General features: G+C 69.8%; 66 protein-coding genes (2 of these 66 running past the window's edge). 10 read left to right on the top strand and 56 right to left on the bottom strand.

Annotated elements, in window-relative coordinates; all coding sequences use genetic code 11:
• Nucleotides 1-734: the 3' portion of a hypothetical protein gene (locus AB0M30_RS09040; RefSeq protein ID WP_364581695.1), read on the top strand. The gene continues 160 nt to the left of window position 1, outside the view; only the last 734 of its 894 coding nucleotides appear in the window; the start codon falls outside the window, past its left edge; the stop codon is at nt 732-734.
• Between the two features lie 29 nt (nt 735-763).
• Nucleotides 764-1474, top strand: a complete 711-nt coding sequence (locus tag AB0M30_RS09035) for a DUF4333 domain-containing protein (RefSeq protein WP_364581693.1) — start codon at nt 764-766, stop codon at nt 1472-1474.
• 104 nt (nt 1475-1578) lie between these two features.
• Here the strand turns inward: AB0M30_RS09035 and AB0M30_RS09030 are convergent, their stop codons facing one another.
• The 5 genes from AB0M30_RS09030 to eccCa all read right to left on the bottom strand — a co-directional run bounded on the left by AB0M30_RS09030 (nt 1579) and on the right by eccCa (nt 9018).
• A complete protein-coding gene (locus AB0M30_RS09030; protein ID WP_364581691.1) occupies nt 1579-1872 on the bottom strand; it encodes a WXG100 family type VII secretion target in 294 nt (97 codons plus the stop codon).
• Nucleotides 1873-1929: 57 nt separating this feature from the next.
• A complete protein-coding gene (locus tag AB0M30_RS09025) occupies nt 1930-2256 on the bottom strand; it encodes a WXG100 family type VII secretion target (protein ID WP_360172151.1) in 327 nt (108 codons plus the stop codon).
• Nucleotides 2257-2511: 255 nt separating this feature from the next.
• Nucleotides 2512-2859 carry a hypothetical protein gene (locus tag AB0M30_RS09020; protein WP_364581689.1) on the bottom strand — a complete coding sequence of 116 codons (348 nt, stop codon included), beginning with the start codon at nt 2857-2859 and terminating at the stop codon, nt 2512-2514.
• A 14-nt stretch (nt 2860-2873) separates the two neighbouring features.
• The gene (locus tag AB0M30_RS09015) at nt 2874-4865 is read right to left on the bottom strand and encodes a type VII secretion-associated protein (protein ID WP_364581687.1); all 1992 of its coding nucleotides are present in this window, start codon (nt 4863-4865) and stop codon (nt 2874-2876) included.
• Between the two features lie 139 nt (nt 4866-5004).
• Nucleotides 5005-9018 (bottom strand): type VII secretion protein EccCa, encoded by a 4014-nt coding sequence (gene eccCa, locus AB0M30_RS09010; RefSeq protein ID WP_364581685.1) that lies wholly within the window; start codon nt 9016-9018, stop codon nt 5005-5007.
• Nucleotides 9019-9422: 404 nt separating this feature from the next.
• Here eccCa and eccD point away from each other — a divergent pair, with 404 nt between their 5' ends.
• Nucleotides 9423-10787, top strand: a complete 1365-nt coding sequence (eccD, locus tag AB0M30_RS09005) for a type VII secretion integral membrane protein EccD (protein ID WP_364581683.1) — start codon at nt 9423-9425, stop codon at nt 10785-10787.
• Between the two features lie 20 nt (nt 10788-10807).
• On the top strand, nt 10808-12418 hold the full coding sequence (locus AB0M30_RS09000) for a S8 family serine peptidase (protein ID WP_364581681.1): 1611 nt from the start codon (nt 10808-10810) through the stop codon (nt 12416-12418).
• A gap of 36 nt (nt 12419-12454) precedes the next feature.
• On the opposite strand, the gene AB0M30_RS08995 is transcribed toward AB0M30_RS09000, so the two are convergent.
• The 3 genes from AB0M30_RS08995 to eccB form a co-directional block, all read right to left on the bottom strand.
• Complete coding sequence (locus AB0M30_RS08995) at nt 12455-13501, bottom strand: endo-1,4-beta-glucanase (protein WP_364581679.1); 1047 nt, start codon at nt 13499-13501, stop codon at nt 12455-12457.
• Nucleotides 13498-13815, bottom strand: a complete 318-nt coding sequence (locus AB0M30_RS08990) for a hypothetical protein (RefSeq protein ID WP_364581677.1) — start codon at nt 13813-13815, stop codon at nt 13498-13500. Before AB0M30_RS08990 ends, AB0M30_RS08995 begins: the two co-directional genes overlap by 4 nt.
• 64 nt (nt 13816-13879) lie before the next feature.
• On the bottom strand, nt 13880-15517 hold the full coding sequence (gene eccB, locus AB0M30_RS08985) for a type VII secretion protein EccB (RefSeq protein ID WP_364581676.1): 1638 nt from the start codon (nt 15515-15517) through the stop codon (nt 13880-13882).
• A gap of 630 nt (nt 15518-16147) precedes the next feature.
• Here eccB and eccE point away from each other — a divergent pair.
• On the top strand, nt 16148-17383 hold the full coding sequence (gene eccE, locus AB0M30_RS08980) for a type VII secretion protein EccE (protein WP_364581674.1): 1236 nt from the start codon (nt 16148-16150) through the stop codon (nt 17381-17383).
• Complete coding sequence (locus tag AB0M30_RS08975) at nt 17380-18099, top strand: hypothetical protein (RefSeq protein WP_103342423.1); 720 nt, start codon at nt 17380-17382, stop codon at nt 18097-18099. Before eccE ends, AB0M30_RS08975 begins: the two co-directional genes overlap by 4 nt.
• A gap of 115 nt (nt 18100-18214) precedes the next feature.
• Here the strand turns inward: AB0M30_RS08975 and AB0M30_RS08970 are convergent, their stop codons facing one another.
• From AB0M30_RS08970 to AB0M30_RS08770, 41 genes are all read right to left on the bottom strand, one after another.
• Nucleotides 18215-18403 carry a hypothetical protein gene (locus tag AB0M30_RS08970; protein WP_364581672.1) on the bottom strand — a complete coding sequence of 63 codons (189 nt, stop codon included), beginning with the start codon at nt 18401-18403 and terminating at the stop codon, nt 18215-18217.
• 91 nt (nt 18404-18494) lie between these two features.
• The gene (gene truA, locus AB0M30_RS08965) at nt 18495-19325 is read right to left on the bottom strand and encodes a tRNA pseudouridine(38-40) synthase TruA (protein ID WP_364581887.1); all 831 of its coding nucleotides are present in this window, start codon (nt 19323-19325) and stop codon (nt 18495-18497) included.
• A 73-nt stretch (nt 19326-19398) separates the two neighbouring features.
• A complete protein-coding gene (rplQ, locus tag AB0M30_RS08960; RefSeq protein WP_364581670.1) occupies nt 19399-19953 on the bottom strand; it encodes a 50S ribosomal protein L17 in 555 nt (184 codons plus the stop codon).
• A 44-nt stretch (nt 19954-19997) separates the two neighbouring features.
• Nucleotides 19998-21068 (bottom strand): DNA-directed RNA polymerase subunit alpha, encoded by a 1071-nt coding sequence (locus AB0M30_RS08955; RefSeq protein ID WP_004558887.1) that lies wholly within the window; start codon nt 21066-21068, stop codon nt 19998-20000.
• Between the two features lie 106 nt (nt 21069-21174).
• Nucleotides 21175-21780 carry a 30S ribosomal protein S4 gene (rpsD, locus tag AB0M30_RS08950; protein ID WP_013222624.1) on the bottom strand — a complete coding sequence of 202 codons (606 nt, stop codon included), beginning with the start codon at nt 21778-21780 and terminating at the stop codon, nt 21175-21177.
• A gap of 23 nt (nt 21781-21803) precedes the next feature.
• Nucleotides 21804-22211, bottom strand: a complete 408-nt coding sequence (rpsK, locus tag AB0M30_RS08945) for a 30S ribosomal protein S11 (RefSeq protein WP_004558885.1) — start codon at nt 22209-22211, stop codon at nt 21804-21806.
• Between the two features lie 18 nt (nt 22212-22229).
• Complete coding sequence (locus AB0M30_RS08940; protein ID WP_004558884.1) at nt 22230-22415, bottom strand: hypothetical protein; 186 nt, start codon at nt 22413-22415, stop codon at nt 22230-22232.
• Nucleotides 22412-22792: a 30S ribosomal protein S13 gene (rpsM, locus tag AB0M30_RS08935; protein ID WP_034285908.1), complete on the bottom strand. Its 381-nt coding sequence runs from the start codon at nt 22790-22792 to the stop codon at nt 22412-22414. The genes AB0M30_RS08940 and rpsM overlap by 4 nt, the downstream gene beginning before the upstream one ends.
• A 206-nt stretch (nt 22793-22998) precedes the next feature.
• A complete protein-coding gene (rpmJ, locus tag AB0M30_RS08930; protein ID WP_004558882.1) occupies nt 22999-23112 on the bottom strand; it encodes a 50S ribosomal protein L36 in 114 nt (37 codons plus the stop codon).
• Nucleotides 23113-23145: 33 nt separating this feature from the next.
• Nucleotides 23146-23367, bottom strand: coding sequence for a translation initiation factor IF-1 (infA, locus tag AB0M30_RS08925; protein ID WP_004558881.1), 222 nt, complete (start codon nt 23365-23367; stop codon nt 23146-23148).
• 269 nt (nt 23368-23636) lie between these two features.
• Nucleotides 23637-24413 (bottom strand): type I methionyl aminopeptidase, encoded by a 777-nt coding sequence (gene map, locus AB0M30_RS08920; RefSeq protein ID WP_364581666.1) that lies wholly within the window; start codon nt 24411-24413, stop codon nt 23637-23639.
• Between the two features lie 44 nt (nt 24414-24457).
• A complete protein-coding gene (locus tag AB0M30_RS08915) occupies nt 24458-25012 on the bottom strand; it encodes an adenylate kinase (RefSeq protein ID WP_103342420.1) in 555 nt (184 codons plus the stop codon).
• Nucleotides 25009-26316, bottom strand: coding sequence for a preprotein translocase subunit SecY (secY, locus tag AB0M30_RS08910; protein ID WP_364581663.1), 1308 nt, complete (start codon nt 26314-26316; stop codon nt 25009-25011). The genes AB0M30_RS08915 and secY overlap by 4 nt, the downstream gene beginning before the upstream one ends.
• Before the next feature lie 254 nt (nt 26317-26570).
• Complete coding sequence (locus tag AB0M30_RS08905) at nt 26571-27161, bottom strand: LysE family translocator (RefSeq protein ID WP_364581884.1); 591 nt, start codon at nt 27159-27161, stop codon at nt 26571-26573.
• A 43-nt stretch (nt 27162-27204) separates the two neighbouring features.
• On the bottom strand, nt 27205-28044 hold the full coding sequence (locus tag AB0M30_RS08900) for a hypothetical protein (RefSeq protein ID WP_364581660.1): 840 nt from the start codon (nt 28042-28044) through the stop codon (nt 27205-27207).
• Nucleotides 28045-28665: 621 nt separating this feature from the next.
• Nucleotides 28666-29112: a 50S ribosomal protein L15 gene (gene rplO, locus AB0M30_RS08895; RefSeq protein ID WP_103342417.1), complete on the bottom strand. Its 447-nt coding sequence runs from the start codon at nt 29110-29112 to the stop codon at nt 28666-28668.
• Nucleotides 29109-29294, bottom strand: a complete 186-nt coding sequence (rpmD, locus tag AB0M30_RS08890) for a 50S ribosomal protein L30 (protein WP_013222615.1) — start codon at nt 29292-29294, stop codon at nt 29109-29111. The genes rplO and rpmD overlap by 4 nt, the downstream gene beginning before the upstream one ends.
• Before the next feature lies 1 nt (nt 29295).
• Nucleotides 29296-29943: a 30S ribosomal protein S5 gene (gene rpsE / locus AB0M30_RS08885; RefSeq protein ID WP_103342416.1), complete on the bottom strand. Its 648-nt coding sequence runs from the start codon at nt 29941-29943 to the stop codon at nt 29296-29298.
• A gap of 34 nt (nt 29944-29977) precedes the next feature.
• A complete protein-coding gene (gene rplR / locus AB0M30_RS08880; RefSeq protein ID WP_233226165.1) occupies nt 29978-30376 on the bottom strand; it encodes a 50S ribosomal protein L18 in 399 nt (132 codons plus the stop codon).
• 2 nt (nt 30377-30378) lie between these two features.
• Nucleotides 30379-30918 (bottom strand): 50S ribosomal protein L6, encoded by a 540-nt coding sequence (rplF, locus tag AB0M30_RS08875; RefSeq protein WP_013222612.1) that lies wholly within the window; start codon nt 30916-30918, stop codon nt 30379-30381.
• A 16-nt stretch (nt 30919-30934) separates the two neighbouring features.
• On the bottom strand, nt 30935-31333 hold the full coding sequence (rpsH, locus tag AB0M30_RS08870; protein WP_004558871.1) for a 30S ribosomal protein S8: 399 nt from the start codon (nt 31331-31333) through the stop codon (nt 30935-30937).
• 91 nt (nt 31334-31424) lie between these two features.
• Complete coding sequence (locus tag AB0M30_RS08865) at nt 31425-31610, bottom strand: type Z 30S ribosomal protein S14 (protein ID WP_004558870.1); 186 nt, start codon at nt 31608-31610, stop codon at nt 31425-31427.
• A gap of 4 nt (nt 31611-31614) precedes the next feature.
• Nucleotides 31615-32178: a 50S ribosomal protein L5 gene (gene rplE, locus AB0M30_RS08860; RefSeq protein ID WP_013222611.1), complete on the bottom strand. Its 564-nt coding sequence runs from the start codon at nt 32176-32178 to the stop codon at nt 31615-31617.
• A complete protein-coding gene (gene rplX / locus AB0M30_RS08855; protein WP_013222610.1) occupies nt 32178-32492 on the bottom strand; it encodes a 50S ribosomal protein L24 in 315 nt (104 codons plus the stop codon). Before rplX ends, rplE begins: the two co-directional genes overlap by 1 nt.
• The gene (gene rplN, locus AB0M30_RS08850; RefSeq protein WP_004558867.1) at nt 32492-32860 is read right to left on the bottom strand and encodes a 50S ribosomal protein L14; all 369 of its coding nucleotides are present in this window, start codon (nt 32858-32860) and stop codon (nt 32492-32494) included. The genes rplX and rplN overlap by 1 nt, the downstream gene beginning before the upstream one ends.
• A gap of 91 nt (nt 32861-32951) precedes the next feature.
• A complete protein-coding gene (gene rpsQ, locus AB0M30_RS08845) occupies nt 32952-33230 on the bottom strand; it encodes a 30S ribosomal protein S17 (protein ID WP_364581655.1) in 279 nt (92 codons plus the stop codon).
• Nucleotides 33227-33475 (bottom strand): 50S ribosomal protein L29, encoded by a 249-nt coding sequence (gene rpmC / locus AB0M30_RS08840; RefSeq protein WP_013222608.1) that lies wholly within the window; start codon nt 33473-33475, stop codon nt 33227-33229. Before rpmC ends, rpsQ begins: the two co-directional genes overlap by 4 nt.
• Nucleotides 33475-33894 carry a 50S ribosomal protein L16 gene (gene rplP, locus AB0M30_RS08835; RefSeq protein WP_004558864.1) on the bottom strand — a complete coding sequence of 140 codons (420 nt, stop codon included), beginning with the start codon at nt 33892-33894 and terminating at the stop codon, nt 33475-33477. Before rplP ends, rpmC begins: the two co-directional genes overlap by 1 nt.
• A 3-nt stretch (nt 33895-33897) precedes the next feature.
• A complete protein-coding gene (gene rpsC / locus AB0M30_RS08830; protein WP_013222607.1) occupies nt 33898-34737 on the bottom strand; it encodes a 30S ribosomal protein S3 in 840 nt (279 codons plus the stop codon).
• Nucleotides 34737-35156, bottom strand: coding sequence for a 50S ribosomal protein L22 (gene rplV, locus AB0M30_RS08825; protein WP_013222606.1), 420 nt, complete (start codon nt 35154-35156; stop codon nt 34737-34739). The genes rpsC and rplV overlap by 1 nt, the downstream gene beginning before the upstream one ends.
• A gap of 31 nt (nt 35157-35187) precedes the next feature.
• Complete coding sequence (rpsS, locus tag AB0M30_RS08820) at nt 35188-35469, bottom strand: 30S ribosomal protein S19 (protein ID WP_003102083.1); 282 nt, start codon at nt 35467-35469, stop codon at nt 35188-35190.
• Nucleotides 35470-35487: 18 nt separating this feature from the next.
• On the bottom strand, nt 35488-36324 hold the full coding sequence (rplB, locus tag AB0M30_RS08815) for a 50S ribosomal protein L2 (protein ID WP_003102084.1): 837 nt from the start codon (nt 36322-36324) through the stop codon (nt 35488-35490).
• A 15-nt stretch (nt 36325-36339) separates the two neighbouring features.
• Nucleotides 36340-36651 (bottom strand): 50S ribosomal protein L23, encoded by a 312-nt coding sequence (gene rplW, locus AB0M30_RS08810; protein ID WP_003102087.1) that lies wholly within the window; start codon nt 36649-36651, stop codon nt 36340-36342.
• Nucleotides 36648-37337 (bottom strand): 50S ribosomal protein L4, encoded by a 690-nt coding sequence (gene rplD, locus AB0M30_RS08805; RefSeq protein WP_103342410.1) that lies wholly within the window; start codon nt 37335-37337, stop codon nt 36648-36650. Before rplD ends, rplW begins: the two co-directional genes overlap by 4 nt.
• Nucleotides 37334-37990: a 50S ribosomal protein L3 gene (gene rplC, locus AB0M30_RS08800; protein WP_013222604.1), complete on the bottom strand. Its 657-nt coding sequence runs from the start codon at nt 37988-37990 to the stop codon at nt 37334-37336. Before rplC ends, rplD begins: the two co-directional genes overlap by 4 nt.
• Nucleotides 37991-38024: 34 nt before the next feature.
• Nucleotides 38025-38330 carry a 30S ribosomal protein S10 gene (rpsJ, locus tag AB0M30_RS08795; RefSeq protein WP_003102098.1) on the bottom strand — a complete coding sequence of 102 codons (306 nt, stop codon included), beginning with the start codon at nt 38328-38330 and terminating at the stop codon, nt 38025-38027.
• 410 nt (nt 38331-38740) lie between these two features.
• Nucleotides 38741-39934, bottom strand: coding sequence for an elongation factor Tu (gene tuf / locus AB0M30_RS08790; RefSeq protein WP_103342409.1), 1194 nt, complete (start codon nt 39932-39934; stop codon nt 38741-38743).
• A 129-nt stretch (nt 39935-40063) separates the two neighbouring features.
• Nucleotides 40064-42163, bottom strand: a complete 2100-nt coding sequence (gene fusA / locus AB0M30_RS08785) for an elongation factor G (protein ID WP_364581651.1) — start codon at nt 42161-42163, stop codon at nt 40064-40066.
• Nucleotides 42164-42226: 63 nt separating this feature from the next.
• Nucleotides 42227-42697: a 30S ribosomal protein S7 gene (rpsG, locus tag AB0M30_RS08780; RefSeq protein ID WP_003102106.1), complete on the bottom strand. Its 471-nt coding sequence runs from the start codon at nt 42695-42697 to the stop codon at nt 42227-42229.
• Nucleotides 42697-43071, bottom strand: coding sequence for a 30S ribosomal protein S12 (rpsL, locus tag AB0M30_RS08775; protein WP_003102113.1), 375 nt, complete (start codon nt 43069-43071; stop codon nt 42697-42699). Before rpsL ends, rpsG begins: the two co-directional genes overlap by 1 nt.
• Nucleotides 43072-43893: 822 nt before the next feature.
• A complete protein-coding gene (locus AB0M30_RS08770) occupies nt 43894-44049 on the bottom strand; it encodes a hypothetical protein (RefSeq protein ID WP_364581649.1) in 156 nt (51 codons plus the stop codon).
• Between the two features lie 157 nt (nt 44050-44206).
• Between AB0M30_RS08770 and AB0M30_RS08765 the strand changes: the two genes are divergently transcribed.
• Genes AB0M30_RS08765 through AB0M30_RS08750 form a run of 4 tightly spaced genes read left to right on the top strand, consistent with a single transcriptional unit; the run spans nt 44207 to nt 46929 of the window.
• A complete protein-coding gene (locus AB0M30_RS08765; RefSeq protein ID WP_364581647.1) occupies nt 44207-44743 on the top strand; it encodes a YbaB/EbfC family nucleoid-associated protein in 537 nt (178 codons plus the stop codon).
• Nucleotides 44743-45084 carry a hypothetical protein gene (locus AB0M30_RS08760; protein ID WP_364581644.1) on the top strand — a complete coding sequence of 114 codons (342 nt, stop codon included), beginning with the start codon at nt 44743-44745 and terminating at the stop codon, nt 45082-45084. Before AB0M30_RS08765 ends, AB0M30_RS08760 begins: the two co-directional genes overlap by 1 nt.
• Nucleotides 45085-45094: 10 nt before the next feature.
• Nucleotides 45095-46321: a hypothetical protein gene (locus tag AB0M30_RS08755; protein WP_364581642.1), complete on the top strand. Its 1227-nt coding sequence runs from the start codon at nt 45095-45097 to the stop codon at nt 46319-46321.
• Between the two features lie 2 nt (nt 46322-46323).
• Nucleotides 46324-46929, top strand: coding sequence for a hypothetical protein (locus AB0M30_RS08750; RefSeq protein WP_364581640.1), 606 nt, complete (start codon nt 46324-46326; stop codon nt 46927-46929).
• On the opposite strand, the gene AB0M30_RS08745 is transcribed toward AB0M30_RS08750, so the two are convergent.
• From AB0M30_RS08745 to AB0M30_RS08715, 7 genes are all read right to left on the bottom strand, one after another.
• A complete protein-coding gene (locus AB0M30_RS08745; RefSeq protein WP_360177573.1) occupies nt 46910-47134 on the bottom strand; it encodes a hypothetical protein in 225 nt (74 codons plus the stop codon). The genes AB0M30_RS08750 and AB0M30_RS08745 overlap by 20 nt on opposite strands.
• Nucleotides 47135-47228: 94 nt before the next feature.
• Nucleotides 47229-48569, bottom strand: a complete 1341-nt coding sequence (locus AB0M30_RS08740; RefSeq protein WP_364581637.1) for a DUF4407 domain-containing protein — start codon at nt 48567-48569, stop codon at nt 47229-47231.
• Entirely contained in the window at nt 48559-49950 is a 1392-nt protein-coding gene (locus AB0M30_RS08735) for a hypothetical protein (protein ID WP_364581634.1), read from the bottom strand. Before AB0M30_RS08735 ends, AB0M30_RS08740 begins: the two co-directional genes overlap by 11 nt.
• On the bottom strand, nt 49947-51968 hold the full coding sequence (locus tag AB0M30_RS08730; protein WP_103342400.1) for a hypothetical protein: 2022 nt from the start codon (nt 51966-51968) through the stop codon (nt 49947-49949). Before AB0M30_RS08730 ends, AB0M30_RS08735 begins: the two co-directional genes overlap by 4 nt.
• On the bottom strand, nt 51965-52708 hold the full coding sequence (locus AB0M30_RS08725) for a hypothetical protein (protein WP_364581632.1): 744 nt from the start codon (nt 52706-52708) through the stop codon (nt 51965-51967). The genes AB0M30_RS08730 and AB0M30_RS08725 overlap by 4 nt, the downstream gene beginning before the upstream one ends.
• Before the next feature lie 98 nt (nt 52709-52806).
• Nucleotides 52807-53529, bottom strand: a complete 723-nt coding sequence (locus AB0M30_RS08720; RefSeq protein WP_364581631.1) for a Crp/Fnr family transcriptional regulator — start codon at nt 53527-53529, stop codon at nt 52807-52809.
• A gap of 208 nt (nt 53530-53737) precedes the next feature.
• Nucleotides 53738-54085 carry the 3' portion of a zinc ribbon domain-containing protein gene (locus AB0M30_RS08715; protein ID WP_233226161.1) on the bottom strand. Its footprint extends 294 nt past the window's final position, so only the last 348 of its 642 coding nucleotides appear in the window; its start codon lies beyond the right edge, outside the window — the gene reads right to left on this strand; the stop codon is at nt 53738-53740.

The following is a 54085-nucleotide window of genomic DNA, read 5'->3' as shown; positions in this document are numbered from 1 at the left end:
CCATCACCGACACGCGCGACGTCACCAACTCGCTGGACGCCTACTTCAAGTTCGACGACAAGTGGGTCCACAGCACCGTGACGTCGGCGCGCACCGGCAACCCGGAGAACCGCGCGGTGCGGCACCGGTCGCAGAAGAACCCGGACGAGATCATCGACACGTACACGCCCGCGGACGGCACGGTGGAGTACACCTACCTCGGCCCGATGTACGTGCAGAAGGGCGTCTCGCCGACGGCGTGGGTGTCGATGCCGAAGCCGGAGGGCGGGCTGGTCCTGCCGTGCGCCTGGGGCGGGGTGCTGACGCCGTGCCGGATGGCGGACTCGACCGTGGAGGCGTACCAGGCCGACAAGCGCGCCGTCCGCGGGGCGAAGAGCCTCGGCGACGGCAAGACCGCGCTGACGGTGAACGTGCCGTTCGGGATCTTCGTCAAGGACAAGGTCGAGATCCTGCCGCCGAGCATCACCGGCCAGATCGGGCCGGAGCTGAAGAAGGCCGCGGTCCCGGCCACGATCACGCTGAACCCGGACGGCAGCCTCGCCTCCTTCGCGATGGAGGCCAAGTTCGCCGGCGACGGCCACCAGCTCGAACTCAAGTACGAATTCCGGTTCACCGGAAAGGCGAGCCTGCAGGACATGCCGAAGCTGCCGGACGCGAGCCAGATCACCGTGCTGCCCGACCGGGCGGCGATGGACGACTTCTACCGCCGGCTCGGCGAAGCGCAGGGCAGCTGAGGCGTGCCCACGACCCGAGGTGATCTCCGATGACGCCACCGTCCCCACCGTCCCAGCCACCCGGCCCGCCGCAGCCGCAGTGGTGGCAGCCGCCGCCGAACCCGCCCGGCACCCCCGCGGGGTGGCCGCCGGAACAGCAGGCGACCGGCCCGCACGCCGGGCAGTGGCAGCAGAACGCCGGCCCGGGCGCGAATCCCGGCCCCGACACCACCGGGTCCCACCCCGGCCAGTGGAACCCGGGGCAGCCGTCCGGCTCGTTCTCCGGGCCGTGGCAGCCCGGGCCGCCGAACAGCGGCCCGTGGCAGCCGCCGTCCCAGCCGACGCCCCAGCAGCCGGCTCCCGGGCCCGGGCAGCAGTACGGCGGCGGGTTCCAGCCCACGCAGTACGGCGGTCTCGGCGCTTTCGCCGTCGAGCCGCAGAAGAAGCCGAAGCCGAAGAAGCCGTTGCTGATCGCCGCCGTGGCGGTCCTGGTGCTCGCGCTGGGCGGCGGCGCGGCTTGGCTGCTGGGCGCGTTCCGCGGGGACGTCCTGGAGCAACAGTCCCTTCAGGACGGTGTGGTGAAGGTCCTGAACGAGAACTACGGCGAGCCCGACGTGAAGAACGCGCAGTGCCCGGCGAACGAAGCCGCGCGGAACGGGACGACGTTCGACTGCACGGTCACGATCGGCGGGCAGCAGAAGAAGGTGACCGTGCGGGTGCTCAACGACCGGCCCGAGTACGAGGTCGGCGCCCCGCACTGAGCTTTCCGGCGGTCTCCGCCGCGTTGCCGTTGCCGTTGCCGCAAAAGAAAACGGCGGGCCCCGCACCGGAGTGCGGGCCCGCCGTGGTTTCCGGGGTTACCGGCTCAGAACAGGCCTTCGACGGCGCTGTCCGTCGACTGGTAACCGTCGGCGATCTGCGGCAGGGCGGCGGCGATCTGCGCCAGAACCTGCTTCAGGTCCTCGAACTTCTGGTCCCAGGTGCGCTGGGCAGCGTCGTACTGCTCCTTCGCGGAACCGGTCCAGGTGGTGGTCAGCGGCCGCAGGTCGTCCTTGAGGCGGTCGAAAGCTGCCTGCAGCTCGCCCCCGGTCTGCGTGCAGTCATCCGCGGCCGCGCGGATGGTGGCGTAATTGACGACAATGCCGGCGCCATCAGGCATGACTTACTCCTTTTGAGCTGAAGATGCTGGGGTGGTGGGAAAGGATTCGGAAGGTGCTCAGCCGAGAGCGTCGAAGCCGCGGTTCACGGCGCCGAGGATCTCCTGCTGCTGCTGCTCGGAACGCTCGTACTTGGAGCCGGCCTCGCGGAGCAGCTCACCGATCCGCTGCAGCGCCTGGTTCATGCCGCGAGCGTCCTCGTCGAAGCGCAGCATCACGTGGTCGAACGCCTTCTGCGCCTCACCCTGCCAGCCGGCGCGGGTGGCCTCGATGCGGTCGCGCAGCGTCGAGAGGTTCTGGTCCATCTGGGCCCGAACCTCGGTGACCTTGCCCTCGGCATCGGTGAACTGGGCAACTGTTCCTTGGAATCCCTGTCCGGCGCTCATACCGGTACCCCCTTCATAAGAGTGGTGGTTGTCCGTACCAAGCTTGTTCGTTCGTACGGCCCTACGACGCAGACACTGCCATGTCCGGTTCCCCCTTGTCGTGGTTTGCCCGGAAGTAGTTGCTTGCGTGAACGCCCGCACCGGGAACCGGTCGCCGCGGGTATCCGGAGAACACCCCGAACCCGTGGCGCATCACCCGAAAATGCGTTCCTCACCAGCAGGATTAGCACGCGCACAGCAACCGGCGGCGCGGTTTCACTGATCGCGCTGCATGATTCGCATCTGGGAAAAGTCTTCGTCGTCGTCACCCGATCGAGGGGTTCGTGCGGGAGGTTGCGAACGCGAAGGAACCGGATCGGGCGCCGCGGGAACCGCCAGCCCCCGGGCGCGGCGGAATCGTTCGGCGGCCGCGCGCAGTGTGCCGGGCGTGGGGTCGCCGGACTTCGTGCCGCGCCCGCTCTGCTTCAGCAGTTCGGCGTTCTCGCCGCGCCGCCGCCGGCTGCGCGCGAGCGCGTTCCCGGTGACGCGCCGGGAATGCGTCACCGCGTCCTGCCCGATCCGCGTGAAGGACGCCGCGGCGCTTTCGAATTCTTCGGACGGCACCGCGTGCCCTCCTCTCAGTTGAGGATTTCCACCGTGCGCACGGCTTGGACGCAGGCGGCCGCGACCCGGTCCCGCAGCGGGGCCGTGGCGTACTGGCAGCCGACGTGGACGCGGATCCGGCCCTTCGCCACGACGTACCAGTCGACCTGGAGGTCGGGCCGGTCCGGCTTGCTCTCGTGGTACCCGATCACCGTCTTGCCGGCGTACGACAGGCTCGGGTCGAACGCGCTGTAGCGCGCGGACTCCCGTTCCGCACTGCGCGTCAGCTCGTCGACGAGCTTCTGCGGGTCGGCGGTCGCGTCGTAGTCCATGACGTACTCCTGCGCGACCAGCAGGTCGTTGCCGTCACGGGACTCCTGCGGGTGGATCACGACCTGCTTGTCGGCGACCCGGTCGTCGGTCTGGACCCAGTCCTCCGGTGCGACGAACTTGAAGTCGTACTGCGAAAGCGTCCGGCCGCTCTCGACCTGGGTCCCCGAGTCCTTGAACACGAGAACCCCGGTGACGACGAGCGCCACCACGACGACCACTGCCGCCGCGATCAGGCCCCACAGCTTGCGGCGGCTCTTCCCGGCCGGTTCCGGTGCGGGACGGGCGCCGGCGGGCGGGCCCGGCGGGTTCGGCCGAGCGGGCTGCCCGGCCGGCGGCGTCCACGGCCGGGCCACCGGCTGGCCGGCCGGCGGCGACGGCGGGGGCGCCGGGCGGTTCGGGAACCCACCCGGACCGGAGCGGGGCGGCGCCGGGCGCGGGGCGACGTCGCCGGGGCGGACGACCTCCGTGCGCTGCGCCGCCGGGTTGAGGGCGCCACCCGGGGCCGCGCCCAGCCGGGCCATCGCTTCGCCGGGCAGCGCACCGGTGCGGTCCGGGTCCACCAGCACCGCCCGCAGCGCGCCGCGCGCGACAACCGTCTCGGGCTGGTCGAGGCTGGTCGGCACGACACCCGTGCGTTCGTGCACCAGCCGCGAGATCATCGGGATCCGGCTCGACCCGCCGACCAGGAAGATCGCCGTGAGCTGCTTCGGCCGCAGGCCGGCGTCGCCGATCGCGGCGACCGTCAGCTCGACGACCCGGCCCAGCGGCGCCGTGATCAGCCGCTCGAGGTCCTCGCGCGTGACGTGCGCGTCGGCGAACGGCGGCGGCATCGGCACATCGGTGTAGGCGTGCCGCGACAACGTCTCCTTCGCTCCCCGCACGTCTTGGCGCAGTACGCGGCGGCGGCGCCGGTCGGCCAGCTCGCGGCCTTCGACGAGCTCGCGCCAGGCGTCCGGATCGGCCGCGGAAACCAGCGAACCCAGGTGCTCCAGCAACGCCTGGTCGATGTCCGCGCCGCCGAAGGCGGGATCGCCACGGGTGGCGAGCACCTGGAAACCGCCGCGCTGCGGACGGCCCGCGCGGTCCCGCGCGGTGTCCGGCGGCAGCCGGCGCACCACGCTGACGTCGACCGTGCCTCCGCCGAGGTCCAGCACCGCCAGCGCTTCGCCGGGGCGGCCGCTGAACTCGACGGTGCGATCGTCCTTCATGTCCTGCGGCGCGAACGTCGCCGCGTGGTAGACCGCCGCGGCGACCGGCTCCGGCACCAGCGCGACTTCGCGCGCCAGCCCGCCCGCGGCCTGCCGCAGCAGCCGGGTGCGGATCGCGCCCCAGTCCGCGGGGTGGGTCAGCACGAGCAGGTCGACCTCGGCGTCCCCGGCCAGGCGGCGCGCTTCGGACACCGCGCGCCCCAGCACCGCGTGCACGACGTCGGTGACCCGCAGGACGTTCTCGCCGAGCAGCAGCTCGCCCTCGTCGATCCGCCGCTTCGGGTTCGGCTCGTACCGCGACGGGTCGACCGCCGCCTGCCGCTCGGCCTCCTGGCCGACGAACAGCGTGCCGTCCGCCGCCGCGTAGACCGCCGAAGACATCAGCGGCTGGCCGTCGATCACCACGACCTGCGGCTCGCGCCCGTTCACCGAGGCGACGACGCAGGTGCTCGATGTCCCGAAGTCCACCGCAACCCGGACCGTCACCGGCAGCTCCCGCCCATTTCGTCGCGTTCCCCCGCGCCCCGCCGCCGGGACGCGCCCTCGGGGAGGAACCTACCCACCTCGCCGCGAGCGCGTCCGGCCGCCTGTTCCCGATCCGGCCAGAAGCAGGCCGCCCCGACAGTCAGTCCGGCTGGATCCACGACACCTGGATGAGCTGCTTGCCGTACTTGCGGGTGAGCATGTTGCCCCGCCCCGGCGGCATCGGGCCGGCCTTGATGTTGCCGACCAGCGCGCCTTCGTCCCGCGAGCCGTTCATCACCATGCCCGGGGCCGCGATCTCCTTGAGCTTGCCGATGATCGGGTCGTACATCGCCTTGCTCGCGCCACCGGTGCGCCGCACGACCACCAGGTGCAGACCGACGTCCTTGGCCTGGGGCAGGAAGTCGGAGATCTTCCGCAGCGGGTTGTTCGACGACGTGGCGACCAGGTCGTAGTCGTCGACGAGGATGAACAGCTCCGGGCCCTTCCACCAGGACCGCGTCTTCAGCTGCTCCTGCGTGACGTCCGGGCCCGGCAGGCGGCGCGTCATCGAGTTGAAGACGTCGCCGACCATGCTCTCCAGCTGCGCGGCCGAAACCGCGTAGCCGAGCAGCGAATCGCCCTGGATGAAGCCGAGCATCGTGCGCCGGTAGTCGACCAGCAGGATGAGGGCTTCCTTGGCGGTGTAGCGCTCCGAGATGCCCCGGGCGATCTGCCGCAGCAGGTTCGTCTTGCCCGACTCGCCGTCCGCGAAGGCGTAGAAGTGCGGTTCGGCGTTGAAGTCGAGGTAGACCGGCTGCAGGTCCTCTTCGTTGACGCCGATCGGGACCAGCTTGGAGTCCCGGGCGGAGTCGAGCTTGAGCACGTCTTCGTAGGTGATCAGCTCCGGCAGCAGGCGGACCTGCGGCGCGACCCGGCCGCGCCAGGCGCCCTTGATCTTCGCCACCGCGTCGGCCACGCCGGACGCGACCGTCTCCGGGTCGCTGGAGCCGTCGATCCGCGGCAGGCCGCCCAGCATGTGCAGCTTCTCGCGGGTCAGGCCCCGGCCCGGCCGCCCGGCAGGGATGTTCACCGCGATGCGCCGGTCGATGTCGGACTCGGTCGGGTCACCGAGGCGCAGCTCGAACCGGGTGCCCAGCATGTCCTTGATCGCCGGGCGGATGTCGGCCCACCGGTTGGCGGAGATGATCACGTGCACGCCGTAGGACAGACCCTGCGTGGCGAGCCGGGTGATCGTGGTTTCGAGCTCTTCGAAGTCGTCGCGCAGGGCCCGCCAGTTGTCGACGACCAGGAACGCGTCGCCGAACGGGTCCTGGTCCGGCCGGATCTCGCCGCGGCGCTTGCGGTTGCGGAACTCGGTCATCGAGTCGATGCCCATCGCCCCGAACCGGCCTTCCCGCTCGGTGAGCAGGGTGGTCAGCTCGGCCACGATCCGGCGGGCCTTGTCCGGCTCGCGCCGCGCCACCGCGACCCCGCCGACGTGCGGCAGGCCGGCCAGCCCGGCCAGCGTGCCACCACCGAGGTCGAGGCAGTAGAACTGCGCCTCCTCCGGCGTGTGCGTCAGCGCCATCGACATGATCAGCGTCCGCAGCATGGTCGACTTGCCGGTCTGCGGGCCGCCCACGATCACGCCGTGGCCCGCCGCGCCGGAGAAGTCGGCCCACAGCGGGTCGCGGCGCTGCTCGTACGGCCGGTCGATGATGCCCAGCGGCACCTGCAGCCGCCCGTTGCCGAAGAAGCCGACCGGGGACAGGCCGCGGTCGTCGGTCGGGTTCAGGTTCGGCAGCAGGGTGTCGAGCGAGTTCGGGTCCTTCAGCGGCGGCAGCCACACCTCGTGCGCCGGCGGGCCCTGGCCCACCAGGCGCGAGACGATCACGTCGAGCTCGCTGGGTTCGACCGCCTCTTCGGGCTGCCGCTGCTCTTCCTTCGGCGCCACCTCGACGAACTGCGGTTCCGGCTCCTTCGGGAGCTCGACGAAGTCCGGGACGAACAGCTGCGGCCGCTTGTCCGCGCGGACCACGGTCGCCGCCGGGCCCGCCGCCTTGAGCCCGGCGGGCCGGTACGGACCCGAGACGTAGGCCGCCTTGAACCGCACCAGCGTCGAGGTGTCGTACTTCAGGTACCCACCACCGGGGACCGACGGCAGCTCGAACGCGTCCGGCACGCCGATCGCGGCGCGGGACTCCGCCGCCGAGAACGTCTTGAGGCCGATCCGGTACGACAGGTGCGAGTCCAGGCCGCGCAGCTTGCCTTCCTCGAGGCGCTGCGAGGCGAGCAGCATGTGCATCTGCAGCGACCGGCCCAGCCGGCCGATGGCGACGAACAGGTCGATGAAGTCCGGCTTCGCCGACAGCAGCTCGGAGAACTCGTCGCAGACGATGAAGAGCGCGGGCAGCGGGTCGAGGTCCGCGCCGTTTTCGCGGGCTTTCTCGTATTCCCAGACGTTCTTGAAGTTGCCGCCGTTCTTCAGCGCTTCCTGGCGCCGGTTCATCTCGCCGGCCAGCGCGTCCTTCATGCGGTCGACCAGTGTGACCTCGTCCGCGAGGTTGGTGATGACCGCCGAGACGTGCGGGGCCTTGTCCAGGCCCATGAACGTCGCGCCACCCTTGAAGTCGACGAGGACGAAGTTCAGCGTGCTCGACGAGTGCGTGGACAGCAGGCCAAGCACCAGGGTGCGGAGGAACTCCGACTTGCCCGAACCGGTGGCGCCGATGCACAGGCCGTGCGGCCCCATGCCTTCGGCGGCGGCTTCCTTGATGTCCAGCTCGACCGGCTGGCCGTACTCGCCGACGCCGAAGGGCACGCGGTAGCGGTCGCGGATCGGCCGCGGCCGCCACGCCTGCTGGACGTCGAAGGTCATCGGGTCGCCGGGGATGCCGAGCAGCTCCAGCAGCGACGGGTTGGACAGCAGCGGCTCTTCGTCGCCGACGTCCTGGCCGGCGGCGCCGCCGACGCGGTAAGGCGAGATGAGCCGGGCCAGCGACTCGGTCTCGACCAGGCTGAGGGTGTCCGGGCGGCCGAACCACTCGACACCGCCGGCGCTGCGCGCACCCAGCCTGTCGGCTTCGACGACCAGCCGGAGGCCGCGACGGGCGGCGAGGTTGCCGAGGGAGTCGGACAGGTCGATCAGCGTGACGCCGACCAGGCCCTCCTCCAGGACGATCTGCTCTTCGCGGGTGACCTCGGCGTCGTCGATGATGATGACGACGTGCGGCTGGTCCGGCGCCGGCGTGGCGTTGCGGGAGAAGCGCTGGCGGTCACGCAGTTCTTCGTCGAGCCAGTCTTCGATCTGGGCCAGCGAGCCGGCCATCATCCGGAGCTGGCCGATGCCGTCCGACAGCGTGGGGTGCTGGGCGTGCGGCAGCCACTTCGCCCACTCCCACTCCTCCTTCGCCCGGCCCGCGGTGGCGACCGCGATCAGCACGTCGTCGGGGCTGTGGAAGGAAACGAGCTGCGCGAGCATCGCGCGGGTGAGGCCGCGGGTCAGCGCGCGGTCGCCCTGCATGCTGACCGCGGCGAACCCGCGGAGGGTGATCTGGGTCGGCAGGTCGGGAACGATCGAGTGCGCGCGCACGAACCGGCGCAGCGCGAGGGTGGCGATCGGCTCCAGCTCGTCGACGGGCCCGGTCTGGGGCGGGACGAGCCGGGTGGCGAGCCGGTGCGAGCTGCGCCCGACGCGCAGGTGCAGGAAGTCCTGGTCGTTCTGGCGGCGTTCCCACATCCGGCGGCTGGCGGCCAGCGACCAGAGGGACTGGGGATCGGGGTGCACCCACTCGAGGGCGGCGCGCTGGTCGACCATGGCCTCGCGGGCGCGATCGCGCATCTGGCCCAGGTAGCGGAGGTAGTCCTTGCGGTCCTCGTCCATCTCGGCGCGCTTGGCACCGCCGCCCTTGCCGCCGCCGCCGGCCATCATCCCGAGCGTGCCGACGACCATCATGCCGCCCATGGCCATCATCATCGGGTTCCGGTTGCTGGCCTGGAACATGAAGACCATCATCCCGAGCGACGCGACGATCATGACGACCGGAAGCGCCTTCATCACGATGTTCCCGGGGATGACGCGCGGAACCTCGGGCGGCGGCTCGAGGTGCACCTCACCACCCGGCGGCCGCGGTGCCGCCAGCCGCGGCGACTTCTTGAACTGCAGCGTGCTCATCGAAGGACCCCTCTTCAAACTCGACGATGGCGGCCACCGTTTAGTGCGCAAGGTGCGCGGATCAACCTATCGAACGCCGCGGTGGAATTCCGGCGGATGCCGTAACGCCCTCGTGAACCGGTCCTGACCTCGCCTGACGAGTATATGGCGCGGCACCGACAGTAATCGCGCGCTCTGGGCTCTGAGCTGCGACCGGCGGCCGGTGAAGCCCGGGCGGCCTGCGCCATGAGCTGCGATCGGCGGCGGAGGGAAACGACGGGCGGCTTACGCCATGAGCTGCGGCTGCCGGTGAATTTCGGACGTTCGGTGCTGCCCGCGCCGGGGTTCGGTATAAGTTCCCCCGGGAGCAGTATCGACCGAGCGGGGGCAGTGCAGTGGCTACGGGCACGACAGTTTTCAGCAGGGTGACGGTCGTCGCGCCGTCCACCCGGATCGACGTGGCGCTGCCCGCCGACGTCGCGGTGGCCGATCTGCTGCCGATGCTGCTGGACATGGCCAAGGAGACCGCGCCCGACGGTGGGGCCCGCCACGGTGGCTGGGCGCTGGCGAAGCTCGGGGACGCGCCGCTCGATCCGAGCCGCACCCTCGCCTCGCTCGGGGTGGTCGACGGCGAGCTGCTCCAGCTGCGCAAGCGCAACGAAAACCCGCCGCCGCCGCTGTACGACGACGTCGTCGACGCCATTGCCGAATCGTCCCCGGACAGCTTCCGGCCGTGGACGAAGGAGACCGCGAACCGGTTCGGGCACGTGGCCGGTGGGCTGGCGCTGTTCGCCGCCGCCGTCGCGCTGTTCATGAGCGGCTCCTTCTACGGCGGGAGCGCGCTGGGCGCGGCCATCGCCGGCGGGATCGGCGCGATCGCCTGCGTCGCGATCGGCGCGACGCTGGCCAAGGGCTACCAGGCGGAGCCGACCGGCGTGCTGATCGCCGCGGCGGGGGGCCTTCCGCTGGCCTTCGTCAGCGGCTTCTACATCGTGCCCGGGCTGTCGCTGCGGGCGAACCTGCTGCTCGGCGCGGTCCTGGTGATCATCGTCGCCTCGGTCTGCATCATGGTCATCGGCGCCGGCATCACGACCTTCATCGCCGCGGCCACCGCGGGCACCTTCGGCGCGCTGGCCTTCCTGTTCGGCACGCTCGTCGCGCACCCGGCGGCCGGGATCGCGGCCGGCACCGTCGCGGTCGCGCTCGCCTGCATCTCGATCCTGCCGCGCGCCACGATCTGGCTCGCGAAGCTGCCGCTGCCGCACGTGCCGAGCAACGCCGAAGAGCTGAAGGAAGACTCCGGCTTCCCCGACTACCGGGCGATCGAGCGCCGCACGGCGATCGCGCACAACTACATGACCGGCCTGATGGTCGGCTGCGGTGCCACGGTGGCCGTCTCGGCGATCATCGCCGCGAGCGCGCCCGGGACGTTCGGGATCATCCTCGGCGTCGTCGCGACGCTCGTCCTGCTGCTGCGCGCCCGCGCGTACGCCAACGGCAGCCAGGCGATCGCCCTGCTCACCACCGGCCTGGTCTCGGCCACCGGGATCGCCGTCGGCTGGCTGGTCTCGGCGAACGCCCAGAACCGCCTGCTCTACGTCTTCGGCGTGCTGATCCTGCTCGCCGCGGGCGCGCTCGTCGTCGGCGTGATCTTCCCGAACCAGCGGTTCTCGCCGCCGCTGCGGCGCACGGTGGAGATCATCGAAGCGATCTGCATCGCGTCCGTGCTGCCCCTCGCCCTCGGTGTGATGGACCTCTACACCACCCTGCGGCACCTGAACTTCAAGTGACCGGATCGGGTGACTCTCCGATGGCAGCAGCACGGCGTCCCGGCGCCCCCCGAAGGACTACGACGGCCCTGCTGGCCGGCGCGATCGGCCTCCTGTCGCCGCTGACGCTCGCGGTGCCCTCGTGGGCGCAGGCCGCACCGGCCGACGGCTACTTCGGGACGCCGCCGCCGGTCGACATGGACAAGCTGATCCCCGACCTGCGCCAGCCCGACAAGACGTACACGCAAACGAAGGGCTGCGTGCAGCGCAGCACCCTCGGCCAGGACATCCAGATCAAGAACCGGCCGTGGGGCCAGGAGTACCTGCAGATCTCCAAGGCGCAGGAGATCGTCAAGGCGGCCAGGGGCAGCGCCGGCGGCGGCGTCCGCGTCGCGGTGATCGACACCGGCGTGACGAAGCACCCGTGGTTCCAGGACCGGCTCAAGTCCGGCGGCGACTACGTGGCCACGCCGACGAAGGGCCAGCAACCGGGGCTCGAGGACTGCGACGGCCACGGCACCGAGGTCGCCGGGATCATCGGGGCCAAGCCGGACAACCCGGAGGTCGGGTTCGTCGGCGTCGCGCCGGACGCCACGATCGTGTCCTACCGCCAGCTCAGCGAGAACTACGAGCCCGCCAAGCAGACCGCGACCCCCGGCTCGAGCACGCCGCCGTCCTCGTCGAGCACCAACCCGCCGTCCGGGTCCGGCACGGAGTTGCCGCCGGGCGGCGGCGGTGGCGCCGCCGAGGGCGATGGAACGTCGCCCGGGCAGTCCAACGGCGGCCGCCAGCTGGAAAAGGCCGGCACCGCGGGCACGCTGAGGACGCTGGCCGAGATCATCCACGGCATCGCCGAGCGGCACGAGGCCGACGTCATCAACATGTCGGTCGACAACTGCCGCCCGGCCAGCGGGTCGATCACCGAAGGCGAGCAGCAGGTCCAGGCGGCCGTGCGCTTCGCGGCGGACGCCGGCATCGTGATCGTCGCCGCCGCCGGCAACGCGACGGACACCTGCCCGCAGAACGACCAGCCGGACGCGCGGAAGCCGAAGACGATCGTGACGCCGCCGTGGTTCGCCGACGACGTGCTGTCGGTCGGGGCGATCGACGAGTCCGGCGGCGTGGCGCCGTTCAGCGTGCACGGCCCGTGGGTCGGCGTCGCGGCCCCCGGCACGAAGATCGTCTCGCTCGACCCCGCCGAAGGGTCCGGCAGCTTGGCGAACCTGACCTTCGAAGACGGCAACAAGGCCAGCGAAATCCAGGGCACGAGCTTCGCGTCTCCGTACGTGGCCGGCCTGGCGGCGCTGGTCAAGGCGATGTACCCGAAGCTCACCGCCAAGGGCATCGTCAACCGGATCAAGGAGACGGCCCAGCACCCGGCGGCCCCGGGCGGCCGCGACAACTTCGTCGGCTACGGCGTGATCGACCCGGTGGCGGCGCTGACGCAGGTGCTGCCGTCGGAGGTCGGGAACCAGGCGCCGATCCCCGCCCCGCAGATGGCCCAGCTCCCCCCGGCGAACGACCACAGCTCGACGCCGATGATCGTGGCGCTGGCCGGCACGGCGGGCGGCGTGCTCGCCCTGCTGATCACGTTGTTCGTGATGCACACGATCCGCCGCAACCGCCCGGCCGAGACCGGCACCCGCCGCTGACCCCCGGGCCGGAACGGGATCCGTTCCAGCCTGGGGTCACTTCGCGGGCGGGGCCGGCGGTTTCTTCTGCTGCGGGGTTTCGTCCTCGCCGATCACCGGGGGTGCGACCAGGCCGGGCTCGCCCAGCAGGTCGGACGACTTCGTGACCGGGCGGGTCTTCGACGGGCGGCGAGCCTGGCCGCCGCCCGAGCCGAACGCCCCGAACCCCATCATCGGCATCATCGGGACCCCGCCCGACGAGCTGTGGTCCTGCTGCGCGGGAGGGGTCGGCTGCGGGTCGGCGGGTTGCGCCGTTTCGGGGGTTCCCGCGCCCGTGTGACGGCCCTCCGCCTGGCCGTCGGCCGAAGACGGGGTCATCACCTCGTCGGCCGGAGCCGTGGCCGTGGCGTCCGTGGTGGCCTGCTCGCCCGCTTCGTTCAGGGCGTCGTCGTGCAGCTTGAAGCGCTCCGGCGGGTACCGGTGCCGGATCTCGATGGTGCGGGACGCCGCGTCCGGGTCGTCGACGCCGTCACACAGCCGGTCGAACGCCTCCATGACGTCGCGCGCGGTCTCGTGCAGCGCCTTCGCCGACTCCTGCGTCTCCTCCAGCTGGGCCCGCGCCCGCTTGGGGCCGCCGGCCGGGAGCAGCATCGTCTCCGACGTCAGCTCCGCCGCGTCCACCAGCACTTCGACGAGGTCGACGACCACGTGCCGCACGGTCGTCACCAGCTCGTCCAGCGCGCCGGCCAGGGTGTCGAGCGCCTCGTGGAGGTCGCCGCCCGCCGCGCCGACCGCGCGGATGTACGTGACGAACGAGTCCGCGTCGCGGCCCTCCCAGCCCGCGTCGAGCCGGCCGAGCTCGTCGTCCAAGCGGGCCGAGACCTCGGCCGCGACCGAGGCCGCCTGGCGCAGGCGATCCGCTTCGGCGCCGAGGTCGGCCCAGCGGCCGAGCAGCGGGCGGAAGTACGTTTCGACGGGGTCGATGACGCCCAGCTGCCGCGCCAGATCCGTGAGGTACGCCAGGTACGGCTCAGCCGCCGCCGTGATGTCCTCGCCCGCGGGCACCGGCACCGAAGCCGCCGGGGAGCCGGTCTCGGTCGTCATCCGTCGAGCCTCCCGGCCCGCTCGATCAGCTCCGCGGCTTCCGCGTCCTGCCCGCCGTGGCGGATCGCCACCTGCCGCAGCGCCTCCGCGGCCGAACGCAGCGCCTCGGCGCCGTCGGCCAGCTGCCGCCGCAACGCCCCGGACGCGCGGCCGTAGGACTCGCCGAGGCCGATCTGCGCGCCCAGCGTCCCGTAGGACTCCGCGGTGACGTCCCCGCCGACCTCGGCCGCCGCCACGTCCAGGTCGGCCGCGGCGGCGTCGGCCGTCTCGGCGTACCGGGCGACGACGACGCCGTCCATCCTCAAGCCGGCCACGGCACCTCCGCTCACGAGAAAGACCCTCGAGCGTGGGACGTGCGGCGCGGTCCGGCGGTTCCGCTCAGTTCCCGGGCTGCGGGGTCGGGTACGCGCCGGCGTTCGGGTCGATCGGCACGGCGTCGAACTGCCGCAGCACGTCCTGGGTGTTCAGCGACGCCCCGGTCGGCAGCAGTCCGATGATCGACTCCGGTGCCGGCTGCCGGTTGTTCATGCCGATCGCGTCCGCGGTCTGGGCGTCCGGGACGCTGTAGCGGACGCCCCGGTCGGAGATCAGCTGGATCTGGCCCTTGCCGAAGCTGGCCTTGCCGGTGGCGGACTGGACGACCGCGGCGAACCCGGGCTTGAGGTAGAAGCCGTTGAGCGGCACCCGGTTCGGGCCCGGCGTGGTCACCGTCATCGGGACGAACTTTTCGCCGCCGCTCTTCTGGCCGGGCAGCTGCGTGTCGACGTACACCGAGGTGTGCGCGTCCTGGTCGGGGCCGGACCCCGCCAGCGACCAGCCCAGGCACGCGACCGACGAGTTCTTCGTCGCGTCGAGGACCGTCGGCACCGAGCGCGGGAAGTCGTCGACCGCGATGTAGTCGGGGTCGGCCGGCTGCATGGTGTGCACCCCGGCGAGCTTGTCGAGGCCCAGCGTCTGGATCCGGCCGGAGCTGCCGTTCTTCGCGACGCGGATGATGTCGGCGACGGCGTTGGACACCCGCTGGATGCCGCCGCGGGTGATCGCCCAGTAGTTCAGCGTCGTCTCGCCGGCCTGCTGGGTGGCGAAGACGTCGCCGACGGTCAGGCCGTCGAAGTCCGCCGGGGCCTGGCCGCCGGCGATTTTCGGCGGCGTCAGCTTCGCGACCTCGGGGATCGCGTTGAGCAGCCCCTGCGTGATCTTGCGCGGCGCCGGCGGCAGCTGCAGCGCCGTCCGGACCGCGTCATTCGGGTTGTCGACGTCGATCTCGGCGCGCACGGTGTTCGCGTTCGGCCGGTTCCGGGAGCTCGGCAGCCGGTAGACGAGGTAGGTCTTCCCGTTGTCGGCCTTCGCCAGCAACGCCTCGTTCTCGCGCAGCTCGGTGCCCAGGCCGCTCGGCGCGATACCGCCGAAAACGTAGGTGTTGGTCCGGCCGGTGTCGGGGTTCGGCAGCGACGGGTCCAGCTGAACCTGGTCGCAGACGGCCCAATTCGGGGTAATTCGCTGGGAATCCGTCGGGATCAGCTGCGGACCGTCCGGAATACCGGTCAGTTTCTCGCGCGGAATGTCCTTCAGCTGCTCGTCGGAAACGACCGTGGGATTCTTCACACTGGCCGGGCTCGCCGCGGCGGGGGGCGGAGTGGCGGCCGCACCGCTGGCGCCCGCGCCCGCACCGGTCGACTTCTGCTGGGCCAGCAGCAACAGCCGCGCCGACGCGAGGTTGAACGTCGGGATCAGCTTCTTCGGGTTGCCCGTCACCACGTACACCGTGCCGGACTGCTCGCCGATCACGATGTTCCCGGCCTCGGGCACCGAAGGCGCCGGGCTGAGCAGGCCCCAGACGACGAACACGATCATGCCGAGCGCACCCAGCACGACCCCCACGATGGTGGCCCGCGTGTGGGTGCGCATCGGGTCGTGCAGCATCACGGCGTCCCGCCGGACCAGCGCCGACTGCATCCGCCGTAGGACGAACTGATACGCCTGGACCTGAGACTTAGTCGTCGGTGTTGATGGCATTCTCGACCTACAGCTCTCCCCGTCGCGGTACGGTTCCGCAGGATAGCCGTACGGGGACCGTCTGGTGTGGGGTTTCTACCAACTCCAGCTAGGGTCGGGCTCCCCGGGACCCGGCTTCCGGGTACGCAGCAAGCACGAGGGGAAGAGAAAGCGCGGATGTCCGTCACCACTCCTCCACGTCCGCCTGGCCCGCCCGGGCCCCCGCCCCCCGGCGGCCGTCCGCCGGGCCCCCCGCCCCGGCCGGGCAGACCCGGTGGTCCCGGCGTTCCCGGTGGTGTTCCTGGCGGACCTGGTGGCGTTCCCGGCGGACCTGGTGGCGTTCCCGGCGGACCCGGTGGCGGCCCCGGCGGACCCGGCGGCGGTCCCGGCGGACCCGGCGGCGCCCCTGGCATGCCCCCGCGCGGTCCCGGCGGCCCGGTTCCCGGTGGCCCTGGCGGACGCCCCGGCGGCCCGGGTGGTCCCGGAGGCCCTGGCGGCCCGGGGGGTCCTGGCGGCGGCGGTCCCGGCGGCCCTGGCGGACCTGGAGGCGGCGGTCCCGGTGGCCCCGGTGGCGGTGGCCCGGGTGGTCCCGGCGGCCCGCAGGGGCCCGACGACAGCGGTCCCGCCATTCCCCCGTCCGGCGCGACCCGGATGGCCCCGCCGGCGCGGCGGCGGTCGGCCGGCGTCACCCTCGGCCCGCTGCCCGTGGCCAACCTCGTCGTGCTCGAAGTCGGCCTGGCGATCGGCCTGGTCCTGCTCGCGATCGACATGTCGCTCAAGTACGTCGGCATCGGCATCCTCGGCTTCGCCCTCATCGTCGCGCTGCTGCGCTGGCGCGGCCGCTGGTTCACCCAGTGGGTCGGCCTGACGCTGCGCTACACCTTCCGCTCGCACGACCGGGTCGCGGATCCGCTGCCGCCGAGCACCGTCGAAGCCATGACCGCCGAAGAAACCACGGTCACCGGCCCCGATGACGCCCGCGTGAACCTGCTCCGCATCGCCGTTCCAGACCTCGTCGTCGCCCACGGCGTCGACCACGAGCGCCAGCAGGTCGGGCTCGCCTGGAACGACGGCACGTGGACGGCGGTGCTGCTCGTCGAGCCGGCGCCGGCGTTGATCACCCAGGCTGACGGTGCACCGAGCCTGCCGCTGTCGGCGCTCGCCCCCTGCCTCGAGGACCGCGGCGTGGTCCTCGACTCGATCCAGACGATCTGGCACTGCTACCCGGGCAGCGCGGCGCTGCCGTCGGATTCGCCGGCGCTGAGCTCCTACATGGAGGTGCTGGGGCCGCTGCCCGCGGCGGCCCGGCGCACGACGTGGGTGGCGATCCGGCTCGACCCGAGGCGGTGCCCGGCGGCGATCCGGGAGCGCGGCGGCGGCGTCGTCGGCGCCCACCGCGCGCTGATCGGGGCGCTGTCGCGGGTGCGCAACGCGCTGGAGTCCCAGGGCGTGCCGACGCGGCCCCTGGACCCGGACGAGCTGCTGCGGGCGAGCATTTCCGCCGCGGAGCTGACGTCGGTGGCCGGGTCGCCCACCAAGGTGACGTTGCAGGAACGCTGGTCCGGCGTGACCGCGGCCGGGATCGGCCACGCGAGCTACGCCATCACCGGCTGGCCGAAGGGCAAGGTCGCCAACAGCCTGAACGCGCTGACGAGCGTCCGTGCGCTGTCGGCGACGCTGGCGATGTCGATTTCCCCGGCGTCCGACGAGGGCAAGATCGGGCTGCGCGGCGTGGTGCGGCTGAGCGCGCGGAACCCGCGTGAGCTCGACGCGGCCGACCAGCGGCTGCAGGGGCTGTCCGAGCGGCTCGGGGTGAACCTGACGCCGCTGCGCGGACTGCAGGTTTCCGCCTTCGCCGCGACGTTGCCGATCGGAGGCACAGCATGAGTTCGCGCGTCCGTGACGCCGGGCAGAACAGCGGCGTGGCGCCGGAGTTCACCGTCGATCCCGCGATGCTCGACGCGATCAGCCCTTCGGGTGACCGCGGCGGCATCGTGCTCGGCTCGGGCCTCAAGGGCGAGCCGCTGACGATCTCGGCGCTGCGCTCGACCCCCACCCGGATCGTGCTGGTGGGCGGGCTCTACCTGGCCCGCCAGGTGGCCATGCGCGCGATGGCGGTCGGCGCCTGGGTCGTCGTCGCCACCGGGCGCCCGACCGAGTGGCAGGTGCTCTCCCGGGCGGCCGGCAGCCGCGACGGGCGGCCGTCGCCGCTGGTGCAGATCCGCCGGCTGTCCCCGGTCGAGCTGCCGCGGCCGTCGGAGGACGCGCCACTGCTGGTGGTGACCGACGGCGGCCCGACGCCCCAGGACCTGTTCCCGCCCCGCTCGCCCTGGCAGACGACGGTCTACGTGCTCCCGTACCTGCACCCGCAGGCGGGCGCGACGGCCAACGCGGCGGACCTGGTCCTGATGCAGCGCCTCCCGGCCGGCCAGGCCGAGCTGGCGGCCCGCATCTGGCGCCTGCCGCCCCAGATGATGCGCCAGCTGACGACGTTGAAGGACGACCAGGCGGTGGCCCTGGGCCGCAACCTCTGGCGCCCGCTTCGCCTGGTCACGACGGGCAAGGAGCAGCAGCTCCTCGGCCCGGTCCGCCGCGGCGACTGACGTCCTTTTCGGACAGACGGAAGCGGGTGGTTCCCCTCGGGGAGCCACCCGCTTCCGGTTACAGCGCAGTTCGGACGTTGCGGGTCTGCTCGGCCCGCGCCGCGAGTTCAGGCCATCAGCCGCGCGCGGCGACCGGCGGCCTGAACACCTCGCCTGCAGACCGCAGCCGCTCCTCCAGCGCAGCGAGCGCATCGCTGCGGCCGACGGCGTCGGCCGGGTCGACTGCGGCGAGCGCCCGGTCGACCATCGCTTGGGTCAGCCGGACCCCTTCACGGACCTGCAGGGGCTTTTCGTTGAGCAGCATCGCGGCTCGATCCTTCCCGGGAGTACGTCTCCCTCCACCCATTCGGAGGGCTGAACCGGGCCGCGACAGGCGGTTCGCCCCTGAGCTGCGGTCAGGGCGCAGTGCGGACGTTGCGGGTCTGCTCGGCCCGCGCCGCGAGTTCTTCGTCCGGCGGGTAGTCCACGCCCAGCAGCGTGAGGCCGTGGGCCGGGGCCACCGCGCTGTCGCGGATGCCGCTCTCCAGCACCTTCGACGGCCACGCGTCCGTGCGGCGGCCGTCGCCGACCAGGAGGAGCACGCCCACCAGGCTGCGGACCATCGAGTGGCAGAACGCGTCCGCCGAGACCCGGACCTCCAGCAGGTGCTCGTCCACGCGTGCCCATTCCAGGCGCTGCAGCTCGCGGATCGTCGTGCCCGTCTCGCGCTGCTTGCAGTAGGCCGCGAAGTCGTGCAGGCCCAGCAGTTCCGCGGCGGCGGCGTTCATCGCGTCCGTCGACAGCGGACGGTTCCACGCCAGGGTGTCGTGGCGGCGCAACGGGTCCACGCCCCACGGCGCGTCCGAGACGCGGTAGCGGTAGTGACGGCGGATCGCCGAGAACCGCGCGTCGAAGCCCTCGGGAGCGACCCGGGCACCCAGCACCCGGACGTCACCCGGCAGCAAGCGGTTCCAGCGGCCCGCCATGCGCGTCAGGTCCGGGATGCCTTCGGCGGAGACCGGAACACGGCCTGAGGTGCCCGGAGCGAGCGGCACGACGTCGACGTGCACCACCTGGCCGGTCGCGTGCACCCCGGCGTCCGTACGGCCCGCCACGACGACGGACTTCGGCACCGCGGCTCCCGGTGGCTGCCGCTGCAGGGCCTCCTCCAGGACGCCCTGGACCGTCCGGCGGCCCGGCTGCCGGGCCCAGCCCGAGAAGTCCGTGCCGTCGTAGGAGACGTCCAGGCGCAGACGAACGAGCCCGCCCTCCCCGAGGGGAGTGGCGGGCTCGTCCGGTGTCGAATCGGCCGTCAGGACGTCAGTCCTTCTTGGCGTCGGCGTCGGTCTCCTCCGAGGCCGGAGCCTCGGTGGTGTCCTCGGCCTTGGCCTCCTCGGCAGCAGGAGCCTCGTCGGCGGCAGGCGCCTCGGTGGTCTCCTCGGCAACCGGGGCGGCGGCCTTCGGCTCGTCCTTGGCGAACTTCGTCTTGCGAGCGCGCTCGGCCTCGGACGTCACGGTCTTCTCGGACACCAGTTCGATGACGGCCATGGCGGCGTTGTCGCCCTTGCGCGCCATCGTCTTGGTGATCCGGGTGTAGCCGCCCGGGCGCTCCGCGAAGTGCGGACCGATCTCGGCGAACAGCTTGTGCACGACGTCCTTGTCACGGACGACCTTCTGCACCTGACGGCGGTTGTGCAGGTCGCCCCGCTTCGCCTTCGTGATCAGCTTCTCGGCCAGCGGGCGGACCCGGCGGGCCTTCGCCTCGGTGGTCGTGATCTTGCCGTGCTCGAACAGCTGCGTGGCCAAGTTGGCCAGGATCAGCCGCTCGTGCGCGGACGACCCGCCGAGCCGGGCTCCCTTGGTAGGGGTGGGCATTGGTTCTCCTACTAGTTCAGCTCGCAGCGTCCAGGCACAGAGCCCTAGAGCTGCTCGGTCTCTGCGTAGTCCTGGCCATCGTCGTGGCCGTCCGAAATCCCGTCGGCGATGCCACCGACACCCTCCGACCAGCCTTCACCGTCGTAGCTGGCGGCAGCCGCGGTCGGGTCGAACCCGGGCGGGCTGTCCTTCAGCGCGAGGCCGAGGCCGACGAGCTTGAGCTTGACCTCGTCGATCGACTTGGCGCCGAAGTTGCGGATGTCGAGCAGGTCCGCCTCGCTGCGCGAGACGAGCTCGCCCACCGTGTGGATGCCTTCGCGCTTGAGGCAGTTGTACGACCGGACGGTGAGGTCCAGGTCCTCGATCGGCATCGCGTAGGCGGCGATGGTGTCCGCCTCCTGCGGCGACGGGCCGATCTCGATGCCCTCGGCGTCGACGTTCAGCTCGCGAGCGAGACCGAACAGCTCCACCAGCGTCTTGCCGGCCGACGCGACCGCGTCGCGCGGCGTGATCGACGGCTTGGTCTCGACGTCCAGGATCAGCTTGTCGAAGTCGGTGCGCTGCTCGACACGGGTGGCCTCGACCTTGTAGGTCACCTTGAGCACCGGCGAGTAGATCGAGTCGACCGGGATCCGGCCGATCTCCGCGCCCGCCTGCTTGTTCTGCAGGGCCGGAACGTAACCGCGGCCGCGCTCGACGACGAGCTCGATCTCGAGCTTGCCCTTGCCGTTCAGCGACGCGATGTGCAGATCCGGGTTGTGCACGGTGACACCCGCCGGCGGCACGATGTCGGCCGCCGTGACCTCACCCGGGCCCTGCTTGCGCAGGTACATGGTGACCGGCTCGTCCTCTTCCGAGGACACCACGAGCTCCTTGAGGTTCAGGATGATGTCGGTGACGTCTTCCTTCACCCCGGGAACGGTGGTGAACTCGTGCAGCACGCCGTCGATGCGGATGCTCGTCACTGCCGCGCCCGGGATGGACGACAGCAGCGTACGACGCAGCGAGTTGCCGAGCGTGTAGCCGAAGCCGGGCTCCAGCGGTTCGATGGTGAACCGGGAGCGGGTCTCGTTGACCGTCTCTTCGCCGAGAGCCGGCCGCTGGGAAATCAGCATTTCTTCCTAATTCCTTTCCAGACGACGCCCGCCATATGACGTCGAAGGGATGGCGCGGCGGCGGCGCACCTGTTGCGCCGCCGCCCGTACTCCAGCCGGGGCCGGACTACTTCGAGTAAAGCTCGACGATCAGCTGTTCCTGAACCGGAACGTCGATCTGCGCACGCTCCGGGAGCTGGTGGACCAGCACGCGGAGGTTGGACTGGACGACCTGCAGCCACGCCGGGATCGGGCGGTCGCCGAAGGACTCCTTGGCCACGACGAAGGGCAGCATCGAGAACGACTTCGGCCGCACGTCGATGATGTCCCACTTGGTGACCTGGTACGACGGGACGTTGACCTTGACGCCGTTGACCAGGAAGTGGCCGTGGCTCACCAGCTGACGCGCCTGACGGCGGGTGCGGGCGATGCCGGCGCGGTAGATCACGTTGTCCAGGCGGGACTCGAGGATCTGGAGCAGGTTCTCACCGGTCTTGCCCGGACGCCGGACGGCTTCCTTGTAGTACCGGACGAACTGACGCTCGAGAACGCCGTAGGTGTAGCGAGCCTTCTGCTTCTCCTGCGACTGCAGGAGGTACTCGGACTCCTTGATGCGCCCGCGGCCGTGCTGGCCCGGCGGGTAGGGGCGACGCTCGAAAGCCTGGTCGCCGCCGATGAGGTCAACCTTGAGGCGACGCGAAATACGCGTCGCGGGGCCGGTGTAACGAGCCATTTCTTCTTACTCCTCCCCGTTCCTCAGACCCGGCGCCGCTTGGGCGGGCGGCAGCCGTTGTGAGGCTGCGGGGTCACGTCCTGGATGGTGCCGACCTCGAGGCCGGCCGCCTGCAGCGAGCGGATCGCCGTCTCGCGGCCCGAACCCGGGCCCTTCACGAAGACGTCGACCTTCTTCATGCCGTGCTCGGCGGCCTTGCGGGCAGCGTTCTCGGCGGCCATCTGCGCGGCGAACGGGGTGGACTTGCGGGAGCCCTTGAAGCCCACGTGCCCACTCGACGCCCACGCGATCACGGCACCGGTCGGGTCCGTGATCGAGACGATGGTGTTGTTGAAGGTGCTCTTGATGTGCGCGTGACCGTGCGCGACATTCTTCTTTTCCTTGCGGCGGACCTTCTTGGCCCCGGCCGCAGTACGAGACTTCGGTGGCATGTTGTGAGGGATCTCCTGTTAGCGCGCGTTCTCTTGGTGAGCGGCGACCGCTTCGGCCTGTCCGCGCCGGATGATCGAACCGGCGTCGGTGTACAGGTTGCGGAGCGCCATCGGGCGGGCGTAGAGCGCCTTGGGCGAGACACAAGCCGAGCCGCGGCGGTGAACGCCACCCATCTGCACGACCTTCTTGCCCTGGACGCTCACTTCTTGCCAGCCTTCTTCTTGCCGGCGACCGTCTTCTTCGGACCCTTGCGGGTACGGGCGTTGGTCTTCGTGCGCTGACCACGGACGGGAAGTCCGCGGCGCCAGCGAAGGCCCTCGTAGCACCCGATCTCGATCTTCCGACGGATGTCGGCGTTCACCTCGCGGCGAAGGTCACCCTCGACCTTGAAGTTCTCTTCGATGTACACACGCAGCTTCGCGAGGTCGTCATCGCTGAGGTCTTTGACGCGGGTGTCCGCGTTGAGCTCGGCAGCCTTGATGAGCTGCTTCGAGCGGGTACGGCCGATGCCGTAGATGTAGGTAAGCGCGATCTCCAACCGCTTTTCGCGGGGGAGGTCTACGCCAGCGAGTCGTGCCATTGGCGTTGATGCTCCTTCTTCGGTTTCATCTTCAGGTCTGCTCCCCGTCCGGTTCCGGGACCGACTCGCCTGTCGTGCCCTCGGCTTGCGCTTCGGGTGTCCCGGCCCCGGCCTGAAGCCCGGGGGTGAACCGGTTCACTCGCGTGAACCGGCAGGTGCGGGGAGGTTGTGTAGCCGTCAATCCACTCTGGTCGAGTGCTTGGTGCTCAGCCCTGCCGCTGCTTGTGCCGCAGGTTCTCGCAGATCACCATGATCCGGCCGTGACGGCGGATCACCTTGCACTTGTCGCAGATCTTCTTGACGCTCGGCTGGACCTTCACGTCTTCTGCTCTCCTAGTAGCTGCTCTTCGTGATCACTTGTAGCGGTAGACGATGCGACCACGAGAGAGGTCGTAGGGCGAGAGCTCCACGACAACCCTGTCCTCGGGCAGGATGCGGATGTAGTGCTGCCGCATCTTGCCGCTGATGTGTGCCAGGACCTTGTGACCGTTCTCCAACTCGACGCGGAACATCGCGTTGGGGAGCGGCTCGACTACGCGGCCTTCGACCTCGATGGCCCCGTCTTTCTTCGCCATGTCCTCCGCATTTCCTTTGTCGACACTGTCTGTCGCTACAGTCTGTGACCAACCGGAGCACTAGTGCTGGTTGGGCGGTGCGTCGGCACACCGGTGCCCGAGTCCCAGTAGACCGTGAATTCACGAGCGCGCAGGATCCGGGCGCGATAAGTGCGCCGACTTGACAGTGTACGCAACACGTGTCGCGACCCCCAAACCGGGGGTGACCATGCTAAGGGCACGTGCAGGTGGACGTGATCGCGATCACCGCTTGTGGGTGAACGTGCAGGTCAGGCGTCTTCAGCCGCGGTGAGCACCCAGGGGCCGTCTTCGGTGATCGCGACGGTGTGTTCCCAGTGGGCCGCGCGGGAGCCGTCGGCCGTGACCACGGTCCAGCCGTCGTCCAGCTCGCGGGTCTCGCCGCCACCGCCGGTGAGCATCGGCTCGATCGCCAGCGCCATGCCGGGCTTCAGCCGCGGGCCCTTGCCGGGCTTGCCGACGTTGGGCAGGAACGGGTCCATGTGCATCTCGCGGCCGATGCCGTGGCCGCCGTACTCGACGATCATCCCGTACTCGATGCCGTCGTCGCGGCCCGCGCGCTCGGCGGCGGACTGCACGGCGTAGGAGATGTCGGTGAGGCGGCCACCGGCGGTGACCGCCTCGATCCCGGCCCACATCGCCGCCTCGGTCGCCGCGGACAGCGCGAGGTCGGCGTCGGAGACCTGGCCGATGGCCAGCGTCACGGCGGAGTCGCCGTGCCAGCCGTCGAGGATGGCGCCGCAGTCGACGGAGATGATGTCGCCGTCGGCCAGCACCTGGGTCTTCGCCGGGATGCCGTGGACGATCTGCTCGTTCACCGACGCGCAGATCGACGCCGGGAAACCGTGGTAGCCCTTGAACGACGGCACCGCGCCGGCGTCCCGGATCGTCTGCTCGGCCAGCTCGTCGAGCTCGGCGGTGCTGACGCCCGGCTTCGCCGCGGCGCGGACCGCCGCGAGCGTGCGGGCGACGACGAGGCCCGCGGCCCGCATCGCCTGCAGCTCGTCCGGCGTCTTGACTTCGATCATGCGCCCACGGCGGAGCACTTGCAGAACACGCAATCCTCCGAGGTTCACGTGCGGTCGCGCAGCGCTTTCAGCACCCGGCCGGAGATCTCCTCGACACTGCCGACACCGTCGACGGTCACCAGGATGTCGGCGTAGTACTCAAGCAGCGGCGCGGTGTCCGACACGTAGATCTGCTGACGGCGGCGGATGACTTCTTCGGTGTCGTCCGCGCGGCCGCGCGACATGAGCCGCCCGACGACGACGTCCTCCGGGACCTGCAGCTGGATCACCGCGTCGAGCGAAACATCCGCGTCGCCGAGGATCTCGCCGAGGACCTCGGCCTGCTTGGTGTTGCGGGGAAAGCCGTCGAGCAGGAAGCCGGCCTTGGCGTCCGGCTCGGCGAGCCGCTCGCGGACCATTTCGTTGGTCACCGAGTCGGGCACGAGCTCACCCGAGTCCAGGTAGCGCTTCGCCTCCTGGCCGAGCGGGGTCTCCTGGCCGACGTGCGCGCGGAACAGGTCACCGGTCGAGATGTGCGGGACACGCAGCTGCTCGGACAGGGCCACCGCCTGCGTGCCCTTGCCCGCGCCGGGCGGGCCCACGAGAACCAGGCGCGTCACTTCAAGAACCCTTCGTAGTTGCGCTGCATCAGCTGGCTCTCGATCTGCTTCACGGTGTCGAGACCGACACCGACCATGATCAGCACAGCGGTGCCGCCGAACGGGAAGTTCTGGTTGTTCCCGCTACCGGTCAACGACAGGAAGAAGTTCGGAAGGATCGCGATGATGCCCAGGTACAGCGAACCCGGCAGGGTGATCCGGCCGAGCACGAAGCTCAGGTACTCCGCCGTCGGGCGGCCCGGGCGGATGCCCGGGATGAACCCGCCGAACTTCTTCATCTCTTCCGCACGCTCGTCCACGTTGAACGTGATCGTGATGTAGAAGTACGTGAAGAAGATGATCAGGGCGAAGTACAGCGCGATGTGCACCCAGCTGGACTGGTTCACGACGTAGTTCTTGATGAACACCTGCCAGCCGGAGTTGGCGTTCTGGTCGCCGACGAGGCGGCTGATCAGGTCCGGCAGGTACAGCAGGGACGACGCGAAGATGACCGGGATGACACCGGCCTGGTTGACCTTGATCGGCAGGTAGGTCGACGTGCCGCCGTACATCCGGCGGCCGACCATGCGCTTGGCGTACTGCACCGGGATCCGGCGCTGCCCCTGCTCGACGAAGATGACGCTGGCGATGATCACCAGGCCGAAGACGCAGACGATCGCCAGCCCCACGCCACCGGCGTTGCTGAGGATGTTGCCGCCCTCGACCGGGATGCGCGCCGCGATGTTCAGGAAGATCAGGACGGACATGCCGTTGCCGACACCGCGCTCGGTGATCAGCTCGCCCAGCCACATCATGACGGCGGTGCCCGCGGTCATCGTGATGACGATGATGGCCAGCGAGTAGACGCTGTTGTCCGGGATGATCGGCGACTGGCAGTCGGGGAAGAGCTGCTTGCGGTCCGCGAGCGCGACCACGCCGGTGGCCTGCAGGATCGCCAGCGCGATCGTCAGGTACCGGGTGTACTGGGTCAGCTTGCCCTGGCCGGACTGCCCTTCCTTCTTCAGCTCCTCGAACCGCGGGATGACCACGGTGAGCAGCTGGATGATGATGCTCGCCGTGATGTACGGCATGATGCCGGTCGAGAAGAGCGACAGCTGCAGCAGCGCACCACCGCTGAACAGGTTCAGCAGCTGGTAGACGCCCTCCTGCTGCGCCTGGGAGCTACAGGCCTGTACGGCACCGTACGAGATGCCGGGCGCCGGAATGGTCGCACCGATTCGGTAAACCGCGACGATGGCTAGCGTGAACAGGATCTTCTTGCGTAGATCCGGCGTCGCGAGAGCCGAGCGGAAGGCGCTGAGCACGCGGGGGACCTCCTCGGCGTCGTCGGCTGTCCTAACCGACGATCGGCTTGGCCGGCACGGGGCCGGCAGGAACACACAGCACTACTGGCACGCAAGCCAGGAACGCTTCGGGGCACACTCGTCCCGAAGCGTGTCGCCGACTCTAACAGCTTCACAGGGCGTGTCCGCAGTCCGTGTGCGTTTTCCGTACCAAGGTTGCTCCGGCGGGTTGATCCACATCGCCGTCTTGGCCGGATTCCTTGACAGATTGCGGCTCAGGCGTTCGACATCGCGAGCGCGCCGGCCAGGCCGACGAGGACCACACCGGTGCCCCGATCGACGTTGCGCCGGGCCCGCCGGGAGAGCCTGATCGTCTTCACCGCGGCGCCGACGCCGACGTAGACCGAGCCGGCCAGGAACTCGGCCAGCAGGTAGCCCGCGCCCAGCAGGGCGAGCTGGCCCGGATATGACCCGTGACCTGCGTCGATGAACTGCGGTACGAAGGCGGTGAAGATCAGGATCGCCTTCGGGTTGGTGAGGGCGACACCGAACTCCTTGCGGGTGACGCGCCACGCCGTCGTGGGGGTGTCCGGCAGCTCTTTCGGGATGTTTTCGCCGCGGAAGGTGGACCGGAGCAGGCGGACGCCGAGGTAGAGCAGGTAGGCGGCGCCGGCCCATTTGATGATCGTCAACGCGGTCTCGGAGGCGGCCAGGAGCTGCCCGAGCCCGGCCGCGACAGCGGCGATCAACAGGGTGAAAGCGGCCAGCCGGCCGCCGAGCCCGGCGAGGCCGTGGCGAACACCGTGCGTCATGCCGTGATGGAGACCGAGCAGGTTGTTCGCCCCTGGCGTAAGGGCGACGAGCACGGAGGCGCCGAAGAAGACCCACACACCTCCACGGTAGCGGCGGTCAGGGCTGTTCGTCCTCCGGCGGCAGGACGGTGATGGCGACCCCCGACGGCGGCGTCGGGGTGTCGGCGTAGGCGAGCGCCGGATCGGCCCAGCCGGGCGGCTGCCGCCAGGGCAGGTACGCGACGACCGCGGCGGCCGCGGCCACGACGGTGCCGCCGATCAGCAGCCACATGCCCGGTCCGGTGGCGACCGTGACCTCGACCTCGCTGGATCGGGCGGACCACCCGAACCCGCTCGTGCCGGCGGTGCTGACCACACCGGCGGCGAAGACGGCCCCCGCGGCGATCAACCACCGGCCGAGCCGATGGCCCGGGCGGCTGAAGGTGAGGAGCGCGGCGGCGACCAGGACGACGACGGCGAAGAGGAGCGGGACGCCGACCGGGGCACCGGTCTGGTCGGTGACCCCCTGGCCCGGGACTTCGATGGTGTGGCCCCAGGAGGTCTCGGTGATGAGCATCTGGGCGTCCAGGTACTGCTGGCCGGCGCCGAAGTGTTCGCGGATCCGGAAGAGCGGCAGGAAGGCCCCGAGCAGGGTCATGACGGCCGCGACGACGGCGAGCACGGGCGGAGCGAACCGCAGGAAGGAAGCGGCGGCGGGAGCCGGCGGCTCGGCGGCGGGTCGGTCGGCGTACGGCGGTGGCGGCTGGGTGCTGCCGGGCACGGCCCCCGGGAGCTGAGCGACGGGGTACGGCAGCTCGGCGGGGTGGAAGGGCGGTCCGGGCGCCGGAGACGCGGCACCGTTGAACGGCGAGGGCTGGGATGGGGGCGCCACGTCCGCGGGCTGGAGTGCGGTCTGCGAGAGCGCTTCGGGCCGCGGGGCCTCCGCCGGGAAGCGCAACGGCTCAGCCTGCGGCGGCACATCAGCGGCCTGGAAAGCGCCCTCTGCCCGCGGAGCCTCGGCGGGAAAACGCAACGGCTCAGCCAGCGACGGCGCATCAGCAGCCTGGAAAGCCCCCTCCGCCCGCGGGGCCTCCGCGGGGAACCGCAACGGCTCCCCCAGCGGCGGCGCATCACCAGGCTGCAGAGCACCGGGCGAGGGCGCATCGGGCCCCGAAGCCTCGGCAGGGAACCGCAGCGGCGACACATCGGCAGGCTGGAAAGCCCCCTCAGCCCGCGGCGCCTCGGCAGGGAAGCGCAGCGGCTCAGCCAGCGGCGGCACCTCACCAGGCTGCAGAGCACCGGGCGAGGGCGCATCGGGCCCCGAAGCCTCCGCCGGGAACCGCAGCGGCTCGGCTTGAGGCGCGCCCGCTCCCGGTTCAGGGCCGGCGGGCCGCGGTGCTTCGACTGGGAAGCTCAGCGGCGACTCGGCGCCGTCGGGTTGTGCTGCGGGCTCCTGCGACGGTCTGTCCACCCCTTGATCCTCCGTCCGGATTCCCTTCCCGGCAAGGAACCGCCGTCAGGAGCAGACGGCGAAGGCCCGCCTGGCGTGAGCCAGACGGGCCTTCGAACGAGAACGAGCTCAGTTGGTGGTGGCGGAGCCACCGGCCGCTTCGAGCTTCTCCTTGGCCGAGCCGGAGAACGCGTCGGCGGTGATGTCCAGCTTGACGCCGTTGACATCGCCGTTGCCGAGCACCTTCACCAGCTTGCCCTTGCGGACCAGACCGCTCTGCGCGAGCTCCTCGGCGCCGATCTTGCCGCCGTCCGGGAAGACGCGGGCGATGTCGCCCACGTTCACCGGCTGGTACTCGGTGCGGAAGCGGTTCTTGAAGCCGCGAAGCTTCGGGAGCCGCATCTGGATGGGCATCTGCCCACCCTCGAACCGGGCCGGCACGTTCTTCCGGGCCTTGGTGCCCTTCGTACCGCGACCGGCCGTCTTGCCCTTCGAACCTTCACCACGACCGACGCGCATCTTCTCGCGCTTGGCGCCCGGAGCCGGACGCAGGTGGTGGATCTTGATGGCCGTCATGCCTGGACCTCCTCGACCTCCACCAGGTGGCGGACGGTGTGGATCAGGCCGCGCACCTGGGGGGTGTCATCACGCACGACGCTCTGGCGGATCTTGCGCAGCCCGAGGGTGCGCAGCGACTCGCGGTGAGCGTGCTTCGTGCCGATCTTGCTCTTGACCTGGGTGACCTTGAGCTGAGCCATGTCAGACCCCCTGGCCCGCACGCTGGCGCAGCATCCGGGCCGGCGCGACGTCCTCGAGCGGGAGACCGCGGCGAGCCGCGACCTCTTCGGGACGCTGCAGACCCTTCAGGGCCGCCACGGTCGCGTGCACGATGTTGATCGCGTTGTCGGAGCCGAGCGACTTCGACAGCACGTCGTGGACACCCGCGCACTCCAGCACGGCACGCACCGGGCCACCGGCGATGACGCCGGTACCGGCGGAAGCCGGGCGGAGCAGGACGACACCAGCGGCTTCCTCACCCGTGATCGGGTGGGGAATGGTGCCGCCGACGCGCGGAACGCGGAAGAAGTTCTTCTTCGCTTCCTCGACGCCCTTGGCGATGGCCGCGGGAACTTCCTTGGCCTTGCCGTAGCCGACGCCGACCTGACCGTCACCGTCACCGACGACGACGAGGGCGGTGAAGCTGAAGCGACGACCACCCTTGACGACCTTGGCGACGCGGTTGATCGTCACGACCTTCTCGAGGTGCGGGGTCTTGTCCTGGCCGGCCCCGCCACGGCCGCTGTCGCGCCGGTCCCGGCCGCCACCGCGACGGTCATTGCGGTCGTTGCCGCCCTGCCCGCCGGGTCCGCCCTGTCCGCCGCCGAATTGCCGTGTACGTCCCGGCATCAGGCTTTCCTTCCGTTAACAAGCTTCTGCATCGTCAGAACTCCAACCCCGCCTCACGGGCGGCGTCGGCGAGCGCGGCGATGCGGCCGTGGTAGGCGTTGCCCCCACGGTCGAACACCACAGCCGAGATCCCGGCGCTCTTGGCCCGCGCGGCGACGAGTTCCCCGACCTTGGCGGCCTTGGCCTTCTTGTCGCCGTCGACCGCCCGGACGTCCGCCTCGAGGGTGGACGCCGACGCCAGCGTGTGACCGGCGAGGTCGTCGATCACCTGCACGGCGATGTGCCGCGAGGACCGCTTGACGACCAGGCGCGGTCGCTGCTCGGTGCCCGAGACCTTCTTGCGGAGCCGGAAGTGCCGACGGGCCTTCGCGACGCGGCGGCGGGTCGAGATGTCCTTGCCCACCGGCTTGCGCTTCGTAGTCGTGTCGCTCATGATCACTTACCCGTCTTTCCGACCTTGCGGCGGATCTTCTCACCCTCGTAGCGCAGGCCCTTGCCCTTGTACGGGTCCGGGCGCCGCAGCTTGCGGATGACGGCCGAGATCTGGCCGACCTTCTGCTTGTCGATGCCCGAGACCGAGAACCGGGTGGGGGTCTCCACCTTGAAGGTGATGCCCTCCGGAGCCTCGATCTTGACCGGGTGCGAGTAACCGAGGGCGAACTCGAGGTCCGAACCCTTGGCCTGCACGCGGTAACCCACGCCGTGGATTTCCATCTTCTTCTCGTAGCCGGCGGTGACGCCGACGACGAGGTTGTTCACCAGCGTACGGGTGAGCCCGTGCAGCGCCTTGCTGGTGCGCTCGTCATCCGGGCGCTTGACCAGCAGCGTGCCGTCCTCGTCGCGCTCGACGGTGATCGGCTCGGCGACGGTGTGCTCGAGGGTGCCCTTGGGCCCCTTGACCTTGATCTGCTGACCGTCGATGGTCACCTCGACCCCGGAAGGGACGGCGACCGGCAGCTTTCCGATGCGTGACATGCCTGTTCCCCTTCCCTTACCAGACGTAGGCGAGGACTTCGCCGCCCACGCTGTTGCGCTTGGCCTGCCGGTCCGTCTGCAGGCCACCGGACGTCGAGATGATCGCGATGCCCAGGCCGCCGAGCACGGACGGCAGTTCGGTCGATTTTGCGTAGACCCGCAGACCCGGCTTGGAGACGCGCCGCAGGCCGGCGATGCTCCGCTCACGGTTGGGGCCGTACTTGAGCTCGACGACGAGGTTCTTGTGCTTCTCGCCCGGCTCGTCGTGGTAACCCGCGATGTAGCCCTCGCGCTTGAGGATCTCGGCGATGTTCGCCTTGAGCTTCGAGTGCGGGAGCTTGACCTCGTCGTGGTACGCCGAGTTCGCGTTACGCAGACGCGTCAAGAAGTCTGCGATGGGGTCGGTCATCGTCATGGTGACCTGTCAACCTTTCTCGCCCTGGTTCCCCGCCGCCCGGAACACGAGCGGCGGGGCCTGTGGCGAAGTGGAGTTTTTAAAGAAGCTCTTACCAGCTGGACTTGCGGACGCCGGGCAGCTCGCCCGCGTGCGCCATCTCGCGAAGGCAGATCCGGCAGAGCCCGAACTTGCGGAACACGGCGTGCGGACGGCCGCACCGCTGGCAGCGGGTGTAGGCGCGCACGGCGAACTTCGGCTTCTTCGCGGCCTTGTGGACCAGTGCTTTCTTGGCCATCGGCTCAGTTCTCCTTGAACGGGAAGCCGAGCTTGCGCAGCAGCGCCCGGCCCTCGTCGTCGTTCGTGGCGGTCGTGACGACGGTGACGTCCATGCCGCGGGGGCGGTCGATGGAGTCGGGGTCGATCTCGTGGAACATCGACTGCTCGTTGAGACCGAAGGTGTAGTTGCCGTGGCCGTCGAACTGCTTCGGCGAAAGCCCGCGGAAGTCGCGGATACGCGGCAGCGCGATGGTCAGCAGCCGGTCGAGGAACTCCCACATCCGGTCGCCGCGCAGCGTGACGCGCGCGCCGATCGGCTGGCCTTCACGCAGCTTGAACTGCGCGATGGACTTGCGGGCCTTCCGGACCTCCGGCTTCTGGCCGGTGATCAGCGCGAGGTCCTTGACCGCACCCTCGATCAGCTTGCTGTCGCGGGCGGCGTCGCCGACGCCCATGTTCACGACGACCTTCGTCACGCCCGGGATCTGGTGGACGTTGGCGAAGGAGAACTCAGCCTGCAGCTGGCCCTTGATTTCCTCGCGGTAGCGCACCTTGAGGCGCGGCGAGGTCTTCTCTGCGGTGGTCATCAGATGTCCTTACCGTTCCGGCGCGAGATCCGGACCTTCTTGCCGTCCTCGCCGATGCGGTAACCCACCCGGGCCGGCTTGCCGTCCGAGTCGACGACCATCACGTTCGAGACGTGGATGGGCGCCTCCTGCGTGACGATGCCGCCGGACTGCGCACCGCGCTGGGTCTGGCTGATCCGCGTGTGCTTCTTGATCCGGTTCACGCCCTCGACCAGCACGCGCTCGCGCTCCGGGTAAGCCTGGATGACCTTGCCCTTGGCGCCCTTGTCCTTGCCGGCGATGACGACGACCGTGTCGCCCTTCTTCACCTTCATCACAGCACCTCCGGCGCGAGCGAAATGATCTTCATGAACTTTCGGTCGCGCAGCTCGCGGCCCACCGGACCGAAGATGCGGGTGCCGCGGGGCTCGTTGTCGTTCTTGATGAGCACGGCGGCGTTCTCGTCGAACCGGATGTAGGAACCGTCCGGACGACGGCGCTCCTTGACCGTGCGGACGATGACGGCCTTGACGACGTCGCCCTTCTTCACCCCGGCAGCCGGGATGGCGTCCTTCACGGTGGCGACGATGATGTCGCCGATGCCGGCGTAGCGCCGCCCGGAGCCACCGAGAACGCGGATGCAGAGAATTTCCTTCGCACCCGTGTTGTCGGCTACCCGAAGCCGCGACTCCTGCTGGATCACGTCAACTCCTGTATGTCGCGCCGGTTCTCGCCCGCTTGTGAGGTTTCACAGTGGCGAGCCTTGCGGAACTAAAGACTCCGAAGAGCCCTGCTTACTTGGCCTTCTCCACGATCTTCACCAGGCGCCACCGCTTCGTCGCCGACAGCGGGCGGGTCTCCATCAGAAGGACCCGGTCACCCTGGCCCGCCTCGTTGTTCTCGTCGTGCACCTTCACCTTGGTGGTGGAGCGGACGACCTTCGAGTAACGGGGGTGCTTCTTGCGGTCTTCGAGCTCGACCACGATCGTCTTGTTCATCTTGTCCGAGACGACGTAGCCCTCGCGGACCTTACGGTCGTTCCGGGCCGGCGTCTCGGTGGTGGGCTCGCTCATGCGGCACCTTCACTCTCGGCGTCGGGGGCAACGGACAGGCCGAGTTCGCGCTCGCGCATGACCGTGTAGATCCGCGCGATGTCCGTGCGGACGGTGCGCAGACGGCGGTTGTTGTCGAGCTGCCCGGTCGCCATCTGGAAACGGAGGTTGAACAGCTCCTCCTTGTATTCCTTCAGACGCAGGACGAGCTCTTCCGCGGTGAGCTCACGCAGCTCCGATGCCTGTGCGGCACCTGCGTTAGCCATCAGAACTCACCACCTTCACGGGTCACGATGCGGCACTTCATGGGCAGCTTGTGGATCGCGCGGCGCAGCGCCTCGCGAGCCGTCTCCTCGTTCGGGAACGAGATCTCGAACATCACGCGGCCCGGCTTCACGTTGGCGATCCACCACTCGGGCGAACCCTTACCGGAACCCATCCGGGTTTCGGCCGGCTTCTTGGTCAGCGGGCGGTCCGGGTAGATCGTCGTCCACACCTTGCCACCACGCTTGATGTGACGGGTCATGGCGATACGAGCGGACTCGATCTGCCGGTTCGTCACGTAGCTGTGCTCAAGCGCCTGGATGCCGTACTCGCCGAAGCTGACCTTCGTGCCACCCTTGGCGGCGCCGTGGCGCTTCGGGGAGTGCTGCTTCCGGTGCTTGACCCTGCGCGGGATGAGCACGTCTCAGCCCTCCGTCTTTTCTGCGGTCTCGGTGGCCGGAGCCGCCGGGGCCTCGGTCGTGGCCGCAGCGGCGGCGCGACCGGCTTCGGTCGAGGTGGCGGTCGTGCCCGAGGCGCCGGAACGACGCGGACGGGACGGCCGGTCGCTGCGGTCGCGGTCGCGACCACCGCGCGGCGCGCGCTCGGCGGCGTCGCGGGCTTCGCGGGCCTTCAGGCCACCGACGAGCTCACCCTTGTAGATCCACACCTTGACGCCGATGCGACCGAACGTCGTCTTGGCCTCGAAGAAGCCGTAGTCGATGTCGGCGCGCAGCGTGTGCAGCGGGACGCGGCCATCGCGGTAGTGCTCGGAGCGGGACATCTCGGCACCGCCGAGACGACCGCCGCACTGCACGCGGATGCCCTTGACCTGCGGCGAGCGCATGGAGGTCTGGATCGCCTTCCGCATCGCGCGGCGGAACGCCACGCGGTTGGAGAGCTGCTCCGCGACCGCCTGGGCGACCAGCTGGGCGTCGGCCTCGGGGTTCTTGACCTCGAGGATGTTCAGCTGGACCTGCTTCTTGGTCAGCTTCTCCAGCGCGCCGCGGATCCGGTCGGCCTCCGCACCGCGGCGGCCGATGACGATGCCCGGCCGGGCGGTGTGGATGTCCACGCGGACGCGGTCACGGGTGCGCTCGATCTCGACCTTGGAGATGCCGGCCCGCTCCATGCCCGTGGCGAGGAGCTTGCGGATCTTGACGTCCTCGGCCACGTACTCGGCGTACTGCTTGTCGGCGTACCAGCGCGACTTCCAGTCCGTGGTGATACCCAGGCGGAAACCGTGCGGGTTGATTTTCTGGCCCACTACCGGCCACCTGCCTTCTTCTTGCTCTGAGCCTTCTGCGCGACGGCCGGACGCGACTCCACCTCGACGGTGATGTGGCTGGTCCGCTTGCGGATCCGGTACGCGCGGCCCTGGGCCCGCGGGCGGATGCGCTTGAGGGTGGGGCCCTCGTCGGCGTACGCGTTCTTGACCCAGAGCGTCTCCGGGTCCAGCTGAAGGTTGTTCTCGGCGTTGGCCACGGCGCTGGCGAGCACCTTCGCGACCGGCTCGCTGGCCGCCTGCGGGGCGAACCGGAGCACGGCCAAGGCGTCGGCGGCGCTACGTCCCTTGATGAGCTCGATCACCCGGCGCACCTTGGTGGGCGAGTCCCGGACGAAGCGAGCCCGCGCGTACGCCGTAGGCAGTTCAGCCTCGGTCGTCGCGTCGTTCTGGGCGTTCATCGCTACTTCCCTTGTCTCTTATCGTGCCCGCTCAGCGGCGGCGCGACTTGCGGTCGTCCTTGATGTGGCCCTTGAAGGTCCGCGTCGGGGCGAACTCGCCCAGCTTGTGACCCACCATCGCCTCGGTGACGAACACCGGGACGTGCTTGCGGCCGTCGTGCACCGCGATCGTGTGACCCAGGAAATCCGGGATGATCGTGGAACGCCGCGACCAAGTCTTGATCACGGTCTTCTTGCCCGATTCGTTCAGCGCGTCCACCTTCTTGAGCAGGTGGTCGTCCACGAACGGGCCCTTTTTGAGGCTACGTGGCATTTGGTTCTACCTCCCTGCTCAGCGCTTGTTCTTGCCGGTACGCCGGCGGCGGACGATGAGGGCGTCGGACGCCTTGCGGCGACGCGTGCGGCCCTCGGGCTTACCGTTCGGGTTGACCGGGTGGCGACCACCGGAGGTCTTACCCTCACCACCACCGTGCGGGTGGTCGACCGGGTTCATGACGACACCACGGACCGTGGGGCGCTTGCCGCGCCAGCGGTTGCGGCCGGCCTTGCCCCAGTTGATGTTGGCGTGCTCGGAGTTGCCGACCTCGCCGACCGTGGCGCGGTTGCGCACGTCCACGTTGCGGATCTCACCCGAGGGGAGACGCAGCTGGGCGTACGGACCGTCCTTGGCGACGAGCTGCACCTTCGCGCCGGCGGACCGCGCCATCTTCGCGCCGCCACCGGGGCGGAGCTCGATCGCGTGGATCACAGTACCGACCGGGATGTTGCGCAGCGGCAGGTTGTTGCCCGGCTTGATGTCGGCCCGGGGGCCGTTCTCGACCGTGTCGCCCTGCTTCAGCTTCTCCGGCGCGATGATGTAGCGCTTCTCGCCGTCGGCGTAGTGCAGCAGCGCGATGCGAGCGGACCGGTTGGGGTCGTACTCGATGTGCGCCACCTTGGCGGGGATGCCGTCCTTGTCATTGCGACGGAAGTCGATGACGCGGTAAGCGCGCTTGTGGCCGCCACCCTTGTGCCGGGTGGTGATCTTGCCGGACGAGTTGCGACCGCCCGAACCGCTCAGCGGACGAAGCAGCGACTTCTCCGGGGTGGAGCGGGTGATCTCGGCGAAGTCCGAGACGCTCGAACCGCGACGACCCGGGGTCGTCGGCTTGTACTTGCGGATGCCCATTGTCAGCTCAGTCCTTTACGCGGTGGGTCCGCCGAAGATCTCGATCGCCTTGCTCTCAGGCGAAAGAGTCACGATGGCGCGCTTGGTGTCCTTGCGCTTGCCGAAGCCTGCGCGAGTCCGCTTCCGCTTGCCCTGGCGGTTGGCCGTGTTGACGCTGACCACCTTGACGCCGAACACCTTCTCGACCGCGATCTTGATCTGGGTCTTGTTGGCGTCCGGGCGGACGATGAACGTGTACTTGTGGTCCTCGAGCAGCCCGTAGGACTTCTCGGAGATGACCGGCGCGAGCAGGATGTCGCGGGGGTCCGGAATGGCGACCGAACTCACTTCTCGTCACTCCCTTCCGTGACCTCGCCCGACCGCGCGGAAGCCTTGACGGTCTTACCGCGGACGGGGCCGGCGACGAACGCGTCGTACGCGGCCTTGGTGAACACGACGTCGTCGTTGACCAGCACGTCGTAGGTGTTGAGCTGGTCGGCCCAGAGGATGTGCACCTCGGGCAGGTTCCGCAGGGAAACCCAGCTCAGCTCGTCGTCCCGGTGCAGCACCACGAGCACGCGCTTCGCCAGCGTCACCGCGGCGAGGGCGGCCTTGGCGGCCTTGGTGTTCGGCTTCTCACCGGTCACCAGTTCGGTGACGACGTGCAGCTGGCCGGCGCGGGCCCGGTCGGAGAGAGCGCCACGCAGGGCGGCGGCCTTCATCTTCTTCGGGGTGCGCTGCGAGTAGTCACGCGGCGTGGGGCCGTGGACGACGCCACCGCCGACGAACTGCGGCGCGCGGGTCGAACCCTGGCGGGCACGGCCGGTGCCCTTCTGGCGGTACGGCTTCTTGCCGCCACCGCGAACTTCGCCACGGGTCTTCGTGTCGTGCGTGCCCTGGCGAGCGGCGGCCTGCTGGGCCACCACGACCTGGTGCATCAGCGCGACATTGGCCTGCACGTCGAAGATCTCCTCGGGGAGGTCCACGGTGCCGTCGGCTTTACCGGCCGGGGTCTTCAGCTCGACGCTTGTCATTCGGAGTTACCACCCTTCGCGGCGCTGCGAACGAACAGCACGCCGCCCTTGGGACCGGGCACGGCGCCCTTGATCAGCAGCAGGCCGTCGTCGGCACGCACGGCGTGCACGGTCAGGTTCTGCGTGGTGACCCGGTCGTTGCCCATCCGGCCCGCCATGCGCAGGCCCTTGAAGACGCGGCCGGGGGTGGCACAGCCACCGATGGAACCCGGCTTGCGGTGCACGGCCTGGGCACCGTGGCTCGCGCCCTGGCCCTTGAAACCGTGGCGCTTCATGACGCCCGCGTAGCCCTTGCCCTTGCTGGTCCCGGTCACGTCGACCTCGACGCCGGCGGCGAACACCTCGGCGGTGATCTCCTGGCCGACCTCGTAGGTCTCGGCGTCGGTGGTGCGCAGCTCGGCGAGGAACCGGCGCGGCGTCACGCCCGCCTTGTCGAAGTGGCCGGTGCGCGGCTTGTTCACCTTGCGCGGGTCGACCGCGCCGAACGCCAGCTGCACGGCCGTGTAGCCGTCCTTGTCCTGGGTCCGAACCTGGGTGACCACGTTCGGACCGGCCTTCACGACGGTGACCGGGACAACCCGGTTCTGTTCGTCGAAGACCTGGGTCATGCCGAGCTTGGTGCCCAGGATGCCCTTCATCTGCCTGTCAGACATGAGTCTCTTACTCTCCGCCGCTCGCCCGCCGCTACTACTGGATGTTGACGTCGACGCTCGCCGGCAGGTCGATGCGCATGAGCGCGTCGACCGTCTTCGGCGTCGGGTCGAGGATGTCGATCAGACGCTTGTGCGTGCGCATCTCGAAGTGCTCGCGCGAGTCCTTGTACTTGTGCGGCGAGCGGATGACGCAGTAAACGTTCTTCTCGGTGGGCAGCGGCACCGGCCCGACAACACGGGCGCCGGTGCGCGTGACCGTCTCCACGATCTTGCGCGCCGAGGTGTCGATCGCCTCGTGGTCGTAGGCCTTGAGCCGGATGCGGATCTTCTGTCCCGCCATGGTGGCTGCTCGTTCCTTGTCGTCTCGTGCCGCTATCTCACAAACCCCGCTGGGTGTTGCCACCCTGAGCCTGGGTTTCCGCAGTTCAACGGCCCTGTCCCCGGTCCACGCGGTCGGGCGTGTCGCGCCCGACGCACAGACGGATCCCGCGGGATCGTCGTCTTGCCTGGTCTTCCTCAACGTGAGGAGGCGCTGAGCCGGCAGCGCTTTTGCAAGCACTGCCCGTCTCACTGCCTTTGCCCGCTCGCCTCACCCGAAGGAAAGAGCTCCGCGGACCGTGGCCACTCGCACCGGAGCGGCCGGATCCTCGAAAGGATCGGCCGCCCCAGGACGAGCAACCTGAATAGTGTCGCACACGTGATTTGACGCCCCGAACCCGGGGGTGTATTGCCCCCGGTGGGGCGCCTAAATCACTTGTTGATCTTGGTAACCTGGCCCGCGCCGACGGTCCGGCCACCCTCGCGGATGGCGAAGCGCAGACCCTCGTCCATCGCGACCGGCTGGATCAGCGCGACCGTGATGTCGGTGTTGTCGCCCGGCATGACCATCTCGGTGCCCTCGGGGAGGGTCACGACGCCGGTCACGTCGGTGGTGCGGAAGTAGAACTGCGGGCGGTAGTTGTTGAAGAACGGGGTGTGACGGCCACCCTCGTCCTTCGACAGGATGTAGACCCGGCCCTCGAAGTCGGTGTGCGGGGTGGTGGTGCCCGGCTTCACGACGACCTGGCCGCGCTCGACGTCCTCGCGCTTGATGCCGCGGACCAGCAGGCCGACGTTGTCGCCCGCCTGGCCCGAGTCGAGCAGCTTGCGGAACATCTCGACACCGGTGACGGTGGTCTTGGTCGACTTCTCGCGGATACCCACGATCTCGACCTCTTCGTTGACGTTGATCTGGCCGCGCTCGACGCGACCGGTCACCACGGTGCCACGACCGGTGATGGTGAAGACGTCTTCGATCGGCATCAGGAACGGCTTGTCGAGCTCACGCACCGGGTCCGGCACGTTGTTGTCGACGGCGCTCATCAGCTCGAGAACGGCCTCGGACCACTTCTCGTCACCCTCGAGGGCCTTCAGGCCGGAAACGCGCACGACCGGCGCGTCGTCGCCCGGGAACTCCTGCGAGGACAGCAGCTCGCGGACCTCCAGCTCGACGAGCTCGAGGATCTCCTCGTCGTCGACCATGTCGGCCTTGTTCAGCGCGACCACGATGTAGGGCACGCCGACCTGGCGGGCGAGCAGCACGTGCTCGCGGGTCTGCGGCATCGGGCCGTCGGTGGCGGCCACGACCAGGATCGCACCGTCCATCTGGGCGGCACCGGTGATCATGTTCTTGATGTAGTCCGCGTGACCGGGGGCGTCCACGTGCGCGTAGTGACGCTTCTCGGTCTGGTACTCGACGTGCGAGATGTTGATCGTGATGCCGCGCTGCTTCTCTTCCGGCGCGTTGTCGATCTGGTCGAACGCCCGCGACTCGTTCAGCTCCGGGTACTTGTCGTGCAGCACCTTGGTGATGGCCGCGGTCAGAGTCGTCTTGCCGTGGTCAACGTGACCGATGGTGCCGATGTTGACGTGCGGCTTGGTCCGCTCGAATTTCGCCTTCGCCACTGGAATGTCCTCCTGGACTGATTTCGCTTTGTGCTCGTGGGGCGGCGTGGCTGCCGCCCCACGATTGTTCCTTCGTCGGTGCTGCGGACGTTCAGGAGAGTCCCTTAATGCCCGCGAGCGCTGGGGGGATTACTCCCCCGTCGCCTTCGCGATGATTTCCTTCGCGACGTTCGCGGGAACCTCGGCGTAGGAGTCGAACAACATGGAGTAGTTCGCCCGGCCCTGGGTGCGGGACCGCAGGTCGCCGACGTAGCCGAACATCTCCGACAGCGGGACCAGCGCCTTCACGACGCGGATGCCCGCCCGCTCCTCCATGGCCTGGATCTGACCACGGCGGGAGTTGAGGTCACCGATGACGTCACCCATGTAGTCCTCGGGCGTGGTCACCTCGACCGCCATCATCGGCTCCAGGATCACCGGGCCGGCCTTCTTCGCGGCTTCCTTCATCGCCATGGAACCGGCGATCTTGAACGCCATCTCCGAAGAGTCGACCTCGTGGTAGGCACCATCCAACAGGGTGAACTTCAACCCGACGAGCGGGTAGCCGGCCAGGACGCCGTACTGCATCGCGTCCTGCGCGCCCGCGTCCACCGACGGGATGTACTCCCGCGGCACGCGACCACCGGTCACCTTGTTGTCGAACTCGTAGAGCGCGCCGTCGGTGCGCTCGAGCGGCTCCAGCTTCACGATGACCTTCGCGAACTGGCCGGAACCACCGGTCTGCTTCTTGTGGACGTAGTCGAGCTTGTCGACCGTCTTCTTGATCGTCTCACGGTAGGCGACCTGCGGCTTACCGATGTTCGCCTCGACCTTGTAGTCGGACTTCATCCGGTTGACCAGCACCTCGAGGTGCAGCTCGCCCATGCCCGCGATGATCGTCTGGCCGGTGTCCTCGTCCAGCTTGACCTGGAACGTCGGGTCCTCTTCGGCCAGCTTCTGGATCGCCAGGGACAGCTTCTCCTGGTCGGCCTTCGTCTTCGGTTCGATCGCGACCCGGATGACCGGCTCGGGGAACGTCATCGACTCCAGCACGATCGGGTTCTGCGGGTCCGCCAGGGTGTCACCCGTGGTGGTGTCCTTCAGCCCGATGACCGCGTAGATGTGGCCGACCTGGGCGTCGTCGACCGGGTTCTCCTTATTGGAGTGCATCTGGAAGATCTTCCCGATGCGCTCCTTGCGCTCCTTGGTCGCGTTGATGACCTGCGCGCCGGCGGCGACCTTGCCCGAGTACACCCGGATGTAGGTCAGCTTGCCGAAGAACGGGTGCGCGGCGATCTTGAACGCGAGCGCGGCGAACGGCTCGTCGACCGACGCCTTGCGGGAGGCCACGGTCTCGCCGTCGGGCAGCAGGCCCTCGACGGCCGGGACGTCCAGCGGGGTCGGCAGGTAGTCGATGACCGCGTCGAGCATGGGCTGCACGCCCTTGTTCTTGAACGCGGAACCGGCCAGCACCGGGAAGACCTGGCTGGTGATGGTGAGCTTCCGGATGCCGGCCTTGATCTCGGCCTCCGTCAGCTCCTCACCCTCGAGGAACTTCTCCATCAGCGCGTCGTCCGCCTCGGCGACGGTCTCGACGAGCTTCTCGCGGTACTCCGCGGCCTTCTCGGCCAGGTCGGCCGGGATTTCCTCGACCGAGTAGTCCTCGCCCTTCTGGACCTCGCCGCGCCAGGTCAGCGCCTTCATGCGGACCAGGTCGACGACGCCTTCGAAGTCGTTCTCGGCGCCGATCGGCAGCTGGATGACCAGCGGGCGCACGCCGAGGCGGTCCACGATGGTCTTCACGGTGTAGTAGAAGTCCGCACCCAGCTTGTCCATCTTGTTGACGAAGCAGATGCGCGGGACGTCGTACTTGTCCGCCTGCCGCCAGACCTGCTCGGACTGCGGCTCGACGCCTTCCTTGCCGTCGAAGACGGCGACCGCACCGTCGAGCACCCGGAGGTTGCGCTCCACCTCGACGGTGAAGTCGACGTGGCCCGGGGTGTCGATGATGTTGATCTGGTGGTCGTCCCAGAAGGTGGTGGTGGCAGCCGAGGTGATGGTGATACCCCGCTTCTGCTCTTCCTCCATCCAGTCCATGGTGGCGGCGCCGTCGTGGACTTCACCGATCTTGTAGTTGACCCCGGTGTAGAACAGGATCCGCTCGGTGGTGGTCGTCTTGCCGGCGTCGATGTGGGCCATGATGCCGATGTTGCGGACCTTGTTCAGGTCGGTCAGCACTTCACGTGCCACGAGAGTGTTCCCCTGTTCTCAAGCTTGGGGCCCGGCATGGCTTGGTCGACAGCCGGGCGGTCATCACCAGCGGTAGTGCGCGAAGGCCCGGTTGGACTCGGCCATCTTGTGCGTGTCCTCGCGACGCTTCACCGAGGCACCGAGGCCGTTGGAAGCGTCCAGGAGCTCGTTCTGCAGGCGCTCGATCATCGTCTTCTCGCGGCGAGCCTGCGAGAAGGAGACCAGCCAGCGCAGCGCCAGCGTCGTGGAGCGGCCCGGCTTGACCTCGATCGGCACCTGGTAGGTGGCACCACCGACGCGGCGGCTCTTCACCTCGATGGTGGGCTTCACGTTGTCGAGGGCGCGCTTCAGCGTGACGACCGGGTCGGTGCCGGTCTTCTCGCGAGCGCCTTCGAGCGCGCCGTAGACGATGCGCTCGGCCAGGGACCGCTTCCCGTCCTTCAGCACCTTGTTCACCAGCTGGGTGACCAGCGGGGAGGCGTAGACGGGGTCGGAGATCAGCGGCCGCTTGGGGGCCGGACCCTTGCGGGGCATTAGCTCTTCTCCTTCTTCGCGCCGTACCGGCTGCGCGCCTGCTTGCGGTTCTTGACACCCTGCGTGTCGAGCGAACCGCGGATGATCTTGTAACGGACACCCGGAAGGTCCTTCACACGACCACCACGCACGAGCACCATCGAGTGCTCCTGCAGGTTGTGGCCCTCACCGGGGATGTAGGCGGTGACCTCGATGCCGCTGGTCAGCTTCACACGCGCGACCTTGCGAAGCGCCGAGTTCGGCTTCTTGGGGGTCGTGGTGTACACGCGAGTGCACACGCCACGCCGCTGCGGGCTCCCCTTGAGGGCCGCGGTCTTCTGCTTGGCAGCCTTGTCCTGGCGGCCCTTGCGGACCAGCTGCTGGATCGTGGGCAATGGACCAGCTTCCTGTCGTGATCTGCTTCTTCGTGTCTTCACCGGCCCCCGCGGTCGGGCGTGTCGGCCCGCGTCACGGTCTCGCGACCGGTAACTTCCCGGAGGGATTTCCGTCGGAACCCCGACCTGCCGAAGCCGGTGACCGGGTGCCTGAGCACCCCGTCCATGCGCACGGCACGCGGAGCGGCCCGACGCATGCCGGGCACGGTCTCCAAAGATACCCGCCCGGGTCCGGGAGGAACGCGGCGGGGGGTCTGTAGGTCGGCGAACCTCCAGCGTACCTCTCAACGCCCCTGGGCTGCGGGACATTCCACGCCTCGGGTCGCGGGGAGCTCAGGCTCACGGCGCGACGGGCGGTTCGGCGGGTGCGCGGCTTACTTCGGCGCGCGGCTGCCGACGGGGGCGCGGGTGCTGGGGCTCGAGCAGATTACTCGGCACGCGGCCGCCGGCTCGGTGGCGAGTGCTGGGGTTGAGCGGGGTGGCTTCCCTGGGCGCGGGTGCCGGCGGCGAGCGCCGGAGCAGCTCCTCGCACGCGGCCGCCCACTCGGTACATGGCTGCCGGGACCGGGCTGGTCAGGAAGCCGCGGCCCTCCAGCCAGCGAGCCGGTGCGCGGGCAGCTTCGCCGCTCCCCCGCGCCGAGACCCGGCGATGAGTGGCGGGCGGCTCGCCCAGCCCGCCGGTCGCCGAGCCAAGGCACGGCCGCCGGAGCCGCGGCCGCTACGAGCGGCGGCGGGCACCAGGCGGCGGGCGGCGGGCGCCACGAGCGGCGGCGGGCGGCGGGCGGCGCAGCTTCAGCAGCGCCGCCGACTCCGCCCGCTCCCTCAGTCCTCGTCCGGCTTGGCGTGGTCCGGCTTGCCCGGGTTCGGGTCCCGGGACAGGTCGATCAGGGGGTGCACGCCGGCGCCCTCCGGGGCCGCGTGATTGCCCCTCGACTTGGGTTCTTCGGCCGGGCCTCCGGCCCCTTCGGTGCTGGTCATCACACACTCCTCGCGCGTTGTCCCCTGCTTCCCTCTCGGGCCGAAACCTACCCATTACCCGGTCGGGTGATGCAGTGGGATCGGATCGGCCGTTCCGTACGTCACAGTGCGGCCGGAGGGTCACGATGGGTGCACCACGAAACGGAGAGGCGGGCGGATGTCGGGCGAGTTCGAGCAGCTGGTGGCCGAGTTCGAACGGTTCCAGGCGGGCATCCGCCACGCCGACGACCGGTTCGCCGGGCTGGGTGCGATGCGGCAGCAGCTGACCGAACTGCGGGCGAGCGCCGCGTCGGCGGACGGGGGTGTCACTGTCGTGACCGGGCCCGGGGGTGCCGTCCTGGACGTCAAGTTCACCGAAGCCGCGCTGGCCAAGGGGCCGCAAGCGCTGTCGGCCACGCTGCTCACGACGCTGCGGGAAGCCATCGGCGAGGCGGCGCGGCGGCAGGCGGTCATCGTCGAAGAGAACATGGGTGACGGCCTCGGCCTCGTCGACCAGGTCCTCGAGACGCAGGCCGTGGCGTTCGGAACCACCGTCGAAGAACTGCGGTCGAAGCTCACCGAAGCACCGCCGCGGCCCGAGGACTTCTCCGAGCAGCGCGTGCTCCGCCCGGCCGACCCGCCGCCGGCCCCACCCACGGCCGGCCCGTCGGCGGGCGACCGCTTCCTGCGGAACCTGTTCGACGAGGAGGACTGATGCCCGACGGAGCCGGCGGTTACCGGGTCGAGGTCGACGCGCTGCACAAGTACGCCGGCGAGCTCGGCAAGTACCGCGAACAGGGCACGAAGATCACCGAAAAGGTCGCCCAGGCCGACGTCGGCGACAAGTCGTGGGGCGTGGTCGGCCTCTTCACCAAGAGCGGCTACGACGACACCCTTCGCGAGCTGCAGGCGCTGCTGGCGTCCATCTCGGACGGCCTCGCCTCCGCGCAGGCCAAGCTGACCGACGCGGCGAACGTCTACCAAGGCGTCGAGGACGACCACAAGACCTCCTTCGGCCAGGTCGAGACCCTGCTCGACGGCCCCGGAAAGCACTGAGGGGAAGACCATGGCCGAGGTCGAAGACGTCGCGAGCGGCATCACCGTCAAGCCCGACGACCCGAAGACCGTGCTCGGGGTCAACGTCGGCAACGCCATCAAGGCGACGCCGTTCGCCGGCAGCGCGGTCACCGTCGGCAAAGACGCGGTCTCGGTGACGAAGGCCGTCTTCGCGCCGCAGCACGACGGCGCGGACACCACCCTCGCGCTCGGCACGATCGCCACCGACACCGCGAGCTTCATCCAGTCGAGCTCGAGCACCATCACCGACATCGCCACGGACCCGCTCGGCTGGCTGGTCGGGCAGGGGCTGAACTTCCTGGTCAACGCCGTCCAGCCGATCCAGGACGCGATCCACTTCGTCAGCGGCGACGGCCCCGCGCTGGGGGTCGCGGCGGAGAACTTCGGGGCGATCGCCACCGGGCTGGACAAGCTGGCCCAGAACTTCGCCGAGGTCGCCGACGAATCCCTCAAGGGCTGGGAGGGTGACGCGGGCAACGCGGCGAAGACGGCGCTGGGCGAGTTCGCGCACGGCATCGAGGGCGTCGCCGGGAAGTCCGGTGACCTGGCCCGGATGCTGCAGCTCAACAGCATGCTGATGAGCTTCGCCGAGGACCTGGTCAAGGCCATCCTCACCGAGTTCGTGACCTGGCTGATCCTGCTGTGGGTGCCTGCCCTGGCCGCCGCGGTGCCGACCTGCGGGGCTTCGCTGTCCGCCGCCGCTCCGGTGACCGAGGTCAAGGCGGCCCAGACGACCGCGAAGACCACTCAAAAGGTGAACAAGCTGCGCGAGCTCCTACAGAAGGTGCTCGACTGGCTCCGGAAGCTGCAGCAGAAGTTCGCCTCGACGACGCTGGGCAAGTCGCTCACGAAGATCGCCGAGGAGAACGAGGGCAAGGACCTCCTCCAGAAGGCCGCCGGCGACAAGGGCTTGATCGGCAAGCGCTGGGCGAAGGCTTTCGAAAACCCGGTGCTCGACGCCGCCGGGAAGGTCGACTACCGGAAGACGATGCTGAAGGCGGGCGCCACCGAAGCGCTGAAGAAGGGTGGCGAAGCGGCGGTGAAGGGCGTGCTCGGCTACAACCCGGCCAACCCCGGCGACAACCCCGCCAAGACGGTGAACGACCACCTCGGCAAGCTCACCAGCCACGTCAAGAACGCGAAGAAGGCGAGCGGCTACGACGGGACGGGCCGGGACCAGCCCGTCGAGGAAACCCGCGAGGACCTGGACTTCTGACGATGCAGACGCTCTTCACGATCGGCGTCCTGGTGGTCGTGGCCGCGGTGGCCGCCGCGATCTGGTGGCGGTCGCAGCGGACGGCCGCCGCGAGCCGCGAGGGTCACTGGTTCAAGGCCTTCGCGGCCGAGCGGGGTGGCACGTACGGCAGCGGTTCGCCGAGCTTCGGCGTGGTTCACCCGACCGGGCGACCGCTGTCGGGTGCGCCGGCGGACCCGTGGGTCGAGTTCCGCCTCGGCGGCCGGCCGGTGCTCGGGATCGACACGCGGGAGTCCTACCGGCACTTCGACGACCACATCCACTTCCGCGATCTCCACGTCACCCAGGTGCGCGTGCCGCCGGGCCCGGAGCTACGGATCGTCCCGGGCCGGCCGGTGTCCATGCCGACGCTCCCGCCGGACTCGGCGCTCGACGCCGAGCTGGCCCGCTGGCTGGCGGCGAACCCGCGGTTCGGGCAGCGGGAGGTCGTCGTCGAGAACGGCTCGGCGCGGACCTGGGGGCCGGGCTGCGCGACGCGGCAGAACCTCACCGCCGAGGCCGCCTACCTCGCCGAGCTGGCCGACCACCTGCCCGCGGCGCTGTGGACCCTCAGCGGCGGCGGGTCGTGAGGTGGGTCAAGCCCGCCGACAAGGCGAAGACGAGCCCGAGGCCGACGACGTAGGGCCCGGCCAGCAGGGCGAACCCCGCGCCGATGTTGGCGTCGGGCTGATCCGACGTCGCCCGGAAGCCGATCGCGCCCACCGACAGCAGGACCGCGCCCGCGATGATCAGGACGAGGGCGATCACCGTGAGGCGTTTGGTGACGGGCGTCATGCGTCCATGGTGCCCGGGATGGCGCGGATCCGCCGGACAGGCGCAGCCCCGGCGCCGGAACGCCGGGGCTGCTCGGTGGAGAGCCGGAACTCCCCTACTGCTGGTTGCGCAGCTTCGCGGCCAGCCGGTCGATCTCGGCGTCCAGGTCCGACTCCCGCCTCGCCCGGGCGGAGCGATCGGCCTCCTCGATGCTGTCGATCCGGGTCCGGAGGTTGTACTCCGTCCGCTGCAGCCAGACGTCGTTGTCCGCGGTGTCCTGCCGCTCCCGCAGCGTGACGTGCTTCTCGTGCAGCCGGCGGGCGACCTCGATCTGCCGGGCGACGAGCACGTCGTAGGCCGTCGAGCCGCTCATCAGCTTCGTCAGCACCGGCATGCAGTCGATCGCGATCAGCAGCAGCCGCACGAGCCACTGGGCCGCGAACACGAGCACGCTGCGGCCGGAGAGCCGCCCGAGCGCTTCGTCCTCGTCGAGGATGCCGATCACGCCCTGGTGCTCGCGCATCGACGTGACCTTCGCGGTGATGGCGTCGCTGACCTGCTGACCGGCGGTCTGCCGGGCGCTGCCCAGCTTCGCGGTCAACGCGTCGATGTTCGTGTTGGCCTCGGTCAGGTCGGCCTGCCGCTTCTCGAGCCGGTTGTCGGTGCGGAAGCGGTCGGCCACCTGCCGGTTCCGGTCGCATTCGGGACCGTCGCCCGCCACGCCGGTGAGCCCCTCGCCCCGCGCGCCGCTGCACTCCGCCCGCGCCAGCTTCTCCAGCTGGTCCCACTGCACGTAGAGGGCGTCGTACTCCGACTTCGCCGCGTCCCGGTTCTTGCTCGCCTTGTCCAGCTCCTGCTGCGCCGCGTCCGGCGAGTTCTTGATGGTCAGCCGGAAGTTCGCGCACTCCGGGGTGTCGAGCGCCGGGGCACCCTCCGGGTTGCAGGTGCGGTACTGGCTTTCGTAGGCGGACAGCTCGTTCTGCCTGCCGTCGAGGACTTCCTTGTGGATGGCGGGCTGGAAGATCCACAGCAGCAACGGTTCCGCGATCACGGCCCCCATCAGCAGCGAGATCACCAGCCGGGGCACGAACACCCGGGTCTTGCCCGCGCCGAGCATGCCGTGCGTGCTGGAGATCAGCCAGCCGTCGAAGCTGATGATGACGTAGGCCCACAGCGCACCGGCGGGCAGCAGGAAGATCCACGGCACGGCCGACAGATCGCTGAGCGCCACCAGCAGCGACAACCCGGCCAGCAGGCCGGTGTTGAAGATGATGGCGCCGAGCCGCGTGTAGCGCGGCCGCTCTTCCGGCACCCAGTCGAGGATCTCTTCGCGGATCCCGGCCAGTGCCCGCAGCCGCCTGCCGAGCCCGCGGTGTGGGTCCACCGGCCGGTAGGTCCCCAGCGGGACGTCGGGAGGAAGGGCGCCCCGGGTGGGCGCCTCGGTCTCAACTGACATCCTCTTCCCTCACCCCGGTGTCGTCGTCTTCGGTGTCTTCCGCCTCGGCCCGCGGCGCGGGCGAACCCTTGTCCCCGGCGGCCAGCTCCGACTTGCCGCCGCCCTCGAGCTGCTCCCGCGGCGCGGCTCCGGTCAGCTTGGTGATCAGCAGGTTCGGGTCCAGGTTCGTCATGTCGAGGTAGCCGTGCTTGCCGAGCTCCCGGATGACCTCGAGGGTGATCTCCTCCTTGCGCCGGGTCTCCGCGCGGGCCAGGCCGTGGTCTTCGCGCCGCCACTTGCGTTCCTCGCGGGACTGCTCGCGGCTCCACCGGCGCTGCTCGTTCCGGTGCTCGATTTCGTAGAGCCGCTCTTCGTGCCGGCGATCGAACGCGGCCTGCCGCTCGGTGCGCTCGACCTCGCCGCGGTAGCGGTTCTCGACGAGCAGCCGCTCGGCCATCTCGGACGCGTCCAGCGAGCCGGCCACGTACGCGTTCGCCAGCGCGCTGTCCGGGTTGTTCCGGATGATCTCGGCCAGCGCGGTCATCTCCTCGCGGTCCTGCCCGCGCTGGTGCCGGTCGAACGCCTTCCGGTCGGCCATGCGGTCGAGCTCGTACCGCTGCTCCTCGATCCCGACGACCCCGGAGTGGTGCACGCGGTCCCACTCCAGGCGCTGCTCGTGCGCCTGCCGTTCGGTGCTCAGCCGGTGGTCGTGCCCGCTCCGGTCGCGCTCGAGGTACTGGTCGTGGTGCTGGCGTTCCGCGGTCAGCGAATGGTCCAGGCGCTGCTGCGTCGTGTCCAGCTCGTACTGGTATTCGATGCTGCGGCGGGTGCCCATCAGCTGCCGGTACTCGTCCGGGGTCAGCACCTCGACGCTGCGCAGTTCCACGGCGATGCCGGAGATCACCGGCGGCTTGAGCGTGGTGAAGGCCTTCACCTGGGCGTTGACGTCCCGGCGGACTTCGTTGATCTGCAGGAGCCGGTACTCCAGGCCCAGCTCGAAGATCCGGTGGTGGCTCTTGAGGTAGGCCCGCAGCAGCGTTTGCGCGTCGCCCCGCCCTTCCCGGACGACGCTGACGGCGTTCGTCACGGTGCAGACGAACGTGACGCGCATGGTGAAGTCGTCGGCTTCGGCGGACGGGATCGCCAGCTCGACGATCACCTCGGCTTCGCGGGTCAGGTCCACCAGGCTGACGTGGGTGGCCCGGACGACCTGTTCCTCGTCCAGGCGCCGCTGGGCGCTGTCGAGGACGTATTCGCCGTCGACGCGGTAGACGAAGACCTGGTGCGCGTTCGGCCTCGGCAGTTCGCCGTGTTCGCGGTATTCCTTGCGCCAGAAGAACTTCCCCTTGGTCTGCGCGGGATCCAACGGGCGCTGTTCGACGATCGGGTAGGGCTCGGTCATGGCAGTGCGGCAGCCTCTCGGTGCAGGTGGGAGATCGCGGCGAGCAGGTGCTCGACCAGAGGGGAACTGTCTTTGCTGGTACGCGCCTCCAACGCGGCGAAGTCCGCGCGGAGGAGGTCGGCTTCGCCGGCGGGCAGGGCCACCGAAATGGCCAGCCCGAGCGAAGTCGCGACCGCGACGGGGTCGTCGCAGAGGTGCTTGAGGTCGTCGAGGGCGGAGCGCAGCACGGTCAGCGCCCGCTTGCGCGTCGGCCGGTTGCGGAGAACCGTGGCCCACAGCCGCCCTTGGACGGGCGCGGTCCGGTCCCCCACCCGGCAGAGGTGGGTGATGGCGGCGTGCCGTCCGGAGATCCGGTCGCGCGCGGCGAGCACGCTGAGGGTCGCCCGCGTGGCCGCCCGGATGTACTCCGGCTTGGTGCCCGGGTTGTCCAGCCGCCGCACTTTCCCGTCGAGCAGCGTCAAGACGACCCCGGCGTCCTCGGTGCGCCGGGTCAGCGTGACGAACAGGGCGGCGAGCGCGACGTGCGCGTCTCCGGTGACCGTGTGGCTCTGCAAGATGAGCTGCCAGAGTCGGTTGGCCGCTTCGTGCGGGTAACGGGCGCCGAGCTCGCCGCTCAGCGCGACCGCGCCCGTCCACCGTTCGGCCGGGGTGCCGCGCCCGGCCCACTGCGCCGCCAGCTGCAGCGCTTCCGGGGCGAGGGCTTCGTCGTAGCTCAGCAGCCACAGCACGTGGGTCGCGGTGGTCTGACCCGGCCAGCCGCGCTTCCCGTCGGCCCACGGCGCCAGGATGTCGTCGACCTCGTCGAAGGCGTACCGCGCGAGTTCGGCGAGCCCGGCGGCGACCCGCAGGCCCTCCTCCGGCATCACCTCGTCGAGCCACGCGGAGACGCCGTCCCAGAAGGGCGCTTCTTCGCGGGCCCACAGCTCGGCGAGCACGAACCGCCGGTAGCGCGGCTCCCGGAACCGGGGGCAGTGCCGGGCGACGCCGTCCGAGCCGGCCCGCTCGACCTTGATCAGGCTGTCGGGGGCGTAGAGCTTGAGCCGGTGTTGCCGCAGCAACTCCGGCTGCGGGCGCTCGCCGGGGTCCGGCTCGTCGCCCACGATCGACTCGGCGAGCTTCGCCTCCAGCTTTCCCAGCGCCGACTCGAAGGTCCGTTGCCGCGCCCCGTCGAGGAAGGCCAGTGCGGTGGCGGCCAGGAAGTCCCGCTCGTCGCGCTCTTCGTCGAACCACGTCCGGACCCGGTCGTGCAGGGACGCGTCCAACTTGGGCAGCGCCTGCTCGACCGTCAGCCCCTCGCCGAGATCGGCGGCGACGGCGACGAGGTCGGTCAGCTGCCCGCCGTCGGGCCAGGCACGCAGGACCCGTTCGACGACCTCGTCGACGTCGTCGAGGCCGGCGAGCCGGACGCGCAGCACCTGCCGCGGATCGGGCTGTTCCCACCGCACCTGGGCGACGGCGTCGACTTCACCGCACCCGGTCGGCGTGGTCGTGGTGACGACGAGGTGGGCCCCTTGGTCGCGGACGCGGTCGCGGACCGTCCGCCACGTGAAGTCGACGTCGGCGGCTCTCCGCTCCGCGATGCGGTCGGCGATGATGTAACCGCTTCCCGCCGCGTAGTCGCGTTCGGCCAGGCTCTTGAGCCGGTTCATCGGGGACAGCAGGTACAGCGGCCCGTCGGTGACCTCGCGCAGCAGCGCGATCGCCCCCGCCCGCTTCCCGGTTCCCCGGTCGCCGTGCAGGCCGACGACGTGGTCCTTGCGCAGCGCGCCGAGCGCGGTGTCGTAGCAGGCCGGTGTGACGTAGTGGCTCAGCTCGGCCAGGACATCGGTGTCGTCGAGCTTGCCGGCCGCGGCCTTGACGCGCGCCGGCCGCTGCGGGCCGATGCCGAACTGGGCGCCGTCGGCGTAGATCGGGCCGTTGAACTGGTTCACCGCACCCGCGAGCTGTTCGGTGTAGTCGTCGCCGGGCGCGGGCTCCGGCGTCTCGGCCGGCTTTTCCGCCGGTTCTTCCTCGCTCATGAGCCGTGCTTGATCCCGAAGACCGCGTTCGCCGCGTCGACGCTCCCGTTGACCACGGTGATCGCCTCGGCGCGGTAGTGCTGCCCGGCCGCGGCGGTCACCCGGGTGCCCGCCGGCTCGGCCGGCGGCGGATCGGCCGAGAGCCGGGCGCCGTGCACGTCGTGCCCCGGGACCCGGAGCCAGGCCACGTCGGTGAATTCCTTCTGCCGCACCACGACTTCCCGGAACTCCCCCGGTTTCAGCGAGGTGTGGCGCTGGGCCACGACGTCGGTGTAGATCTGCCGCGAAACGAGCACGGCCAGGTCGGCGTCCGGGAACGCGCGGAGGGCGCCGCGGACGGGTGCGCTGTCGACGAGGCGGCTCACGCCCACCACGCCCTGTCCCGTCCAGCCGTTCGCGCCGGGCATCGCGACGCCGTGGTGGATCGCGATCCGGATGCGCATCCGGGCGTCGGCCGCGAGGTCGTGGTTGTGGTCGGCGAGCGCCGCGACCAGCTCGCGGACGTAGTCGTCCACGACCACCGGTTCGGGGGTGCCGGGCGGGAGGATCGCCAGTTCGCCGTCACCGGCGCCCTGCCGGTGCCAGGTCGTCCGGTCCAGGCCGCACCGGACGGCGGCGGTGTCCGCCACGGCGAGCAGGCCGGACTGGATCGAAGCGTGCTGCCGGTCGTCCCGGCCGCCGTAGCCTTGCACGTCGAGGGAAATGAGCAGATGGCGGGAAAAATCGCTGCCGCGAGCCAAGGTCTTTGTCCTTTTCGGAGCCGTTAGGAGATGAGCGCAGAGTCTGCCTGCACTGCGTGACCAAGACTCCGGAAAATTCCGTGATCTGCACCGGTTCGTTAGCCAGGATCAGCGAACGTCGCTAGTCCGTTCAGGTCAAGAATGGTTACTGTCCGGTATCGGTACGCGATGTAGTTCTTCTCCTTCAATTGACGGACAGCCAATTGGATCGCGTCCCGGCCCGCACCGATCAGCTTGCCGAATTCCGGTTGCGAAAGCTCGATGTCGAGCCTCATCCCGGCCTCGGCCGGCGCACCGTGGTACTCGGCCAGTTCGAGCAGGACCCGGGCGAGCCGGACCGTCGTGTCGTACCCGGCGAAGTCGAGCCGGCGGCGGTTCGCCCAGTCGAGCCGGTCGGCGATCATGTGGCAGACCACCCGCCAGGCTTCTTCCCGGCGCCGCAGGAAGTGCCGGAACTGCTCCAGCGGAATCCGGTGCACCGTCATCGCCCGGCACGCCGTCACCGTGGCCGAGCGAGGACCTTCCCGCAGCACCCCCATCTCGCCGACGAGATCGCCGCTGATCCTGATGCCCAGCAGGCTTTCGGTGCCGTTCCGATCCGCCGCGGTGACCTTGACGCACGCCAGCCTGGGCTGTTTTCCGTGCCCGAGCAGGAAAACGTGCGTGCTGGGTTCGCCCTGGTGCAGCAGGACGGTCCCGGCGAGGCACGGTTTCGGGTTCCCCAGCCTCAGCAGCTCACCGCCCAGCGCACCCGGTAGCCGCGACATGACCGTGCCACCAGGCCATTCCGTGCCGTTTCCGCTCGCACCGTCGGCCGCCACGCCGCACCCTCCTCGACGAGTCCCGGAACGACCACCGTTCCGGTTCGTGCCCGCGAGCCCCCCTCGCGCACCCTAGACAAATACCCGCGACGAAGGCGGTTGTCGATGCCCGGGAAAGGGAACGGCCCGCATCGCGGGCCGCACCGGGAGAACGTGACGGAATTCGTGGGAACGAGGGGTGGAACGCCGGTTTCCGGAGGGACCCGGCTCAGAGTTTGGCGCCGCAATCGGAGCAGAACAGCGCTCCCGGCTTGTTGCTCTCACTGCCGCAGCCACCGCAGGCGACCTTCAAGGCCAGCGACGTCCCGCAGGACGAACAGAACTTGCCGCCATCCGCTTTCAGGCCGCAACCCGGGCAGCTGACCTTGGCCCGGGTGTCGAGGTCCAGGCCCGCCGTCCAGTCCTTGTCGCGGGCCTTGTCCCAGATCTGGTCGCGCTGGGCCGCGGCCTGGGCGCGCGAGATCTCCTCCGCGACGCTCGGCGAGCAGCGCAGGCACTGGCCGATCTCCTCGTTCCAGCACTGGTCCTGGCACATCCAGTCGCCGCAGCCGCGGCA

It is taken from the genome of Amycolatopsis sp. NPDC051716, from assembly GCF_040681595.1.
GTDB lineage: Bacteria > Actinomycetota > Actinomycetes > Mycobacteriales > Pseudonocardiaceae > Amycolatopsis.
This window is presented reverse-complemented; position numbering and strand designations above follow the sequence as displayed.

Bases quoted from the DNA above. Each gene is read 5' to 3' on its own strand.
- AB0M30_RS09035 (WP_364581693.1), top strand. From the start codon at position 764: ATGACGCCACCGTCCCCACCGTCCCAGCCACCCGGCCCGCCGCAGCCG.
- AB0M30_RS09030 (WP_364581691.1), bottom strand. From the start codon at position 1,872: ATGCCTGATGGCGCCGGCATTGTCGTCAATTACGCCACCATCCGCGCG.
- AB0M30_RS09025 (WP_360172151.1), bottom strand. From the start codon at position 2,256: ATGAGCGCCGGACAGGGATTCCAAGGAACAGTTGCCCAGTTCACCGAT.
- eccCa (WP_364581685.1), bottom strand. From the start codon at position 9,018: ATGAGCACGCTGCAGTTCAAGAAGTCGCCGCGGCTGGCGGCACCGCGG.
- AB0M30_RS09000 (WP_364581681.1), top strand. From the start codon at position 10,808: ATGGCAGCAGCACGGCGTCCCGGCGCCCCCCGAAGGACTACGACGGCC.
- AB0M30_RS08995 (WP_364581679.1), bottom strand. From the start codon at position 13,501: ATGACGACCGAGACCGGCTCCCCGGCGGCTTCGGTGCCGGTGCCCGCG.
- eccB (WP_364581676.1), bottom strand. From the start codon at position 15,517: ATGCCATCAACACCGACGACTAAGTCTCAGGTCCAGGCGTATCAGTTC.
- eccE (WP_364581674.1), top strand. From the start codon at position 16,148: ATGGCCCCGCCGGCGCGGCGGCGGTCGGCCGGCGTCACCCTCGGCCCG.
- AB0M30_RS08975 (WP_103342423.1), top strand. From the start codon at position 17,380: ATGAGTTCGCGCGTCCGTGACGCCGGGCAGAACAGCGGCGTGGCGCCG.
- AB0M30_RS08970 (WP_364581672.1), bottom strand. From the start codon at position 18,403: ATGCTGCTCAACGAAAAGCCCCTGCAGGTCCGTGAAGGGGTCCGGCTG.
- rplQ (WP_364581670.1), bottom strand. From the start codon at position 19,953: ATGCCCACCCCTACCAAGGGAGCCCGGCTCGGCGGGTCGTCCGCGCAC.
- AB0M30_RS08955 (WP_004558887.1), bottom strand. From the start codon at position 21,068: ATGCTGATTTCCCAGCGGCCGGCTCTCGGCGAAGAGACGGTCAACGAG.
- rpsD (WP_013222624.1), bottom strand. From the start codon at position 21,780: ATGGCTCGTTACACCGGCCCCGCGACGCGTATTTCGCGTCGCCTCAAG.
- rpsK (WP_004558885.1), bottom strand. From the start codon at position 22,211: ATGCCACCGAAGTCTCGTACTGCGGCCGGGGCCAAGAAGGTCCGCCGC.
- rpsM (WP_034285908.1), bottom strand. From the start codon at position 22,792: ATGGCACGACTCGCTGGCGTAGACCTCCCCCGCGAAAAGCGGTTGGAG.
- infA (WP_004558881.1), bottom strand. From the start codon at position 23,367: ATGGCGAAGAAAGACGGGGCCATCGAGGTCGAAGGCCGCGTAGTCGAG.
- map (WP_364581666.1), bottom strand. From the start codon at position 24,413: ATGATCGAAGTCAAGACGCCGGACGAGCTGCAGGCGATGCGGGCCGCG.
- rplO (WP_103342417.1), bottom strand. From the start codon at position 29,112: ATGACGGCCATCAAGATCCACCACCTGCGTCCGGCTCCGGGCGCCAAG.
- rpmD (WP_013222615.1), bottom strand. From the start codon at position 29,294: ATGGCTCAGCTCAAGGTCACCCAGGTCAAGAGCAAGATCGGCACGAAG.
- rpsE (WP_103342416.1), bottom strand. From the start codon at position 29,943: ATGCCGGGACGTACACGGCAATTCGGCGGCGGACAGGGCGGACCCGGC.
- rplR (WP_233226165.1), bottom strand. From the start codon at position 30,376: ATGAGCGACACGACTACGAAGCGCAAGCCGGTGGGCAAGGACATCTCG.
- rplF (WP_013222612.1), bottom strand. From the start codon at position 30,918: ATGTCACGCATCGGAAAGCTGCCGGTCGCCGTCCCTTCCGGGGTCGAG.
- rpsH (WP_004558871.1), bottom strand. From the start codon at position 31,333: ATGACGATGACCGACCCCATCGCAGACTTCTTGACGCGTCTGCGTAAC.
- AB0M30_RS08865 (WP_004558870.1), bottom strand. From the start codon at position 31,610: ATGGCCAAGAAAGCACTGGTCCACAAGGCCGCGAAGAAGCCGAAGTTC.
- rplE (WP_013222611.1), bottom strand. From the start codon at position 32,178: ATGACCACCGCAGAGAAGACCTCGCCGCGCCTCAAGGTGCGCTACCGC.
- rplX (WP_013222610.1), bottom strand. From the start codon at position 32,492: ATGAAGGTGAAGAAGGGCGACACGGTCGTCGTCATCGCCGGCAAGGAC.
- rpsQ (WP_364581655.1), bottom strand. From the start codon at position 33,230: ATGAGCGAGCCCACCACCGAGACGCCGGCCCGGAACGACCGTAAGGTC.
- rpmC (WP_013222608.1), bottom strand. From the start codon at position 33,475: ATGGCTAACGCAGGTGCCGCACAGGCATCGGAGCTGCGTGAGCTCACC.
- rplV (WP_013222606.1), bottom strand. From the start codon at position 35,156: ATGAACGCCCAGAACGACGCGACGACCGAGGCTGAACTGCCTACGGCG.
- rpsS (WP_003102083.1), bottom strand. From the start codon at position 35,469: ATGCCACGTAGCCTCAAAAAGGGCCCGTTCGTGGACGACCACCTGCTC.
- rplB (WP_003102084.1), bottom strand. From the start codon at position 36,324: ATGGGCATCCGCAAGTACAAGCCGACGACCCCGGGTCGTCGCGGTTCG.
- rplD (WP_103342410.1), bottom strand. From the start codon at position 37,337: ATGACAAGCGTCGAGCTGAAGACCCCGGCCGGTAAAGCCGACGGCACC.
- rplC (WP_013222604.1), bottom strand. From the start codon at position 37,990: ATGTCTGACAGGCAGATGAAGGGCATCCTGGGCACCAAGCTCGGCATG.
- rpsJ (WP_003102098.1), bottom strand. From the start codon at position 38,330: ATGGCGGGACAGAAGATCCGCATCCGGCTCAAGGCCTACGACCACGAG.
- rpsG (WP_003102106.1), bottom strand. From the start codon at position 42,697: ATGCCCCGCAAGGGTCCGGCCCCCAAGCGGCCGCTGATCTCCGACCCC.
- AB0M30_RS08770 (WP_364581649.1), bottom strand. From the start codon at position 44,049: ATGACCAGCACCGAAGGGGCCGGAGGCCCGGCCGAAGAACCCAAGTCG.
- AB0M30_RS08765 (WP_364581647.1), top strand. From the start codon at position 44,207: ATGTCGGGCGAGTTCGAGCAGCTGGTGGCCGAGTTCGAACGGTTCCAG.
- AB0M30_RS08760 (WP_364581644.1), top strand. From the start codon at position 44,743: ATGCCCGACGGAGCCGGCGGTTACCGGGTCGAGGTCGACGCGCTGCAC.
- AB0M30_RS08755 (WP_364581642.1), top strand. From the start codon at position 45,095: ATGGCCGAGGTCGAAGACGTCGCGAGCGGCATCACCGTCAAGCCCGAC.
- AB0M30_RS08750 (WP_364581640.1), top strand. From the start codon at position 46,324: ATGCAGACGCTCTTCACGATCGGCGTCCTGGTGGTCGTGGCCGCGGTG.
- AB0M30_RS08745 (WP_360177573.1), bottom strand. From the start codon at position 47,134: ATGACGCCCGTCACCAAACGCCTCACGGTGATCGCCCTCGTCCTGATC.
- AB0M30_RS08740 (WP_364581637.1), bottom strand. From the start codon at position 48,569: ATGTCAGTTGAGACCGAGGCGCCCACCCGGGGCGCCCTTCCTCCCGAC.
- AB0M30_RS08735 (WP_364581634.1), bottom strand. From the start codon at position 49,950: ATGACCGAGCCCTACCCGATCGTCGAACAGCGCCCGTTGGATCCCGCG.
- AB0M30_RS08730 (WP_103342400.1), bottom strand. From the start codon at position 51,968: ATGAGCGAGGAAGAACCGGCGGAAAAGCCGGCCGAGACGCCGGAGCCC.